Source organism: Sphingomonas sp. dw_22 (genome assembly GCF_018449795.1).
Classification (GTDB): Bacteria; Pseudomonadota; Alphaproteobacteria; order Sphingomonadales; family Sphingomonadaceae; genus Sphingomonas.
Genome location: NZ_JAAVVE010000007.1, coordinates 1 through 56130 on the forward strand (window position 1 = coordinate 1; position 56130 = coordinate 56130).

At 66.9% G+C, this 56130-nt stretch carries 53 protein-coding genes and 1 pseudogene (1 of these 54 only partly in view); 21 read left to right on the forward strand and 33 right to left on the reverse strand.

The window, feature by feature from the left end:
- Positions 1–590: Pvc16 family protein (locus HB724_RS04805; protein ID WP_213979775.1), on the reverse strand; the 590-nt coding region annotated here is incomplete at its 3' end.
- Positions 590–904, reverse strand: a complete 315-nt coding sequence (locus tag HB724_RS04810; RefSeq protein WP_213979776.1) for a hypothetical protein — start codon at positions 902–904, stop codon at positions 590–592. The genes HB724_RS04810 and HB724_RS04805, both read right to left, overlap by 1 nt.
- A 418-nt stretch (positions 905–1322) precedes the next feature.
- On the opposite strand from HB724_RS04810, the gene HB724_RS04815 reads away from it, so the two are divergent.
- On the forward strand, positions 1323–2012 hold the full coding sequence (locus tag HB724_RS04815) for a response regulator transcription factor (RefSeq protein WP_213979777.1): 690 nt from the start codon (positions 1323–1325) through the stop codon (positions 2010–2012).
- Here the strand turns inward: HB724_RS04815 and HB724_RS04820 are convergent.
- The 7 genes and pseudogenes from HB724_RS04820 to HB724_RS04850 all read right to left on the reverse strand — a co-directional run bounded on the left by HB724_RS04820 (position 2009) and on the right by HB724_RS04850 (position 11016).
- Positions 2009–3039, reverse strand: a pseudogene (locus HB724_RS04820) (2-hydroxyacid dehydrogenase). The gene HB724_RS04815 and the pseudogene HB724_RS04820 overlap by 4 nt on opposite strands.
- A 10-nt stretch (positions 3040–3049) precedes the next feature.
- A complete protein-coding gene (locus HB724_RS04825; RefSeq protein WP_213979778.1) occupies positions 3050–3406 on the reverse strand; it encodes a response regulator in 357 nt (118 codons plus the stop codon).
- Entirely contained in the window at positions 3403–5550 is a 2148-nt protein-coding gene (locus HB724_RS04830) for a PAS domain S-box protein (protein ID WP_213979779.1), read from the reverse strand. The genes HB724_RS04825 and HB724_RS04830 overlap by 4 nt, the downstream gene beginning before the upstream one ends.
- Positions 5551–5881: 331 nt before the next feature.
- On the reverse strand, positions 5882–6601 hold the full coding sequence (locus HB724_RS04835; RefSeq protein ID WP_213979780.1) for a 3'(2'),5'-bisphosphate nucleotidase CysQ: 720 nt from the start codon (positions 6599–6601) through the stop codon (positions 5882–5884).
- Positions 6598–8511: a sulfate adenylyltransferase subunit CysN gene (gene cysN / locus HB724_RS04840; RefSeq protein ID WP_213979781.1), complete on the reverse strand. Its 1914-nt coding sequence runs from the start codon at positions 8509–8511 to the stop codon at positions 6598–6600. The genes HB724_RS04835 and cysN overlap by 4 nt, the downstream gene beginning before the upstream one ends.
- Before the next feature lie 163 nt (positions 8512–8674).
- Positions 8675–9619, reverse strand: coding sequence for a sulfate adenylyltransferase subunit CysD (cysD, locus tag HB724_RS04845; protein WP_213979874.1), 945 nt, complete (start codon positions 9617–9619; stop codon positions 8675–8677).
- A gap of 80 nt (positions 9620–9699) precedes the next feature.
- Complete coding sequence (locus HB724_RS04850) at positions 9700–11016, reverse strand: nucleotide sugar dehydrogenase (RefSeq protein WP_213979782.1); 1317 nt, start codon at positions 11014–11016, stop codon at positions 9700–9702.
- Positions 11017–11441: 425 nt separating this feature from the next.
- Between HB724_RS04850 and HB724_RS04855 the strand changes: the two genes are divergently transcribed.
- The 3 genes from HB724_RS04855 (at position 11442) to HB724_RS04865 (ending at position 15790) form a co-directional block, all read left to right on the forward strand.
- Positions 11442–12881, forward strand: coding sequence for an EAL domain-containing protein (locus HB724_RS04855; RefSeq protein ID WP_256731331.1), 1440 nt, complete (start codon positions 11442–11444; stop codon positions 12879–12881).
- The gene (locus HB724_RS04860) at positions 12878–15334 is read left to right on the forward strand and encodes an ATP-binding protein (RefSeq protein ID WP_213979783.1); all 2457 of its coding nucleotides are present in this window, start codon (positions 12878–12880) and stop codon (positions 15332–15334) included. Before HB724_RS04855 ends, HB724_RS04860 begins: the two co-directional genes overlap by 4 nt.
- Before the next feature lie 66 nt (positions 15335–15400).
- Positions 15401–15790: a response regulator gene (locus HB724_RS04865; RefSeq protein WP_213979784.1), complete on the forward strand. Its 390-nt coding sequence runs from the start codon at positions 15401–15403 to the stop codon at positions 15788–15790.
- Positions 15791–15909: 119 nt separating this feature from the next.
- On the opposite strand, the gene HB724_RS04870 is transcribed toward HB724_RS04865, so the two are convergent.
- Positions 15910–17190: an MFS transporter gene (locus HB724_RS04870; protein WP_213979785.1), complete on the reverse strand. Its 1281-nt coding sequence runs from the start codon at positions 17188–17190 to the stop codon at positions 15910–15912.
- 128 nt (positions 17191–17318) lie between these two features.
- Between HB724_RS04870 and HB724_RS04875 the strand changes: the two genes are divergently transcribed.
- From HB724_RS04875 to rfbC, 6 genes are all read left to right on the forward strand, one after another.
- On the forward strand, positions 17319–17882 hold the full coding sequence (locus tag HB724_RS04875; RefSeq protein WP_213979786.1) for a DUF3617 family protein: 564 nt from the start codon (positions 17319–17321) through the stop codon (positions 17880–17882).
- Between the two features lie 192 nt (positions 17883–18074).
- Positions 18075–18281 carry a 30S ribosomal protein S21 gene (gene rpsU / locus HB724_RS04880; RefSeq protein WP_213979787.1) on the forward strand — a complete coding sequence of 69 codons (207 nt, stop codon included), beginning with the start codon at positions 18075–18077 and terminating at the stop codon, positions 18279–18281.
- 84 nt (positions 18282–18365) lie between these two features.
- Complete coding sequence (locus HB724_RS04885; RefSeq protein WP_213979788.1) at positions 18366–18992, forward strand: FKBP-type peptidyl-prolyl cis-trans isomerase; 627 nt, start codon at positions 18366–18368, stop codon at positions 18990–18992.
- A 44-nt stretch (positions 18993–19036) separates the two neighbouring features.
- Positions 19037–19405, forward strand: a complete 369-nt coding sequence (locus HB724_RS04890) for a hypothetical protein (RefSeq protein ID WP_213979789.1) — start codon at positions 19037–19039, stop codon at positions 19403–19405.
- A 62-nt stretch (positions 19406–19467) separates the two neighbouring features.
- Positions 19468–20349 (forward strand): glucose-1-phosphate thymidylyltransferase RfbA, encoded by an 882-nt coding sequence (gene rfbA, locus HB724_RS04895; RefSeq protein ID WP_213979876.1) that lies wholly within the window; start codon positions 19468–19470, stop codon positions 20347–20349.
- Positions 20346–20903 (forward strand): dTDP-4-dehydrorhamnose 3,5-epimerase, encoded by a 558-nt coding sequence (gene rfbC / locus HB724_RS04900; RefSeq protein WP_213979790.1) that lies wholly within the window; start codon positions 20346–20348, stop codon positions 20901–20903. The genes rfbA and rfbC overlap by 4 nt, the downstream gene beginning before the upstream one ends.
- A gap of 40 nt (positions 20904–20943) precedes the next feature.
- On the opposite strand, the gene HB724_RS04905 is transcribed toward rfbC, so the two are convergent.
- Positions 20944–21708 carry a metallophosphoesterase gene (locus HB724_RS04905; protein WP_213979791.1) on the reverse strand — a complete coding sequence of 255 codons (765 nt, stop codon included), beginning with the start codon at positions 21706–21708 and terminating at the stop codon, positions 20944–20946.
- Between the two features lie 174 nt (positions 21709–21882).
- Positions 21883–22119: a hypothetical protein gene (locus HB724_RS04910; RefSeq protein ID WP_213979792.1), complete on the reverse strand. Its 237-nt coding sequence runs from the start codon at positions 22117–22119 to the stop codon at positions 21883–21885.
- A 464-nt stretch (positions 22120–22583) separates the two neighbouring features.
- Between HB724_RS04910 and HB724_RS20695 the strand changes: the two genes are divergently transcribed.
- Positions 22584–23564 carry a M48 family metallopeptidase gene (locus HB724_RS20695; protein WP_213979793.1) on the forward strand — a complete coding sequence of 327 codons (981 nt, stop codon included), beginning with the start codon at positions 22584–22586 and terminating at the stop codon, positions 23562–23564.
- A gap of 6 nt (positions 23565–23570) precedes the next feature.
- On the opposite strand, the gene wecC is transcribed toward HB724_RS20695, so the two are convergent.
- Both wecC and wecB read right to left on the reverse strand, forming a co-directional pair.
- Positions 23571–24866, reverse strand: coding sequence for a UDP-N-acetyl-D-mannosamine dehydrogenase (gene wecC / locus HB724_RS04920; protein ID WP_213979794.1), 1296 nt, complete (start codon positions 24864–24866; stop codon positions 23571–23573).
- A complete protein-coding gene (wecB, locus tag HB724_RS04925; RefSeq protein WP_213979795.1) occupies positions 24850–25986 on the reverse strand; it encodes a UDP-N-acetylglucosamine 2-epimerase (non-hydrolyzing) in 1137 nt (378 codons plus the stop codon). Before wecB ends, wecC begins: the two co-directional genes overlap by 17 nt.
- 115 nt (positions 25987–26101) lie before the next feature.
- Here wecB and galU point away from each other — a divergent pair, with 115 nt between their 5' ends.
- The gene (gene galU / locus HB724_RS04930) at positions 26102–26971 is read left to right on the forward strand and encodes a UTP--glucose-1-phosphate uridylyltransferase GalU (RefSeq protein WP_213979796.1); all 870 of its coding nucleotides are present in this window, start codon (positions 26102–26104) and stop codon (positions 26969–26971) included.
- Positions 26972–26983: 12 nt separating this feature from the next.
- Here galU and HB724_RS04935 read toward each other — a convergent pair whose 3' ends face one another.
- From HB724_RS04935 to HB724_RS04980, 10 genes are read right to left on the reverse strand one after another with little or no spacing between them, the layout of a single operon-like run.
- Positions 26984–28330, reverse strand: coding sequence for a nucleotide sugar dehydrogenase (locus tag HB724_RS04935; RefSeq protein ID WP_213979797.1), 1347 nt, complete (start codon positions 28328–28330; stop codon positions 26984–26986).
- A 52-nt stretch (positions 28331–28382) separates the two neighbouring features.
- Entirely contained in the window at positions 28383–29393 is a 1011-nt protein-coding gene (locus HB724_RS04940; RefSeq protein WP_213979798.1) for an NAD-dependent epimerase/dehydratase family protein, read from the reverse strand.
- 37 nt (positions 29394–29430) lie between these two features.
- Entirely contained in the window at positions 29431–30186 is a 756-nt protein-coding gene (gene moeB, locus HB724_RS04945) for a molybdopterin-synthase adenylyltransferase MoeB (RefSeq protein ID WP_213979799.1), read from the reverse strand.
- On the reverse strand, positions 30183–30551 hold the full coding sequence (locus HB724_RS04950) for a hypothetical protein (protein ID WP_213979800.1): 369 nt from the start codon (positions 30549–30551) through the stop codon (positions 30183–30185). The genes moeB and HB724_RS04950 overlap by 4 nt, the downstream gene beginning before the upstream one ends.
- The gene (dut, locus tag HB724_RS04955) at positions 30548–30994 is read right to left on the reverse strand and encodes a dUTP diphosphatase (RefSeq protein WP_213979801.1); all 447 of its coding nucleotides are present in this window, start codon (positions 30992–30994) and stop codon (positions 30548–30550) included. The genes HB724_RS04950 and dut overlap by 4 nt, the downstream gene beginning before the upstream one ends.
- 1 nt (position 30995) lies before the next feature.
- A complete protein-coding gene (locus HB724_RS04960; RefSeq protein WP_256731332.1) occupies positions 30996–31784 on the reverse strand; it encodes a hypothetical protein in 789 nt (262 codons plus the stop codon).
- Complete coding sequence (gene coaBC, locus HB724_RS04965; RefSeq protein WP_213979802.1) at positions 31774–32955, reverse strand: bifunctional phosphopantothenoylcysteine decarboxylase/phosphopantothenate--cysteine ligase CoaBC; 1182 nt, start codon at positions 32953–32955, stop codon at positions 31774–31776. Before coaBC ends, HB724_RS04960 begins: the two co-directional genes overlap by 11 nt.
- Positions 32952–34064 (reverse strand): hypothetical protein, encoded by a 1113-nt coding sequence (locus HB724_RS04970; RefSeq protein ID WP_213979803.1) that lies wholly within the window; start codon positions 34062–34064, stop codon positions 32952–32954. Before HB724_RS04970 ends, coaBC begins: the two co-directional genes overlap by 4 nt.
- Positions 34061–35593, reverse strand: a complete 1533-nt coding sequence (ubiB, locus tag HB724_RS04975; protein WP_213979804.1) for a 2-polyprenylphenol 6-hydroxylase — start codon at positions 35591–35593, stop codon at positions 34061–34063. Before ubiB ends, HB724_RS04970 begins: the two co-directional genes overlap by 4 nt.
- Before the next feature lie 7 nt (positions 35594–35600).
- A complete protein-coding gene (locus HB724_RS04980) occupies positions 35601–36332 on the reverse strand; it encodes a class I SAM-dependent methyltransferase (RefSeq protein WP_213979805.1) in 732 nt (243 codons plus the stop codon).
- A 46-nt stretch (positions 36333–36378) separates the two neighbouring features.
- Between HB724_RS04980 and mutM the strand changes: the two genes are divergently transcribed.
- The 3 genes from mutM (at position 36379) to dnaA (ending at position 39358) form a co-directional block, all read left to right on the forward strand.
- A complete protein-coding gene (gene mutM, locus HB724_RS04985) occupies positions 36379–37188 on the forward strand; it encodes a bifunctional DNA-formamidopyrimidine glycosylase/DNA-(apurinic or apyrimidinic site) lyase (RefSeq protein ID WP_213979806.1) in 810 nt (269 codons plus the stop codon).
- Positions 37189–37298: 110 nt separating this feature from the next.
- Complete coding sequence (gene rpsT / locus HB724_RS04990) at positions 37299–37562, forward strand: 30S ribosomal protein S20 (RefSeq protein WP_213979807.1); 264 nt, start codon at positions 37299–37301, stop codon at positions 37560–37562.
- A gap of 458 nt (positions 37563–38020) precedes the next feature.
- Complete coding sequence (dnaA, locus tag HB724_RS04995) at positions 38021–39358, forward strand: chromosomal replication initiator protein DnaA (protein WP_213979808.1); 1338 nt, start codon at positions 38021–38023, stop codon at positions 39356–39358.
- Between the two features lie 197 nt (positions 39359–39555).
- Here the strand turns inward: dnaA and trpS are convergent, their stop codons facing one another.
- From trpS to secB, 3 genes are all read right to left on the reverse strand, one after another.
- Complete coding sequence (gene trpS, locus HB724_RS05000; protein ID WP_213979809.1) at positions 39556–40545, reverse strand: tryptophan--tRNA ligase; 990 nt, start codon at positions 40543–40545, stop codon at positions 39556–39558.
- Between the two features lie 103 nt (positions 40546–40648).
- Positions 40649–42217, reverse strand: a complete 1569-nt coding sequence (gene murJ, locus HB724_RS05005; protein WP_213979810.1) for a murein biosynthesis integral membrane protein MurJ — start codon at positions 42215–42217, stop codon at positions 40649–40651.
- 62 nt (positions 42218–42279) lie between these two features.
- Complete coding sequence (gene secB, locus HB724_RS05010) at positions 42280–42783, reverse strand: protein-export chaperone SecB (protein ID WP_213979811.1); 504 nt, start codon at positions 42781–42783, stop codon at positions 42280–42282.
- A gap of 179 nt (positions 42784–42962) precedes the next feature.
- Between secB and HB724_RS05015 the strand changes: the two genes are divergently transcribed.
- From HB724_RS05015 to HB724_RS05030, 4 genes are all read left to right on the forward strand, one after another.
- Complete coding sequence (locus HB724_RS05015; protein ID WP_213979812.1) at positions 42963–43607, forward strand: Tim44/TimA family putative adaptor protein; 645 nt, start codon at positions 42963–42965, stop codon at positions 43605–43607.
- A 5-nt stretch (positions 43608–43612) separates the two neighbouring features.
- Complete coding sequence (locus tag HB724_RS05020) at positions 43613–44926, forward strand: murein transglycosylase A (RefSeq protein WP_213979813.1); 1314 nt, start codon at positions 43613–43615, stop codon at positions 44924–44926.
- Positions 44923–45522: a Smr/MutS family protein gene (locus tag HB724_RS05025; protein WP_213979814.1), complete on the forward strand. Its 600-nt coding sequence runs from the start codon at positions 44923–44925 to the stop codon at positions 45520–45522. Before HB724_RS05020 ends, HB724_RS05025 begins: the two co-directional genes overlap by 4 nt.
- Positions 45523–45600: 78 nt before the next feature.
- Complete coding sequence (locus HB724_RS05030; RefSeq protein ID WP_213979815.1) at positions 45601–47277, forward strand: EAL domain-containing protein; 1677 nt, start codon at positions 45601–45603, stop codon at positions 47275–47277.
- Here the strand turns inward: HB724_RS05030 and dapE are convergent.
- The gene (dapE, locus tag HB724_RS05035; RefSeq protein WP_213979816.1) at positions 47258–48418 is read right to left on the reverse strand and encodes a succinyl-diaminopimelate desuccinylase; all 1161 of its coding nucleotides are present in this window, start codon (positions 48416–48418) and stop codon (positions 47258–47260) included. The two genes, HB724_RS05030 and dapE, sit on opposite strands and share 20 nt — an antisense overlap.
- Between dapE and HB724_RS05040 the strand changes: the two genes are divergently transcribed.
- Positions 48418–48864, forward strand: coding sequence for a cupin domain-containing protein (locus HB724_RS05040; RefSeq protein ID WP_213979817.1), 447 nt, complete (start codon positions 48418–48420; stop codon positions 48862–48864). The two genes, dapE and HB724_RS05040, sit on opposite strands and share 1 nt — an antisense overlap.
- A 534-nt stretch (positions 48865–49398) precedes the next feature.
- Here HB724_RS05040 and HB724_RS05045 read toward each other — a convergent pair.
- The gene (locus tag HB724_RS05045) at positions 49399–50061 is read right to left on the reverse strand and encodes a glutathione S-transferase family protein (protein WP_213979818.1); all 663 of its coding nucleotides are present in this window, start codon (positions 50059–50061) and stop codon (positions 49399–49401) included.
- A gap of 120 nt (positions 50062–50181) precedes the next feature.
- Between HB724_RS05045 and HB724_RS05050 the strand changes: the two genes are divergently transcribed.
- Positions 50182–52125, forward strand: coding sequence for a S9 family peptidase (locus tag HB724_RS05050; protein WP_213979819.1), 1944 nt, complete (start codon positions 50182–50184; stop codon positions 52123–52125).
- A 1-nt stretch (position 52126) separates the two neighbouring features.
- Here HB724_RS05050 and HB724_RS05055 read toward each other — a convergent pair whose 3' ends face one another.
- The 4 genes from HB724_RS05055 to yidC form a co-directional block, all read right to left on the reverse strand.
- Complete coding sequence (locus tag HB724_RS05055; protein WP_213979820.1) at positions 52127–52459, reverse strand: gamma-glutamylcyclotransferase family protein; 333 nt, start codon at positions 52457–52459, stop codon at positions 52127–52129.
- A complete protein-coding gene (locus HB724_RS05060) occupies positions 52456–53601 on the reverse strand; it encodes a heparan-alpha-glucosaminide N-acetyltransferase domain-containing protein (protein ID WP_213979821.1) in 1146 nt (381 codons plus the stop codon). Before HB724_RS05060 ends, HB724_RS05055 begins: the two co-directional genes overlap by 4 nt.
- A 219-nt stretch (positions 53602–53820) precedes the next feature.
- Complete coding sequence (yihA, locus tag HB724_RS05065; protein ID WP_346344667.1) at positions 53821–54459, reverse strand: ribosome biogenesis GTP-binding protein YihA/YsxC; 639 nt, start codon at positions 54457–54459, stop codon at positions 53821–53823.
- Positions 54456–56130, reverse strand: the 3' portion of a protein-coding gene (gene yidC, locus HB724_RS05070; protein WP_346344668.1) for a membrane protein insertase YidC. 47 nt of this gene lie beyond the right edge of the window; the window shows 1675 of its 1722 coding nt (coding positions 48–1722); its start codon lies off the right edge, out of view — the gene reads right to left on this strand; the stop codon is at positions 54456–54458. Before yidC ends, yihA begins: the two co-directional genes overlap by 4 nt.

The following is a 56130-nucleotide window of genomic DNA, read 5'->3' on the forward strand; positions in this document are numbered from 1 at the left end:
GGGGGGGGGGGGGGCCGGGGGGGCCGGGGGGGGGGGGGGGGGGGGGGGGGGGGGGCGGCGGGGGGGAGGGGGGAGGGGGGGGGGGGGGGGGGGGGGAGAGGGCGGGGGGGGGGGGGGGGCGTGGTGGGGCGGTCCCACAGCGTCAACTGATCGGGGATCGAGAGCGGCTCGTTCACCAGCTCCAGTCCCTCGGGCTGGGCGAACAGGTCGCTGTCGGCCAGCGCATTGTTGAGCCGGGTCGCGAGCAGCGGCCCGAAATCCTCGATCGCGCGGAGCATCCAGCCAAACAGCCGCTGCTGCCGGTCCGCCTTGTCCGCGAAGGGCACGATCAGATAGCTCAGGTCGACCGGGAAGGAGGGCTTGAAACGCCGACCCAGCGCGTCGATCCGCGGACCCGGATTGCGGCGGCCGGTATTGGGCGTGACCCGCCACAGGAACAGCGCGATCCCGTCCTTCATCGGATCGTGGAAGTCCTTGGGCTGATAGGCTTCCACGTTCAGCGATCCGCCCAGCCCCGATCCGGCATAGCGCTCGCGCAGCATGTCGGCGATCGTGGTGGTGACGGCGGAGATCGCGCGGAAATCGGCCATCAGCTTGTCCCCCGCGGCCGCCGGAGGAGCTGGCGCATCTGCTCGATCGTGTCGGCGTCAAGCGCGATGCGCCGCTGGAGGACGGTGAGCAAAGTGCCCTCCCGTCCGCTTTCGGCAAGCGCGAAGACGCTGATCGATCGCGCCGCGAGCAGCGGTCGGGCGGCGGGATCGTCCTCGCGCAGGATCAGCACGTTGGCGCCGCTCTCCTGCGCGGCCAGGATCGGATCGGCGCCGGGCTCGACACGGCCCACGAGTCGCGCATCGGAAAAGGTGCTCAGCATCTGCGAGACGACCTCGCCGAGCATGTTGGGCATCGCGCCGAGCTGAATCCTGACGGCAATGGCACCCTCCAATTGCGAGCAGGAGGGGCGTATCAGGGGGAATTCGTCTCACCCATGGGCCGATTGGTCGCAAGACGGCCCGGGCCGGATTGGGTTGACGGCGTTTCTGAAATGTGTCCGTTTTGGCGGCTAATTGCCTGCAAACGCTTCCTGGGACATGGTCAATGGGCCGGATGGCCCAGGCCGAATCCAGCCGGTTCCGGCGGAGCATGCCCCCCATAAGGCACGGTTGCATCGCCTTCCGACTTTCGTAAACATGCAGCCGTCAGGTCGCAGCCGGCGCGCCGAAGTCCAGACAGTTCAGGCCGTCATCAACAGCGTGAGCGTTCGCGCCGTGAGAATCCGCCTGGCGGGTCGGCGGCGCGGTGCGGCATTCGCGCACATCGGGAGAGTGGCCCTGGGCCGCGGGACGGTGCTGCAGATGTACGACATTCGAATCGCCGGCGCGTTGGAGCGGCCTCGGATACTCGTGGTGAGCGAGGTATTGCTCTATCGGGAGGGTGTGGCCGGCGGACTGGCGCAGGCCGGCCGGTTTCGCGTCGTCGGCGCGGTCGGCGCGAGCGAGGTGCTGGCGGTGCTCACCGCCGAGCCGGTCGACGTCATCCTGCTCGACGCGTCCGAGCTCGATGCCCTGGAGATCGCGCGCGCGCTCCAGGCGCATGACAAGGCCGTGCCCGTGGTCGGCTTCGGCATCAGTTGCGATGCCAACAGCCTCGCCTGTGCCGAGGCGGGGTTGAAGGGTTTTGTCGGCCGCAACGGATCGATCCTCGATCTCACCCAGGCCGTCGAGCGGGCGCTGGCGGGCGAGGTGCTGTGCTCCAGCCGCCTGGCGGCCTTGCTGTGCGAGCGGATCGCGTCGCTCGCGGGCACGCGCCCAAGCGATGATGCCTCGCCGCTCACCCGGCGCGAGCAAGAGATCGCCCGGCTAGTCGCCGAGGGCCTGTCGAACAAGGAGATCGCGATCGAGCTCAAGATCGGCCCGGCGACGGTGAAGAACCATATCCACAGCATCCTGGAAAAGCTGCGGGTGAGCCGCCGCAGCGCCATCTCCACCCGCCTGCGCCGGCAGGAGGCATATTAGGGGCGCATTGGATCCTGGCGCACGATCACCCGGCTCGCCGTCACGCGATTGGCCAGCGGCCGGCCCGCCTCGGCATCGCTCAGGCTTTGCAGCGTCGTCTCGGCGATCGCGGCCAGCGCCTCTTCGGTCAGGAACGCCTGGTGCCCCGTGACCAGCACGTTGGAGAAGGTCAGCAGCCGCTGGAACACGTCGTCCTCGATGATCTCGTTCGAGAGATCCTCGAAGAACAGGTCGGCCTCCTGCTCATAGACGTCGAGCGCCACGCCGCCCACCTTGCGCGACTTGAGGCCGTCGATCAGCGCCGAAGTATCGATCAGCGCCCCGCGGCTCGTATTGACGATCAGCACGCCGGGCCGGGCACGCTCGATCGCGGCGGCATCGATCACATGATGCGTATCGGGCGTTAGCGGGCAATGCAGCGTGACGATGTCGGCTTCGGCCAGCAGCCGGTCGCGCCGCACATAGCGGACGCCGGCTGCGACAAGCTCCGCATCCTCCACCACGTCTGGGCCAGCACGTCGCAGCCGAAGCCCAGCCGCAGTGTCTTCGCCACCAGCGCGCCGATCCGCCCGGTGCCGATCACGCCAGCCGTCCGGCCGCTTAGGTTGCGCCCGATCAGTCCCTCCAGCGCGAAGTTGTTCTCGCGCACCCGCGCCCAGGCGCGATGGATGTTGCGATCCACCGCCAGCAGCAGCCCGATCGTGAATTCGGCCACCGCCTCGGGCGAATAGGCAGGCACGCGAACCACATCCACGCCCAGCCGTTCCGCGGCGCGCAGATCGATATTGTTGTAGCCCGCGCAGCGCAGCGCGACGATCCGCACGCCATGCGCGGCAAGGGCTTCGAGCACCGCCGCATCGAGCCGGTCGTTGACGAACACGCAGACCGCGTCATGCCCTTCGGCAAGCGCCACCGTGCTCGCGTCCAGCCGGGGCTCGAAATAGGTCAGGCGATGATCGAGCCCGCGATTCGCGGCGTCGAGGAAGCGTCGGTCATAGGTCTTGGTCGCGAAGACGGCGACATGCATGCCCGTCCTTTCAGCCGATCAGCACTCTCAGTAGCGCCTCGATGTCCCGCTCGCCATAGGGCTTCTCGACCAGCGGCGCCTCGTCGATGAACCCCTCCGGCGCGGCGCCATAGCCGCTGGCGAAGGCGAAGGGCACGCCGCGGCCGCGCAGCATCTCGGCGATGGGCGTGCTGCGCTCGCCCGCCAGGTTGATGTCGATGATCGCGGCGTCCAGCGCCTCGTTCTCGGCGAGCGCCAGCCCCTCGGACAGCCTGCCCGCCGGGCCGATGGCGATGCAGCCGAGCGCGTCCAATATGTCTTCCAGGCACATCGCGATGATCGGCTCGTCCTCCACCACCAGCACGCGGATCGGGCCGAACGGGCTCATTCGGCACTCTCGGGCAACGGCGCATCGACCGTGCAGACCAGCCCCTCGGGCCGAAAATCGATCGTCACGGTGCCTGCCAGTTCGGCCGCGAGCCCGCGCTCGATCATCCGCGTGCCGAAGCCGCGCCGCGTCGGCTCTACCACTTCGGGGCCCCCCTGTTCCTCCCACACCAGCGAGAATCGCGCCGATCCGCCGCGCGGGACGCGGGCCCAGCGGATCGCGACGCGCCCTTCCGGCCGCGAGAGCGCGCCATGCTTGACCGCGTTGGTCGCCAGCTCGTGGATCGCCAGCGCCAGGCTGATCGCGGTCTTGGGAACGATGGTGAGATCGGGGCCGTCGAGCGTGAAGCGGCCTTCCTTGCCGCCATAGGGAGCGATCGCGTCGCCGATGATCCGGGTCATCGATACGGCACCCCAATGCTCGCGGGTGAGCAGATTGTGCGCCTCTGACAGCGCCGCCAGCCTTCCCTCGAACGCGCGCCGCGCGATGGCGGGATCGGAATCATCCTTGAAGCTCTGGTTCGCGATCCCCTGGACGATCGCCAGCGTGTTCTTCACGCGATGGTTGAGCTCGTTCACCAGCAGCCGCAGATGCGCCTCGTTGCGCTTGGCCTCGGTCATGTCGCGGGCGATCGCGTGCAGGCCCGTCGGATTGCCCTCGGCATCGGCGGTGAGCTGCGAATTGACTTCCCAGACGAGCTGGCGGCCGTCGCGCGCGCGGATGTTGAGCATGAACCGGGTCGTGCCGCCATCGGCCAGTTTCCGGTCGAACGCCTCCATGCTCAGCGCATATTGATCGGCGTCCATGAACTCGGCGATCGAGCGGCCGATCACCTCGTCCTCGCGATAGCCGAGCGCGGTCAGCACGGCGGGATTCACCGATGTGATCTTCTGGTCCAGCGTCGTGGTTATCAGGAAGTCGTTGGCCTGTTCGAAGATCGTGCGGAAACGCTCCTCGCTGTCGCGCAGTTCGCCTTCGGCGCGCTTGCGGTCGGTGACGTCGAACGAGACCCCGACGAATCGGCTCGGCCGCTCGTCGAGATAGTCGATGCGGCTGCCATGGCTCTGCAGCCAGCGCTCGGCCTTGGTGTCCGCGCGGCAGATGCGGTATTCGATCGTATAGGGAATGCCCAGGCGGATGCAGCGCAGCGCCGTATCGCGGACCGTCGCCAGATCGTCGGGATGGATGCGGTCGAGCCAATCGTCGAAGCTGCCCCGGTTGTCCGCGCGGCGCGGCATGCCGAGCAGGTCGAAGCGATTGGGCGACCATTCGCCCTCCATCGTCTCCAGGTCGAGCTCCCAGGCGGCCATGCCGGCGCTCTCGGTGGCGAGGCGCAGGCTCTCCTCGCTCTTGCGCAGCGCCGCCTCGGCCTCGCGCCGGTGCGTCACGTCGATCGTCACCGCCAGCACACCGAACGGCTTGCCGTCGGGGCGTCGGATCACCGATACCGAATTGCTGACCCAGACGACGCCGCCGTCCTTGCGGACATAGCGTTTCTCATGCGTGTAGGGCGTGCCGTCGCGCACCGCCCGCTCGAACAGACCCAGGTTGCGGCCGAGATCGTCGGGATGCGTGATCGACTGCATCGATCGACCGATCAGCTCCTCGCGGCGCCATCCCGCGATCTCGCAGAAACGGTCGTTGACCAGGGTGAACCTGCCCTCCAGATCGACCTGGCCGAAGCCCGCCGTCGCCTGGCTGATGAAGGCCGAGAGCTGCACCTCGCGCTCGCGCAGCGACAGTTCCGCCGTCTTCGCCTCGGTAATGTCGTGCGCGACGCCGATGAAGCCGATATGCCGCCCCTGCGCGTCCCATCGTGGCGACGAGGTCGAGTGCAGCCAGCGCCATTCGCCCTTGCTGCTGCGGTATCGGCCTTCGAGCTCGAAGGTCTTCAGGCTCGCCTCGCCCGCGATCGATTCGCCCAGCAGTCGCGGCGCATCGTCCGGATGGATGATCGTGCGCCAGTCGAATTCGAGCGCTTCGGCATAGGATACGCCCAGGAACTCGACATAGGCGCGGTTGACGAAGCTGCGCTTGCGATCGAGCCGCGTCACCCACACTGCCACCGGCGCGCTGTCCGCTATCAGGCGAAACTCGTCTTCCCCGACGGGAAGTGGTTCATGGCCCGCCTGCGTTTCGATCATGGGGTTTGGCGCACTCGAAGAGGCATCGACGTGCAACCTAAACGGTATGTGCCTTGAATCAACGGCGAAACGCCGGGCCTTCCCCGGCCGAATGCGCGGAGAGGAGTTTCAAGCCGAAGCCGCAAGAGGGATCGTCAGCGGCTTCGGCTTGCTCCCCGGGGCGGCAACCCGTTCCGGTTTGCAGAACGGACGCGTGGCGCCCGCGATACTGGCAAGGGCTTCCGGGAGGGAGGAAGCGCCCCGCAAGAGCGCGTCTAGACGCGCCGGGCGCCGCTCTTCATTCAGATATTCCCCATTCCGGGAAATCCCTATGCCGTGTTCGGGGCCGCGCTCAGGCGTGGCAGCCGCGCACCGTCTCCAGCACCCGCTCGGCCCATTCCCTGCGGCAGATCAGCAGGTCGGGGATCTCGGTGCCCCTGCGGTTGTAGACGATCGGCGATCCGTCGATCCGCGAGGCATGCAGCCCGGCCGCGAGCGCGACCGCGACCGGCGCGCAATTGTCCCATTGGTGCTGGCCGCCGGAGTGGAGATAGATCTCGGCCTCGCCGCGTACCACCGCCATCGCCTTGGCGCCCGCCGATCCCATGCCGAGATGGATCGCGCCGATCCTTTCCCCCACATCCGCGCACAGCTTGCTCGGCCGCGAGCGGCTGACCAGCATCCGCGGCGGGACGTGCGCCGGCGGCAGCGGGGGAGGGGCATCGCTGGAAATGGTGCAGCCGAGCCGAGGCAGCGCGACCGCGCCCACCGCCGCCCTGCCGTCGATCGCGAGCGCGACATGCACCGCCCAGTCCTCGCGCCGCTCGCCGAACTCGCGCGTGCCGTCGAGCGGATCGATGATCCACACGCGGCTGTGGTGGAGGCGGTCGAGATCGTCGATGGATTCCTCCGAAAGGATCGCATCGTCGGGCCGCGCAGCGCGCAGTCGATCGAGGATCAGCGTGTTGGCCTCGCGGTCGCCCCGCGCGCCGTCGGCGGAATTGCCCTGGATCTTGAGCAACAGCTTGCCAGCCTCGGTGGCCAGTTCGCGGGCGAGTTCCGCATCGGTCAAATCACCGGACTCCAGGTGCCCATGATCGCTTCCACGATCCGCTCGGCCGCCGCCTCGGGCGTTTCCCTGGTGGTGTCGACGCGTATCTCGGGGTTTTCCGGCGCCTCATAAGGGCTGGAGATGCCGGTGAAATTGGCGATCTCGCCGGCGCGTGCCTTGCGGTAGAGGCCCTTCACGTCGCGCGCCTCGGCCAGCTCCAGTGGCGTATCGACGAAGATCTCGAAGAATTCACCTTCCGGGAGCATGGACCGCACCATATCGCGCTCGGCGCGGAAGGGCGAGATGAATGCGGTCAGCACGATCAGGCCCGCATCGGTCATCAGCTTGGCGACTTCGCCCACGCGGCGGATATTCTCGATCCGGTCCTGATCGGTGAAGCCCAGGTCGCGATTGAGCCCGTGGCGGACATTGTCGCCGTCGAGCAGGAAGCTGTGCTTGCCGAGCGCATGGAGCCGCTTCTCGACCAGGTTGGCGATGGTCGACTTGCCCGATCCGGAGAGCCCGGTGAACCACAGCAGGCGCGGCTTCTGCCCCTTTTGCTGGGCATGCGCCTCGCGCGTGATCTCGATCGCCTGCCAATGGACGTTCTGCGCGCGGCGCAGTGCGAAGTGGAGCATGCCCGCCGCCACGGTGGCGTTGGTCAGCTTGTCGATCAGGATGAAGCCGCCCAGATCGCGATTCTCGGCATAGGGCTCGAACACGATCGCGCGGTCGGTGGCGATCTCGGCGGTGCCGATATCGTTCAGGTGCAGCGTCTTGGCGGAGCCATGTGCCAGCGTGTTGACGTCGATCGCATGGTCGGGCGCGCGCACTACTGCGCTCACCATCTGGGTGCCGAGCTTGAGCCAATAGGCGCGGCCGGGGAGCAGCTCGGCTTGGTCCATCCAGACGATCGTCGCCTTGAACTGGTCGGACGCCTCGGGCGGGGCGTCGGCGATGGCGATCACGTCGCCGCGCGAGCAATCGATTTCATCGGCGAGCGTCAGCGTGACCGACTGGCCGGCGACAGCCTCGTTCAGATCGCCGTCCATCGTGACGATGCGGGCGATGCTGCTGGTCTTGCCCGAAGGGAGGATGCGCACCGCGTCGCCCGGGCGGACAGTGCCGCTGGAGATGAGGCCCGCGAAGCCGCGGAAATCGAGATTGGGGCGGTTCACCCATTGCACGGGCATCCGGAACGGCCTGGCCCGATCCGCCTCGGCATCGACGTCCACGCTCTCCAGATGCTCGATCAGCGCCGGGCCGGTGTACCAGGGCGTGTTCGGCGAAAGCGCGGTGATGTTGTCGCCCTTGAACCCCGAGATCGGGATCGCGGTGAAGCCGTCGATGCCGATCTCGCCGGCGAAGGCGCGATAGTCGGCGACGATCGCGTCGAACATTGCCCGGTCATAGCCGATCAGGTCCATCTTGTTCACCGCCAGCACGATGTGGCGGATGCCGATCAGATGCGCGAGATAGGAGTGCCGCCGCGTCTGGGTGAGCACGCCCTTGCGCGCGTCGATCAGGATCACGGCGAGATCGGCGGTCGAGGCGCCGGTCACCATGTTGCGGGTATATTGCTCGTGCCCCGGGGTATCCGCGACGATGAACTTGCGCTTCTCCGTCGCGAAGAAGCGATAGGCGACGTCGATCGTAATGCCCTGCTCGCGCTCGGCGGCGAGGCCGTCCACCAGCAGCGCGAAGTCGATCTCCTGGCCCTGGGTGCCCAGGCGCTTCGAATCGCTCTCCAGCGCGGAAAGCTGGTCCTCGAAGATCTGCTTCGAATCATAGAGCAGCCGTCCGATCAGCGTCGACTTGCCGTCGTCCACCGATCCGCAGGTGATGAAGCGCAGCAGCGTCTTGTTCTGGTGCTGGGCGAGATAGGCCGAAATGTCGGACGCGATGAGCGCGTCTGGGCGGTAGGAGGTCATGCGAATGCCTCCAAGCCGTCGGCCCGCGCTGAAAGCCCTCTCCCCTCTGGGGAGAGGGTTGGGAGAGGGGCAGTGCCGGCAAGGATGAAAGTCGAGAGTGCATCCCGCTCCCCCTCTCCCCGACCCTCTCCCCGGAGGGGAGAGGGAGTGAAGGCGCTCCCCATCAGAAATACCCCTCCTGCTTCTTCTTCTCCATGCTCGCCGTCTGATCGTGGTCGATCGCGCGGCCCTGGCGTTCGGAGGTGGTGGTGAGCAGCATCTCCTGGATCACCGCTTCCAGCGTGTCGGCCCGGCTCTCGACCGCGCCCGTCAGCGGATAGCAGCCGAGCGTGCGGAAACGGATCGAGCGCTCGACCGGCACTTCGCCCGGCCTCAGCCGGAAACGGTCGTCGTCCACCATCAGCAGCAGCCCGTCGCGCTCCACCGTCGGGCGCGGCGCGGCGAAATAGAGCGGCACGATCTCGATCCCCTCGGCCAGGATATACTGCCAGATGTCGAGTTCGGTCCAGTTGGAGAGCGGGAACACGCGGATGCTCTCGCCCCGGTTCTTGCGGGCATTATAGAGGTGCCACAGCTCCGGCCGCTGCTGCTTGGGATCCCAGCGATGGCTGGTGGTGCGGAACGAAAAGATGCGTTCCTTGGCCCGGCTCTTCTCCTCGTCGCGCCGCGCGCCGCCGAACGCCGCGTCGAAGCCGTATTTGTCGAGCGCCTGCTTGAGTCCCTCGGTCTTCCACAGGTCGGTATGCAGCCCGCCATGGTCGAAGGGGTTGATGCCCTTTTCCGCCGCTTCCGGATTATGGTGGACCAGCAGGTCCATCCCCGCATCCGCCGCGGCCTTGTCACGCAGGTCGTACATCGCGCGGAATTTCCAGGTCGTATCGACATGGAGCAGCGGGAAGGGCGGGGGCGTCGGGTAGAACGCCTTCTTCGCCAGGTGCAGCATCACCGCGCTGTCCTTGCCCACAGAATAGAGCATCACCGGCCGCTCGGCCTCGGCAACGACTTCGCGCAGGATGTGGATGCTCTCGGCTTCCAGCCGCTGGAGATGCGTGAGCGACGGCCGGGAAACCCCGTCTGTCGCGCCAATGCTCACGCTTTCGCCGTCCATGGTACTTCGATGCAGCATGGGCGGCGATTTAGGAAGGTGGGCGAGGAACGGCGATCTAGTTTATGTTTAGCGCCCGATAATCAGGCGACCGCCGGCTTGCCCACGCCGACCAGCTTCAGCCCCGCCCGCGCCGCCTCGGCCGGGGGATAGATATTGCGCAGGTCGACCAGCAGCGGCGCCTTCATGATGCTTGCGATGCGGCCGAGATCGAGCGCGCGGAAGGCATCCCATTCGGTGACGATCACCAGCGCATCGGCGCCGTCCGCCGCCGCATAGGCGCTTTCGGAGAATTCGACGCCGTTCAGCAGCGGCCGCGCCTGCTCGAAGCCCTCGGGGTCGTATGCCTTCACCGTCGCGCCCGCATCCTGCAGCGCGGCGATGATCGACAGGCTCGGCGCGTCGCGCATGTCGTCGGTGTTGGGCTTGAAGGTCAGGCCCAATATGCCGACCGTCTTGCCGCGCACGTCACCGCCCATCGCCTTGATGACCTTGCGGCCCATCGCGCGCTTGCGGGCGTCGTTCACCTGCACCGTGGCCTCGACGATGCGCAGCGGCGTCTCGTTGTCCGCCGCGGTCTTCATTAGCGCCAGCGTGTCCTTGGGGAAGCAGGAGCCGCCATAGCCGGGGCCGGCATGGAGGAACTTGGAGCCGATGCGGTTGTCCATGCCGATGCCGCGCGACACTTCCTGCACGTCGGCGCCCACCTGTTCGCAGAGATCGGCGATCTCGTTGATGAAGGTGATCTTGACCGCCAGGAAGGCATTGGCGGCATATTTGATCAGCTCGGAGGTGCGCCGCCCGACGAACAGCAACGGCGCATTCTGGTTGAGCGACAGCGGGCGATAGATGGCGCGCATCACTTCGCGCGCGCCTTCGTCGTCGGTGCCCAGCACGACGCGGTCCGGGCGCTTGAAATCCTCGATCGCCGCGCCTTCGCGCAGGAATTCGGGATTGGAGACCACCTGCGCGCCGCTGTCCGGCGCCACCTCGGCGATGATCCGCTCGACTTCGTCGCCGGTACCCACCGGCACGGTCGACTTGGTGACGATCACGCTGGCCTTGGTCAGGTTCTCGGCGATCTCGCGCGCCGCGGCGAAGACATAGGAGAGATCGGCATGGCCGTCGCCGCGCCGGCTGGGCGTGCCGACCGCGATGAACACCGCATCGGCATCCTTCACGCCTTCGGCCAGGTCGGTGGTGAACGAAAGCCGCCCCGCCTTGACGTTGCTGGCGACCAGTTCGGCCAGGCCGGGCTCGTAGATCGGCATCACATTCTGATGCAGCAGTTCGATCTTGCGCGAATCCTTGTCGACGCAGACGACCTCATGCCCGAAATCCGAGAAGCAGGCGCCCGAAACCAGGCCGACATAGCCGGTGCCGATCATAGCAATACGCACGGAGAATCCCCTGTAGCTAGGTTGCTGCGCTCTTAGCCTAACTTCGCCGCGCGGCAACCCGGCGATGCGTCCCGCTGCCGGGACACCGGGCACGAAAAAGCCCGCAAGTTGCGGGCGGAAAAGGTGAAAATGAACCGTCCGGGCCGGTCAGCGTGCCTCCGACATCGAAGACGCTTCACCGCCGGCCCGGAAGTAGCGATCGGTTAGAACGGACGAATGGTTTCGCCGCTCACGCCATCGCGGAACAGAATGCTGAACGCGAACATTTTTATTCTCCCATCGTGCGCAGCGATGCGCAATCGTTTCGTTAATGTAAAATTAACCCTCAAGCAATCCGGAAAACTGCGGAGGGAGGCGGTTAACCCTCTGGCAAAGCGCGTTCCGTTTACCATTCGTTGAGCCTCTTTAAGGTACCGCTTGGATAGATGTCGGCACGGATCGAGCCTTCGACGCCCTCGGGCAGCACTTCGCGCGTGCCGGCGAATCCCGCCGGTGCCGTCGAACACGCGGATCACGAAGCCGCGGGCGCATCGCGCGACCGGCTGGTCGATACGGCAATGCCTCTACAGGCCCGCAGGCGCATTCCCTGGCAGCGCACCAGCGATGATCGCCGCGCCGACCATGGTCTGTGGAGCGTTCTCTGCCAGTGCGAGATCGCCAATTTCGCGATGCTGCGCCGGCATCTGGGCCGACCCCGCGCGGATGCGCTGGTGCTCGACGTCGGCCATGTCGTCACCAGCCTGTGCCCGGATGCGCGGATCGTCACTGCGGGGCGTTCGCTGATCGAATTCGCGTTCGAATGCGACACGCCCGAAGCCGCCGCGGCCGAAGTCGAAAAGATACGCAAGGCCCTGCTGGGCCCGCTCGACCTCGAAGGCGAGCGCTATCAGTTTCAGATGCATTTCGGTGCCGCCGCGGCACCGGCGGGCGACGGGGACGATGTCCGCTTGACCGAAGCAGCCGAATCGGCGCTGGATCAGGCCCGCACCGACGGGCGCGTGGTGATGCTCGATCTGTCGCGCACCGATCTGGCCTTCGATCGCCTCACGCTGATGCGCGAGCTGCCGCGCGCGATCGCCAATGGCGAGATGTTCCTGCAATATCAGCCCAAGGTGCATGTCCGCCGCCAGCAGATCGCCAGTGCCGAGGCGCTGGTGCGCTGGCAGCATCCCGTGCGCGGCCTGATCCTGCCGGGCGACTTCATCTCGGTCGCCGAACAGGCGGGCGAGATCGGCGCACTCACGCTCTGGGCGCTGCGCCAGGTCATTACCGACCAGAAGCTGCTCGCGGCCGACGGCCATGACATGCCGCTGTTCATCAACATCTCGGGCATGCTCCTCGCCGATGCCGGCTTCGTTGCCGAGACGTGCGAGATCATCGCCCAGAACCGCGACGCCAAGCTCGGCTTCGAGATTACCGAGACTGCGGTGATCCGCGATCCCGAAAGCGCGATCCGGCATCTCCAGATGTTCGCGGACGCCGGCGTCACGCTGGCGATCGACGATTATGGCGCGGGCCTCTCCTCGCTGGCCTATCTCAAGCAGCTCCCCGCCAAGGAGCTCAAGATCGACAAGATGTTCGTGATGCAGCTCACCTCGAGCAATCGCGATCCGCTGATCGTCCGCTCGACGATCGATCTCGCCCATGCGCTCGAGATGGAAGTGACTGCGGAAGGGGTGGAGACGCCCTCTGCGCTGGCGCTGCTCAGCGTGATGGGCTGCGACATGGTCCAGGGTTTCCTGATCTCGCGTCCCATCGCCATCGATGCCTTCCGCGCCTATCTGACGCAGGAGGGTCACCTCACCGCGACGGGAGGTCTCCAGCCGTCGTTCACCCGGCCCGAAAGCTTCTGGAAGCGCGCGTGATCCGCGCGACCCGGCATTTTACGCTCTTGCTGGCTCTGTGGTTTGGCGCGGCTGCGACGTCCGCGCATGCGGCGGATGCGCAGTTTCCGCAGCCGCTGGAGGCTGCCTTTGCACGCACCAAGGACGCCATGGTCGCCGAGCCCAGCGAAGCATTTCGCGAAGTCGCGAAGGCGGAGATTCTGGCACGCAACCTCACCGATCCGCACCAGCGCACCATCGCTCTTGCCACCGTGCGTTGGCTCGCAGGTGAGGCCAGGTTGCGCGACGATGCACCGGACAAGGCCGCGCCCCTGCTCGCCGACGGTCTGCGGCTGATCGCTCCGATCACGAAGCCGTTGAAGCTGCGCGGCGATCTGCTGATGTCGCAGGGTGCATTCTACATGCAGCGTGCTCAGGCCGTGGAAGCGCTGACGAACTTCCAGGATGCCTATCGTATCTTCGGAGCAGTCAAGGAGCCGCGCAGCCAGTCGATCGCGCTGCAGAATATCGCGTCGCTTTATCTGAGCGCGAACGATACCTCTCGCGCTGAAGCCTATTATCGTCAGGCCGCCGAAGCTTATGACGGCGACCCGCTCATGTCCTTGTCGCTGCATAATAATATCGGCAGCGCCCTGATGGTGCTGGAACGCTATTCGCAGGCCGAGGAAGAGTTCGGCAAGGCGTTGGAGATCGCCCAGAAGCTCGGTAAACCGCTGCTCGAAGCGCGGATACTCGCAAACATCGGTCGCAATCGTGTGGAGTTGAAGCAGTTCGACGCGGCTGATCGCACGCTTTCCCGCGCCTTCGCGCTTGCCACCGGGCCGGATGCAGATTCGCTGCGCCGGCAGTTGTTCTCAACGGCGGCGCGCCTCGCCGCCGATCGCGGTGATTACAAGCGCGCCGCGGCCCTAATCCGCGAATGCTTCAAGGGGGTCGACCTCGCCACGACGACTGGCGCGTTCCGCAACGCGCATTTTTATGGGTATGAGATATATTCGAAGCTTGGCGACGATCGCCTCGCCCTCCGGCATCTAGAATCGCTCAAGCGGCTCAACGACGAATCCGCCAAGGTCGCGGTGACCACCGGCGCCGCGCTGATGGCGGCCCGCTTCAACTATGCCGAGCAGAAGGAGCATATCGCCACCCTGAAGGCCGAGGAGGCGCGGCGCACCGTCGAGTATCAGCGCACTCTGTTCCTCAGCCTGGGCGGCGCGACGCTGGTCGTGATCGCATTGCTCACCTTCGGCCTCATCACGATCCGCCGCAGCCGCAACCAGGTCCGCGACGCCAACGTCGTCCTGAACGAAACCAACATTGCCCTCGAAAAGGCATTGCAGGCCAAGACCGAGTTCCTGGCGACGACCAGCCATGAGATCCGCACCCCGCTGAACGGCATATTGGGCATGACCCAGGTGATGCTCGCCGATCCCAAGCTCCAGCCCCAACTGCGCGACCGGATCGGCATCGTCCACGGCGCCGGCATGACGATGCGCAGCCTGGTCGACGACATCCTCGACGTCGCCAAGATGGAGACGGGCAACCTCACCGTCGACAATGCGCCGATGGACCTGCGCGCGACGCTCACCGAAGTCACCCGTATCTGGGAGGAGCAGGCCCACGCCAAGGGCCTCGGCTTCCGCCTCGAGCTCACCCATGCCCCGACCTGGATCGAAAGCGATGCCGGGCGCCTGCGCCAGATCGTCTTCAACCTGCTTTCCAACGCGATCAAGTTCACCGAGCGTGGCAGCGTCACCGTCCGCGCGGTCGGGGAAGGCGAAGGCGATGCCCGCAGGCTCAAGCTGACGATCGCCGATACCGGCATTGGCATCCCCGCGGACAAGTTCGAGGAGATCTTCGAATCCTTCCGCCAGGTCGATGCCAGCACCACGCGCCAGTTCGGTGGCACGGGCCTGGGCCTCACCATCTGCCGCAACCTCGCCCGTGCGCTGGGCGGCGACATCGCGGTGGAGAGCAGGCCGGGCGAAGGCTCCAGCTTCACCATAGACCTGCCGCTCGTCCCCGCCGAGGCACCGGCCGAGGCCGCCGGCGGAGCGAAGGGCGGTGGTACGCTGCTGATCCTCGATCGCAATCCGATCGCGCGCAGCATGTTGCGCACCCTGTTCGAGCCGCGCGTGGCGCGGCTCGGCTTCGCGGCGAATGCCGAGGAAGCGATCGCGGCGATCGAATCCGGCGGCGTCACACGGCTGCTGATCGACGAAGCCACGCTCAAGGCCGGCGAAGGCGACCCTCTGGAAACATTGCGGAAACTTTGTACGTTGGGCGAGGGCATGGCCGCTGCGATTCTGTGGCTCAGGCCCGATGCCGAGACCAAGTTGCAGCTTCTGGACGCAGGGGTGGATCAGGTGTTAGAAAAGCCCATTGCTAGCGCTGCGCTTGTCGAGGCAGTCATTCCGGGGGGAAGTGAAAAATCGGCGGGAGGAGGGGCGGACCCGCTTGTTTCGCAGGCGGCTTAGCGCGATAGCACACCTAATGAAAAAGAAGGTCGCCCAGGTTTCCACGGTCCGCGCAGGCGGCCGTCGATGAATATCCTCTTCATCGAGGACGACCCGATGAACCGTCGGGTCGTGAAGGACATGCTCGACGTCGCGGGAGCGACGATGGCCGAGGCGTCCTGGGCCGAGGAGGGGCTTGCCCGCATCGATGCCGAGACGTTCGATGTCATCCTGGTCGATCTGCGCATGCCCGGCACCGACGGCTTCGAGACGATCCGCCGGATTCGCGGGCGCGGCGACGAAAAGGCCGAGCTTCCGATCATCGTGGTGACGGCGGATACCGCGGTCGACCTGCGCGAGCGCTGCCTCGCGATCGGCGCCGACGATGTGCTGTTCAAGCCGGTGGCGATGGACGCGCTGTTCGATTCGATCGGCCGCGTCCTGGCCGTCCGCGGCGGCGGAGGGATGATCCTTTAGCCGGGCAGGACTGCCCGCTTTCCCCGTCATCCCGGCGAAGGCCGGGATCCAGGGTTTCTCTGACGTGTCGCCCGTGACTCCTGGATCCCGGCCTTCGCCGGGATGACGGAGTGGGTGGGTCAGTCCTCCAATATCCGCGAATGCCGCGCAGTATCCCGCATCCCCAGATACGTCGCCAGCGACACCCCGATCATCGTAGTCACATACCAATAGAAGCCGCGCTCCCACCCCGCATCCTTGAACCACAGCGCCACATAAGGCGCCGTGCCTCCGAAGATCGCATTGGCGAGCGCATAGGGCAGCGCCACCCCCAGCGTGCGGATATGCGCGGGGAACAGTTCGGCCTTCACCACCGCGTTGATCGAAGTATAGCCGGTGACGACCACCAGCGCCCCGGTCATCAGCAGGAAGGCGGTCACCCCGTCGCGCACGCCCTCCAGCGCGACGAAGATCGGATAGGTGAGCGCCACGCCCAGCACGCCGAACCCCACCATCAGCGGCTTGCGCCCGATCCGGTCGGACAGCGCCCCCGCCAGCGGCTGGATCGCCATGAACACCAGCAGCGCCGCCGCGTTCACCTGCGTCGCCGCCGCATCCGAAAAGCCCGCGGTCTTCTTCAGGAACGCGATCGGATAGATCGTATAGGCATAGAAGGCGAGGGTGCCGCCGGCGGTCAGCAGCATCACTACCGCCGCCTCGCGCGGATGCTGGAGGAACAGCGCGCCGAAGCTCGATTTGTGGGCGGTGTCGCGGTTCGCATAGCTCTCGGTCTCGGCCAGCCGCCGCCGCAGCCAGAATACGAGCAGCGCCAGCACGCCGCCCACCGCGAACGGAATCCGCCAGCCCCACTCCTTCAGCGCCGCCTCGGGCATCGCCGCCTGGAGGATCAGCAGCACGACCAGCGCCACGAGTTGTCCCGAGATCAGCGTCACATATTGGAAGCTGGAGAAGAAGCCGCGATGCCTGCGCCCCGCCATCTCGGACAGATAGGTCGCGCTGGCCCCATATTCACCGCCCAGTGACAAGCCCTGGACCAGCCGCGCGACGATCAGCGAGGCGGTCGCCAGCCCGCCGATCTCGGCATAGCTCGGCGTCAGCGCGATCATCAGCGAGCCCAGGCACATCAGCGTCACTGACAGCGTCAGCCCGGCCTTGCGCCCGCGCCGGTCGCCATAGACGCCCATCAGCCACCCGCCGATCGGCCGCATGAAGAAGCCGATCGCGAACACCGCCCAGGCGTTCAGATCCTTGGAGGCATCGTTGCTGGGGAAATAATGCGGCGCCAGATAGCTGGCGAGCACGGCATAGGCATACCAGTCATACCATTCGACCAGATTGCCCGCCGATCCCCCCAGGATCGAGCGGAGCCGATGGCGGGGGGCGGGTGCGGATGGCGTCATCGGCGGCACTATACCAAGGCGTCGCCAGCCGGGAAGGGCGGGGCGGCGCCGCCGCCCATCTTGCACTCCCCCGCATAATCGGGTTGGACGGCGGCATCAGGAAAGTCGGGACGAGGGTTCAGGGCCATATGCATCGTTATCTGCTCGCCGGAATCGCCGCGCTGGCGCTGGCCGGCTGCCAGTCCGCCGCCGAAAAGCACGCCGCGGAGACCGGCGAGGTCGATGTCGCCAATGTCTCGGTGGACGAGCTTTCCAAGGTGCTGAAGGCCGCCCGCGCCAAAACCGAGCTCCAGCCCGGCATCTGGGAGACGCGGATGCACGTCGTCTCGGCCGATCTCTCCGCCTTCAAGGGCGAGGACCGCGCCGCGCAGGAAGAATCGATCCGCCGCCAGGAGCGTCAGAGCACGAGTTGCCGCAAGGCCGAGGAGCTCAAGCCGCTCGACATCCGCAACCTGGAGCAGGTCGCGGGCCAATGCTCGGTCGCCCGCTATGTCGCCAAAGGCGGCAAGCTCGATGCGAGCATCAGTTGCAGCAAGGATGGCGGCACGCCCACCATCGTCCTCGCCTCGGGCACGATGACCCGCACCGCGTTCGACGTGAAGATCGCGCAGGAGACAGGCAAGCCGGGCGATCCGGACCATGTCGCGATCCAGCTCCAGGCGATCGGCAGGCGCACCGGCACCTGTAGCTGAGGCGCGCTTCCCCGGCGCAATCCGGGCAAGGTGTAGCGTGCGGGCCACAGTCTGTTGCCCATGTCACGCGCTTTTCCGGCGCCCCGCCCTTGAAAAATACGGATTCGCCTGATAGGTGGCCGCCACGACGCCGCAACTCCGGTTCCGGCGAACCCTTATCTATTGAATATGCGATCGGAGCATTACGGCTTTATGCAAATCATCGTCCGCGACAACAACGTCGACCAGGCGCTGCGCGCGCTCAAGAAGAAGCTGCAGCGTGAGGGCGTTTATCGCGAGATGAAGCTCCGCCGTCACTATGAGAAGCCCAGCGAGAAGCGCGCTCGCGAGCGCGCCGCCGCGGTTCGCCGCGCGCGCAAGCTCGAGCGCAAGCGCGTCGAGCGCGACGGCGCCCGCTAAGCCTGTGCTGCCTCCTGCGCTCGCGCACGAGGAACCTGCGACTTTTGTGACTTTAGGGTAGCTGGTACCCGTCGGAGCCCATCCATGTCCGTGACTGCCGTTCCGCTCCAGCCCGTCAAGCGGGCGTATAAGGTCTGGCTGTGGATCGGCGTGCTCGCCGGAATCCTGCTCGCCGCCGGCCTGGCTTGGGCTGGCACCCGCGCGGCGGTGGCGGCCAAGCTTCCGAACGAACAGTTCCTCGCCTGGCACAAGGGACAGCCCGGCATCGTCACGACCGCGTCGGGCCTGCAGTACCAGGTGATCGAGCCCGGCAGCGGGCCGAACGTCGCCGATCAGGACGGCGTGGTGCTGAAGATTCATGGCGTGCTGCGCGACGGCACCGAGTTCCAGCCCGAAGCGCCGATGCGTTTCCAGGTCGGCCAGCCGATGATCCCCGGCTTCACCGAAGGTGTGAAGCTGATGAAGAAGGGCGCCAAGTACCGCTTCTGGCTGCCGCAGAATCTCGGCTATGGCGCCGAGCCGGGCGCAGGCAACGAACTGTCGGATAAGGTTCTGGTCTTCGACGTCGAGATGCAGGATCTCGTCCCCGCCGCCGTCATCCAGCAGATGATGACGCAGCAGATGATGCAGCGTGGCGGCGCCCAGGGTGGCCAGGGCGGGGAGCCCCAGGTCCAGGACGGCGAAGCGGGCACCGTGCCGGCCGAACGCTGAGGCATTGGCTTCGCGATGCTTTGCGAGCTCGAGCGAGCTCGATCATGACTCGTAGCCGTCTGTTCCTGCTGGCCTTCTTTGCGGCGGCGATCTTCGCCTTCGTGATGGCGGTTCTGCCGGCACCGCCGGTGCTGGTCCAAAATTTTTCCGACAAGGTCCAGCATGCCGCTGCTTTCGCAGTCTTGACCCTCCTCGCGGCGGGGGCGTTTCCCCGCGTTCGGCCGATCTATATCCTTTTGGGCCTTTCCGGGTTCGGCGGGCTGATCGAGATCGTGCAGGGGCTGCCTGCGGTGCATCGCGATTCGGATTGGTTCGATTGGCTGGCGGATACCGCCGCGATCCTGGGCGCGCTTGCCGTGATATGGCCGCTGCGCCGATTGCTGCTAGGCGGCGAGGCGGCCCCCAAGGCGTAAAGCGGTTGCGAGTATCCCGGGCCTTGAGTACGGCCGGGTATCCGATGGAGGGGCAGGGCACGGTGAAGGGCATCATTCTGGCGGGGGGCAGCGGCACGCGGCTCTATCCGGCCACGCTGTCGATCTCGAAGCAGTTGCTGCCGGTCTTCGACAAGCCGATGATCTATTATCCGCTGTCGGTGCTGATGCTGGCGGGCATCCGCGACATATTGGTGATCTCCACCCCGCGCGACCTGCCCTTGTTCGAGGCATTGCTGGGCGACGGCTCTGCCTTCGGCATCAACCTCAGCTATGCCGAGCAGCCCCAGCCCAACGGCCTGGCCGAAGCCTTCATCATCGGTGCCGATTTCGTCGCCGGCCAGCCCAGCGCGCTGATCCTGGGCGACAACATCTATCACGGCGACAAGATGGGCGAGAAATGCCGCATCGCGGCCGAGGAGGCGTCGCGCGGTGGCGCCAATGTCTTCGCCTATCATGTCGACGATCCCGAGCGCTACGGCGTCGTCGCCTTCGATCCGGAGACGGGTGTCGCGACCAGCGTCGAGGAGAAGCCGCTCGAACCCAAGTCCAACTGGGCGATCACCGGCCTCTATTTCTACGACAAGGACGTGGTCGACATCGCCCGCTCGATCCGCCCCTCGGCGCGGGGCGAGCTCGAGATCACCGACGTCAACCGCACCTATATGGAGCGCGGCGACCTCCACATCACCCGCCTCGGCCGCGGCTATGCCTGGCTCGATACCGGCACGCACGAGAGCCTGCACGAGGCGAGCGCCTATGTCCGCACGATCGAGCACCGCACCGGCATCAAGATCGCCTGTCCGGAGGAGATCGCGCTCGATCTCGGTTGGCTCGACGGCGAGGCAGTGCTGCGCCGCGCGGGCCAGCTCGGCAAGACGGGCTATGCGGAATATCTCAAGCGCCTCGTGAAGAACGCCGCATGACCGGCTTCCGCCGCCTGGCGATCCCCGAAGTGATCGAGATCACGCCGCCCAAGTTGGGCGATCATCGCGGCTTCTTCTCCGAAGTGTTCAAGCGTTCGGCGTTCGAGGCCGAGGGCATCCATATCGATTGGGTCCAGGACAATCAGAGCCTGTCCGCCGAACCGGGGACGGTGCGCGGCCTGCACTTCCAGGCGCCGCCCTTCGCCCAGGCGAAACTGGTCCGAGTGCTGCGCGGCGCGATCCATGACGTTGCGGTCGATATCCGCAAGGGCTCGCCGACCTATGGCCGATGGGTCGCCTGCGAGCTGTCGGCGGAGAAGTGGAACCAGCTCCTGATCCCCGCTGGCTTCGCGCACGGTTTCATGACGCTGAGCCCGGACACCGAGGTGCTCTATAAGGTCGATGCGCCCTATTCGCGGGAGAGCGAAGGCGCGATCCTGTGGAACGATCCTGCGCTCGGTATCGAATGGCCATCCGCCGGTGGTGTGCCTGTGCTGTCCGACAAGGACGGGGTAGCGCCGCTGCTTGCGGAGTTCGATTCGCCGTTCACGTAAGCGGCTCCATAGTCACGCGAAGGCCATCGATCTCGGCGATTCAGGCGGCGGTGTTCAATATCCAGCGCTCGCCGCCCTCGAACCCCATCGCAGTCAGCTTGCCGCTATCATAGGCGCCGGTATCGAGCCCGATGCGATGTTCCCGGAACTCGACGTCTTCCCTGATCGTGTGGCCGTGCACGATGACTTTCTCCAGCGCGCCTCGGTGCTCCAGGAACTCTTCGCGGATCCAGCGCAGATCGCTGGTGCGCTGACGGGCCAAGGGCTCGCCGGGGCGCACGCCGGCGTGCACGAACGCATAGTCTCCGATGGTAATCAGATCCTCGAATGCCTCGAGGAATGAAATATGTTCCGAAGGAACGCGCTCGCGAAGCATATCAAGCAGTTCGGGATATTCGCACGCGCGATATGCATCGTCGGTGATGCCATAGCTGGATATGGTCTCGCGTCCGCCGATCCGTGTGAAGAAGGCCAGCGCCTTCAGGTCGCCGTTTAGCGCCTTGAGGAAAACCTCCTCATGATTGCCGAGAAGGAACCGGAAACTGCCGTCGGTCTTCGACAGGTGCAGCGCGCGCTCGACCACCTGCGCGGAGTTGGGGCCACGATCGATCAAGTCGCCAAGGAAGATGATCTGCGTATCGGCATCCGGCCGTGCGGCAGCGTCTGCTTCGATCGTTTCCAGCAGCGTATCCAGGAGATCCAGGCGACCGTGAATATCGCCGATCGCGTAAATGCGTTGCCCTGGCGGCACAGCGCCCGTCGGCTTGCGAGCGGCGGAAGAACGAGCGAAAAATCTCGAAAGCATCAGCGTAATCGGTGCTCAAATACAACCGGAGGCGAACTACGCCAATTCCTGGCGGGCACGTATTTTCCGTAGCGCTCCGGAGCGGGAAGGCAACCAGCTAGCCCGATCCCAGATAGCATAAACAAAAGTGGCGGCCACAAGGACCGCCACTCGAAACCGGACTTGCCGAAAGCCTTAGTTGCTGTCGGGCTCGTCGTCGTTGTCGGCCAGCGCAACCGCGCCACCGATGATCGCGGCGGTCGCGAGAACGCCAATGATCACGGCCGGGGCCAGATCGCTCTTCTTCTTCGAGACGGTCGCAGCGCGAACGCCCGAAAGCGACAGCTTCGAAGCCGAATTGGCAGGGGCCGCCAGAACAGGCGTGGTCGCCAGCGAGGCGACGGCAGCGGCCGTGAGAAGCTTAGTCAACATTCTTATACTCCCTCTTTGAGCTCCGGTGCTCTCGTCTCATTGCCCTATGGCATAGGATAAATGCGACGGCAACACCTCAAACGCAAGCAACAACCAGAACTCGCCTGTCGTTGCTTCAATGCAACACGGTCCGGTTCGTTCCGGACTCCTCTCCGCGGCAGCCGACCCATGCCGCAGAATTGAAGGTCATAACGCTGCGATGCGATATCGCCAAGGGGTTAACAAAGCTATCCCGTCGCGGCTGTTGCGCCCTGTTCCTTATAGGACACGGGGGCGCAGATGCTGCGTTGCCGCGACGAATATTGCGGTATCGTTTGACATTGCGCCGGGCTCCCGGCCTTGCTTGCCGGGAGTGGCGGGGTTCGCCGCTCGCGTGATGAGTTGGGGATTCTATGAAAAGGCGCCGTATTGCCATTTCCGTCCTGGGCAAGGGAGTGCTTCTCTGCCTTGCGGGCGCGCTGCTTGTGGGAGCGCGTGTCGGTGAAGCTGCGCCGGACGATTCGGCGCTGTTCGAGCAGCTCCGTGCGAGCGATCTCGAAATGGCGACGATCGGCTGGCGGCTTGCCTCGGCCAATGCGCCGCTGTGCGACCGGCTCGAGCCGGGCCTGGGCCTTCAGCTCCACACGCTCGATCAGTTCGCATCGCAGTTGCGCGACAGCGCCCGGAGCCATTTCAAGTTCGCGACGCCGGTGGCGATCGAGGGCGTGATCCCGGACGGCCCGGCGGCACAGGCCGGGCTGCGGCCGGACGATTCGGTGGTCCGCATCGGCCCGGTCGATATCGCCGCCGGTACGGGCAAGCCGGGCACGACCCAGCGCCTCGTCGCCGTCCAGCTCGCCGTCGCGCAATTGCCGCCGACGCAGCCGATCGAGATCGCGGCGATTCGCGACGGTGCGCCGCTGACCGTCACGGTGCAGCCGATTCCGGCCTGCCGCTCGCGCTTCGAGCTCGAGCTCGCCGACAATTTCAGCGCCTCGGCGGACGGGAGCATGGTCCAGGTCAGCTCGAAGCTGCTGGAGACCTATCGCGGCGATCGCGTCGTCGCTGCCATCGCGCACGAATTCTCGCACAATATCCTGCACCATCGCGACCGGCTGGAGGCGCGGGGGGTGACGTTCGGGATGCTCGCCGGTTTCGGCGGAAACGTGAAATATTTCCGCCAGACCGAGATCCAGGCGGACATATTGTCGGTCTATCTGCTCGCCAATGCGGGCTATGATCCCAAGGCGGCGCCGGATTTCTGGCGCGATTTCGGGCCCAAATATGCCGGCGGCATGTTCCGCAGCCGCTCGCATCCCTATTGGCGCGATCGCGTCGCCACGCTGGAGGCGGAGATCGCGCGGGTCCAGGCCGATCCGCAGCGGCCGCACGTCTCGAAGCTGATCGCCGAGCGGGACCAGCCGCTCGACGGCGATTGGCAGGCGCTGCTCGTTCGCAAGCGCTGAGCGCAGTCAGCTCGCCAGGCGAAGCGCCTCGCCGGGCGCCGCGCGGGGCTGATCGGGCCAGACGCCGCGCGTGTCATAGACCAGCTTGTCGGCGCGTTCGTCGAGCGGCACCGATTTGAACACGTCGTGATCGACCAGCACCACGAAGATCGGGCAGGTCTCGATCGCGGTGTCGATGTCGATAAGCTGCGCGCCCGTGCCGTCGAAATCGGCGGGCAGGCGATCGACATAGGGCTCTACGATGCGGATGCGCTCGCCATGCGCCGCAGCAAGATGCGCAGCAATCTTGAGCGCCGGGCTCTCGCGGAAATCGTCGATATTCGCCTTGAACGCCAGGCCCAGGCAGGCGACCGGCGCGTTCGGCAGCTGCGCCAGCAGGGCCTCGGCGCGCGCGATGCTGTAGTCGGTCTTGCCGTCGTTGACCTCGCGTGCGGTGCGGATCAGCGGCGTATGCTCGCGGTCTGCCGCGACCAGGAACCAGGGGTCGACCGCGATGCAATGCCCGCCCACGCCGGGGCCGGGCGACAGGATGTTGACGCGGGGGTGGCGATTGGCGAGCCGGATCACTTCCCACACGTCGATGTCCATCCCCTCGGCGATCATCGACAGCTCGTTGGCAAAGGCGATGTTGACGTCCCTGAACGCATTTTCGGTGAGCTTGGTCATCTCGGCCGCCTTGGCCGAGGTGGTAACGCAGGCGCCGCGCACGAAGCGGCGGTAGAATTGCAGCGCCTTGCGCGCGCAGCGCGGGGTGACGCCGCCGATCACCCGGTCATTGTCGATCAGCTCGACCAGGATGCGGCCAGGCAGCACCCGCTCCGGGCAATAGGCGATCGCGACATCGGGGCTGCCGGTGCAATGGCCGGGGATCTTGAGATCGGGGCGCAGCCTGGTGAGCAGTTCGGCGACCTTCTCGGTCGTGCCGACGGGCGAGGTCGATTCGAGCACGACGACGTCGCCGGCCTTGAGCACCACCGCGATGCTGGTCGCCGCCTTGAGCACATAGCCGATATCGGGCGCGTGGTTCTCGCCGAAGGGCGTGGGCACCGCGATCACGAACACATCGGCCGGCTCGATCTCCAGCGAGGCGCGCAGATTGCCGCGCGCCACCACGCCCGATACCAGGCCGTCGAGGTCGATCTCCTCGATATGCACCTTGCCCGAATTGACTGTGTCGACGACGTTCTCGTGCACGTCGATGCCGAGCACCTTGGCGCCGGTACGCGCGATCACCGCCGCGGTGGGAAGGCCGATATAGCCCAGGCCGAGAACGACGACCTTGAGCTCAGAGTCCGAAACCATGCGCGACGATCCCCGCAATCCGTGCCGAGGCCTGGCCGTCGCCGAAAGGATTATGGGCGCGGGCCATGGCCGAATAGGCGGCATCATCGTCGAGGAGCGTTGAGATTTCGGAAACGATGCGATCCGGGTCGGTGCCGACCAGCCTGGCGGTGCCCGCTGCGATGCCTTCGGGGCGCTCGGTGGTCTCGCGCATCACCAGCACCGGCTTGCCCAGCGCGGGGGCTTCCTCCTGCACGCCGCCCGAATCGGTCAGCACCAGTTCGGCCATGTCGAGCGCGCGGATGAAGTGCGGATAATCGAGCGGCTCGATCCGGGCGACATTGGGCCGGTCGCCCAGCACTTCGTCCATCACCGATACGACATTGGGATTGGGATGGACCGGGAAGAGCAGCGCCACATCGTCGCGCGCGGCGATCCGGGCGATGGCGACGGCGATCCCCTTCATCCCGTCGCCGAAATTCTCGCGGCGGTGGGTGGTGACGAGGATCAGGCGCTTGCCGGCGAAGCGCGCTGCGATCCCGTCCAGCCCAGCGGCGAGGCTCGGGTCTGCCTCGATCCGGGCGCGGGTCGCGTGCAGCGCGTCGATCACGGTGTTGCCCATCACATGGATCGTCGCCGGATCGATATTCTCGCGGCGCAGCGCCTCGGCGGCAGTTTCGGTCGGCGCGAAATGCTGGTCGGCGATCGGGGCGACGATCCGGCGGTTCACTTCCTCGGGCCAGGGCTGGTAGATGTCGCCCGAGCGCAACCCCGCCTCCACATGGCTGACGGGCACCTTGCGGTAATAGGCGGTGAGCGCGCCGACCATCGCGGTGGCGGTGTCGCCCTGGACGATGACGCGGTCCGGCCGCTCCGTATCCATCGCGCGGCCCAGCTCGGTCAGCAGCCGTGCGGTCAGCACGTCGAGCGACTGGCCCGGCGTCATCAGGTCGAGATCGATGTCCGGCATGATCCCCGCGATCGAAAGCACCTGATCGAGCAGCCCGCGATGCTGGGCCGTCACGCAGGTACGCACGTCGAGATCGCCGCGCGCCTGCAGCGCATGAACGACGGGGAAGAGCTTGATCGCTTCGGGGCGTGTGCCAAATACGATCAGGATGCGCTTGCGCGGGCTTGTCATGCGCACTCCTTAGCGCCAACGCCTAACCATCTAGTTACGCGAACGTCACGGGCGAAGCATTTGCGCGGGACTGCACGTATAGCTATGGGCGCCGTCGCAACTGAAACGAGGATCTATGTCGTTCAAGCCGCTCCGCAAGGCCGTGTTTCCCGTGGGCGGCCTGGGTACTCGCTTCCTGCCCGCCACCAAGGCGATGCCGAAGGAAATGCTGCCCGTCGTCGATCGGCCGCTGATCCAATATGCCGTCGACGAGGCGATCGAGGCGGGGATCGAGCAGATGATTTTCGTCACCGGCCGCGGCAAGTCCGCAATCGAGGACCATTTCGACATCGCCTATGAGCTCGAATCGACGATGACCGCGCGCGGCAAGTCGCTCGAGATCCTCGACGCCACGCGGCTCAAGCCCGGCGCGGTCGCCTATGTCCGCCAGCAGGAGCCGATGGGCCTGGGCCATGCCGTGTGGTGCGCGCGCGACATCGTGGGGGATGAGCCGTTCGCGGTGCTGCTCGCCGACGATTTCATGGTCGGCAAGCCCGGATGCCTCAAGCAGATGGTCGAGGCGTACAACCGGATCGGCGGCAATCTGATCTGCGCGCAGGAAGTGCCCGAGGACCAGACCGACAAATACGGCATCATCACGCCCGGCACGCGCGACGGGGCGCTGACGGAAGTGAAGGGCCTGGTCGAGAAGCCCAAGCCGGGCACGGCGCCGTCGAACCTCTCGGTGATCGGCCGCTACATCCTCCAGCCCGAAGTGATGCGCGTGCTCGACAGCCAGGAAAAGGGCGCCGGCGGCGAGATCCAGCTCACCGACGCGATGGCGCGGATGATCGGCGATCAGCCGTTCCACGGCGTCACGTTCAGCGGCACCCGCTATGATTGCGGCGACAAGGCGGGCTTCATCCAGGCCAACATCGCGGTGGCGCTGGCCCGTCCGGACATCGCGCCGTCGATCCGGGATTTCATGGCGCGCACCTGCGGCTGAGGCTGCGAAGGCTCAGGCCCGGACGATCTTCTCGCTAACAACGCCAGCCTTGCCGCAGGCATTGCGGGTGTCGATCACCAGCCTGGCGTGCTCGACCAGCGCGGCATAGTCGATCGCGTCGTGATCGGTGGCGATCAGCACCGCGTCATAATCGGCGATCGCCGCAGGATCCCAGGCCACGCCGTGGCGATAGTTGAGCGTCGGATGCTCGCGCGTGCCGTTGATCTGGGCGACGTGCGGGTCGTGGAAATCGGCGGTCGCGCCGCGGGCCTCGATCATCTCCATCAGGCGTAGCGAGGGGCTCTCGCGGATGTCGTCCACATTTTTCTTGTAGGCGACGCCCAGCACCAGGATCCGCGCATCGCGCAGGCCCCGGCCGGAGCGCGCGTCGAGCGTGTCCGCCATCACGCGGACGACATGCTGCGGCATGTCGGCATTGATCTGGCCGGCCAGTTCGATGAACCTGGTGTGCTGGTTGAACTCGCGCGCCTTCCAGGTGAGGTAGAAGGGGTCGATCGGGATGCAGTGCCCGCCCAGGCCCGGGCCGGGATAGAAGGGCATGAAGCCGAACGGCTTGGATTTGGCCGCGTCGATCACTTCCCACACGTCGATGTCCATCGCGGTGAAGATCAGCTTCAATTCGTTCACAAGCGCGATGTTGACGGCGCGGAAGACATTCTCGGTGATCTTCACCGCCTCGGCCGTGGCGGCGGAGGAAACCGCGATCGTCTGCGGCACCACATGCCGGTACAGCGCCAGCGCCAGGTCGGCGGAGACGGTATCGTCGGCGCCCACGACCTTGGGAATCTTGGTGGTCGAGAAGGTTGGGTTGCCCGGGTCTTCGCGCTCGGGAGAATAGGCGAGGAAGAAATCCCGGCCTGCCACCAGCCCGCCGGCCTCCAGGATCGGCTGCATCACTTCGCGGGTGGTGCCCGGATAGGTGGTCGATTCGAGGATCACGAGCTGGCCCCGGCGCAGCGTCTTCGCGATCGCCGCGGTCGTCTCCTCGACATATTTGAGGTCGGGCTCGAGATGGCGGGTGAGGGGCGTCGGCACGCAGATCAGCAGCACGTCCGGCTCGCCCAGCCGGTCGAGATCGGCGGTCGCGTCGAGCTTGCCGTTGGCGGCCAGCGGGGCGATGCGGTCGCCCGCTATGTGCTTGATATAGCTCTCACCGCGCTTGAGCGCATCGACCTTCTCGGGATCGAGATCGAAGCCCAGCACGCCGCACTGCGCCTCGCCGAAAGCCACTGCCAGCGGCAGGCCGACATAGCCCATGCCGATCACGCCGATCACCGCCTTGCCGGTCTCGATCGCCGCCTGAAGCTTCAGCCCATGGGCTGGCCATTCGATAGTCATCCGTCCCCGCTCGTCGAAAGCCTAAGGGCTCCGTCATGCGGCAGCGGGGGTTTCAGTTTCGATAATGGTCCAGATACCATTCGATGAACTTCGGCACGCCTTCGCCCGGCGGCGTGGCCGGCTTGTAGCCGGTGAGGCGCTCCAGCAGCTCGGCGGAGGCGGCGGTGGCGGGGACGTCGCCCTGCTGCATCGGCAGGAAGTTCTTGATCGCCTCGCGGCCCAGCGCCTTTTCCGCCGCGGCGATATAGTCCATCAGCGGCGTCGGCGTGCCCGCGCCGATATTGACGACGCGAAACGGCGCCACCGGCGAGAGGCTGTCGCCCTCGACCGGCACGTCGCCGGGCACCGCCTTGGTCAGCCGCACGATCGATTCCGCGAGATCGTCGATGTACGTGAAGTCGCGCACCATGTTGCCGTTATTGTAGACGTCGATCGGCTCGCCGGCGAGGATCGCCTTGGTGAACTTGAACAGCGCCATGTCCGGCCGGCCCCATGGCCCATAGACCGTGAAGAAGCGGAAGAACGTCATCGGCGTCTTGAACAAATGGCTGTAGCTGTGCCCCATCAGCTCGGTCGCGCCCTTGGTGGCGGCGTAGAGGCTGAGCGGCGTCGCGGTGCGCTGCATCTCGCCGAACGGCATGTCGGTGTTCGCCCCATAGACCGAGCTGGTCGAGGCGGCGAGCAGGTGGCGGACGGGATTGTGCCGCGCCAGCTCCAGCACGTTGAAGCTGCCGATCACGTTCGCGCCGATATAGCTGGCCGGCGCGTCGATGCTGTAGCGCACGCCCGCCTGGGCGGCGAGGTGGATCACCACGTCCGGCTTGAACGTGCGCCAGGCGTCGCCGAACGCGTCGGCATCCTCGATCGAGACCCGCGCGACCGAGAAATTCGCGTGATTCGAGAGGATGTCGTTCCGCGCCTCCTTCAGCGCGACGTCATAATAGGTGGAGAAATTGTCGACCCCCAGCACGGTTGCGCCCTGCTGAAGCAGCTTGCTCGCTGTATGGAAACCGATGAACCCGGCCGAGCCGGTGACGAGAACGCGGGGGCTGCTGTCAGTCATGCTGCGCCCCGTGCAAGAAGACTGCACGCAAGTCCAGTCAGTCGCAAGACGAGCAGCCCGGATCCTTGGGCAGGCTGAGCGTGCGGAAGCGCAGCGCCAGCGCATCGACCAGCAGCAGCTTGCCGGCGCTGTCCTCGCCGAACGGCGCGCAGGCGCGGATCGCCTCCAGCGCGGCGAGGCTGCCCATCACCCCGGTCAGCGCGCCGAGCACGCCCTGCTCGGAACAGCTTACCTCGGCGCGTTCGGGATCCTGGCCGACGAAGCAGCGGTAACAGGGCTTGTCCGCCTCCCAGCCGCGAAACACGCCGAGCTGCCCCTCGAACTCCGCCACCGCCGCCGAGACCAGCGGGATATGCAGCCGGTGCGTCGCATCCGCGACCGCCAGGCGGGTGGCAAAATTGTCGGACCCGTCGAGCACCACATCGGGCCGCGCGGCGCCGAGCAGGTCCGCCGCATTGTCCGCGCCGATCCGCTCGCGAATCCCTTCGAAGCGCACGCCGGGATTGAGCCGCGCCACGGCCCGGGCGGCGGCGGTCAGCTTGGCATCGCCCACATCCTCGCCGCCATAGAGCGTCTGGCGCTGGAGATTGGAGAGGGCCACCGTATCGTCGTCAACTACCGTGATCCGGCCGATCCCCGCCGCTGCCAGATACTGGATCGCCGGCGATCCGATCCCGCCCGCGCCGATCAGCAGGACATGGCTGGCCTTCAGCCGCGCCTGCCCGCCGCCGCCGATCTCGCGCAGCACGATGTGGCGGGCATAGCGATCGAGCTCCGCGTCGGAGAGCGTCATTTCCAGGTGAAGGTCAGGCTGGTCTTGTACCATTGCTCGCTCGGCGTCGTGCGCGGGAGCAGATTGTTGCGCGCGAAGCCCGCGACAAGGGCTGCCGCATATTGTTCGACCGTCGGGCACTGGATCGCGCGGGGAATGCTGGTGCGGATGCCGTCGCTCGCATCGACCAGCACGGCGACGTCGATCGTCACCGATTGGCCGCCCGCCGGGGCGACCGGGCATTTGCGCGCGGCCACTTCGCGCTGGACGAAGGCCTGCATCTCCCCGGTCACGACCGGCGGCGCGCGATAGGGGAGCGGCGCAAGGCTCTCCCAGTCTATCGGCGCGTTCTGCAGCGCCATCACCAATGCCAATGCCGCGATCATATGCCCGTCGATCCGAAGCCGCCGCTTCCCCGCATGGTTTCATCGAGCGACCCGACCTCGTCGAGCTCCGCGCGCTGCACGGGCGCGGGCACGAGCTGTGCGATCCTGTCTCCGCGCCCAATGGTGAAAGGCGCGTCACCAAGATTGGCTAGGATCACCTTTACCTCGCCGCGATAGTCGCTGTCGATCGTGCCGGGGGTGTTGAGGCAGGTGATGCCGTGCTTGAGCGCCAGGCCCGAGCGCGGGCGGACCTGGACCTCATAGCCCGCGGGGATCGCCATGGCGAAGCCGGTCGCCACCGCATGGCGGGCGCCCGGCGCGAGCACGAGATCCTCGGCCGCGACGACGTCCATCCCCGCGGCACCCTCGGTGGTATAGGCGGGAAGCGGCAAACCCTCGCCATGCGGCAGGCGCAGAAGCGCGATTCGAATCGGTGGGAACATCTCAGCTTTTCTTTGCGAGCGCGGCGGCAAGTCGCGTGGTGGCGGCGAGCACTTCGGGGTCGTTCAGCAGCTCATGCCCCTTGCCCGGTACGATCCGGTAATCGGTGGCGACGCCGCGCAGCGTCAGCGCCTCGGCATAGGCGCGCGAGAAGGGGATGGGGGTGACCGAATCGTCGGCGCCGACCAGCACGGCGGCGCGCAGGCTCGGCAGCACGCCGCCCGAGGTCTTGAGCGGATCGAGGCTGGTGACGGTGCTGCCCCAGGCGGGATCCTGCTTCTGCATCCGCGCGCGCCATTCCGGCAGGGTGCAGGGGCAGGAGACCAGCACCATGCCGTCCAGCAGCCCTGGCCGCGTGCCGGCGAGATTGGCGGCGATGGCCGCGCCGCCCGCATCGCCGACCAGGATGGTGTGGGCCTTGGGGTAGCGGGCACGCAGCGCCGTGATCGAATCGCCTACCGCCGTGATGCGATCGACCGTGTAATTGTCGCCGGTGCCGCTCCCGCGATCACCCGGCGAGCTGTGGCCGGTGCCGTCGGCATAGCCGGGGCGCAGCACCGCGACCGCCGCGCTCTGCGGCACCGCACGGGCGGCGGCGGCGGCGAAGGCATAATGGCTCGGCTGGCCGTCGGCATGGAGCACGACGATCAGCGTCCGCACCGCGGCGCCGGAGGCCGGGCCGAAGGTCTCGGTGTAGAGGCCGGTCGGCGCCGGCGCGAGCGCGGGGCTCTGCGGCACGGTCGCGGTGCATCCGGCAAGCAGCAGGGGGAGGACGAACAGGCTAGAGCGCATCGGCGATCCGTTCCGCCAGCCGGCGCGCGACTTCGCTTTTGGGCAGGCGCTCCCAATGCTCGACGCCGTCGGCAGTGACCAGATGGATGCTATTGGCTTCACCGCCCATCACATCGCCCGAAACGTCGTTCGCGACAATCCAGTCGGCGCCCTTGCGAGTCCTTTTCGCGGTGGCATGCTCGATGACTCGTTCGGTTTCGGCGGCGAAGCCCACGACCAGCTTCGGACGGCGCGGGCCATGGGCGAGCTGCGCGAGGATGTCCGGGTTCTCGGAGAGCTGGAGGCTGGGCGGCGCATCGCCCTTCTTGATCTTCTGGAGCGCGGTATCGGCGCGCCAGTCGGCCACGGCGGCGACCATCACCGCGGCATCGGCGGGAAGCGCGGCCTCTACCGCCTCCGCCATCTCCCGTGCGGTCTCGATATCGATGCGGGTGACGCCGGCGGGCGTGGCGAGCGTCACCGGGCCGCTGACCAAAGTCACGCGCGCGCCCAGCCGGGCCAGTGCCTCGGCGATGGCGAAGCCCTGGCGGCCTGAGGAGCGATTGGCGATGTAGCGCACCGGATCGATCGGCTCATGCGTGGGGCCGGCGGTGACGAGGATATGCTTGCCGGTGAGCCGCTTCGATGCACTGGAACCCGAATCCAGTGCGGCCTGGATCGCCGCGAGGATCGCCGGCGGCTCGGGCATGCGTCCGGGGCCATATTCGCCGCACGCCATCGGGCCTTCGTCGGGCTCCAGCACCGTCACGCCGTCGCCGCGCAGCGTCGCGACGTTGCGGCGGGTGGCGGCGTGCTGCCACATGCGCACGTTCATCGCGGGCGCGGCCAGCACCGGCTTGTCGGTGGCGAGCAGCAAAGTGGTGGCGAGATCGCTGGCGATGCCGGCGGCCATCTTCGCCAGCAGATCGGCGGTGGCCGGCGCGACCACGACCAGGTCCGCCTCGCGGCTGAGCTGGATATGGCCCATCTCGGTCTCGTCCTTCAGATCCCACAGCGTGGTATAGACCTGATTCTCGGAGAGCGCGGCGAGCGTCATCGGCGTGACGAAATGCTGGCCGCCCTCGGTCAGCACGCATTTCACGCCGATCCCGGCCTTGCGGCACAGCCGGATCAGCTCGGCGGCCTTGTAGGCGGCGATGCCGCCGCCGACGATGAGCAGGATGCGTTTCATCGCGTCACCTTTGTAACCGTGATCCGCCGCCTGTCGAGCGCGCGGACGAACAGGTCGCGCAGCGCGTCGGGTACGAAGACCAGCCCCACCAGCGATACCGGCGCGATCATCAGCGCCCAATAGAAGGTGTCGAGCCGCGCGAACAGGCCGATCGCCAGCGCATAGACCGCCAGCAGCACGAACATGCGCAGCCCCAGCGAATCGTTCCAGCTCGCCCAGCCGAACAGCGACAGGCCCACCAGCAGCGCGGCGATCCAGAGCGGCAGGATCTGGAGCGCGGTGGAGACGCTGAGCGACTCCACGAAGAAGCCGAAGCCGTTGAGCCCGAGCCAGCCCGGCGAGCGCGCGTCGAGCGGCCCGGTGACGCCGGAGACGGCATAGGCATGGACGCCCAGCACCGCCGCGAAGACCAGCAGCGCCGCGCCCCAGCCCAGCGCCTCGCGCTTCTGGCCCTCCAGCCAGGCCATCAGCGCCATCACTACCACATAGAGCGCGGCGGTCTCGCGGATCAGCATCGCCGCCAGGCCGATCGCCACCGCCTCGATCCAGCGTCCCGGCCGGCGCAGCGCCAGCGAGAGCGCGACGAGCAGCCCGGCCCAGATCTCATGGAAGGCGGCCAGCTCGGACTGGAGGAAGGCGATCAGCGATCCGAGCATCAGCAGCAGCGTGGCGACACGCGGCAGCCAGCGGGGCAGGGCCGCGCCCAGCCGCGCGCCCCATGCGATCATGGTCGCCAGCACCAGCGCGAACAGCATCGCGTTCGTCGCCCATTCGGGTATCGCCGCCTGGATGACGGCGAGCGCCGGCAGGCGGAAGGTGAGGAACGGCCGCAGCGGATAACGGCCGGCACGCAGCGCGGTGGCGGCCGAGACATAGTAATTGTCGCCGCCCTTCACCCCGGCCGAAACCCGCTCGTAAAGCGCGAGGTCGGTCATCTCCTGGTCCACGCCGCTGGCGGAGGCGCCGGTCGCGGATTGGGGCACGCTCAGCGCGGAAAGGCATGCGGCGAGGAGCAGGACGAGCGCAAGCAGCGCGAGCCGCGCCTTGTTGCGGCTGAGGGCGGCGAAGCGGCTCGGCGTGCCGGTCCAGAAGATGCGGCGCGGCTTCATGTCAGCAGCAGGGTCGCCCCCACGCCGGCCGCCAGGGCGATGATCGCCACCGCCGCATAGCGCCAGCCGCCGCCGACCCGGACGACCTGGATCTCCTTGAGCGGCGGCGCGGGCGGGGCGCCGCCGGGCGCGGGATAGCGCAGCTCGATATTGCGGATCAGATCGGGCAGGCGCAGCAAGGTGCGGAAATCCTTGACCAGACGATCGGCGACCGCCGCCTCCGGCCCCAGCTCGGTGCGGAGCCATTCGCGCACGAAGGGGGCGGAAGTCTCCCACAAATTGATATCGGGATCGAGCGTGCGCGCGACGCCTTCCACCATCACCATCGTCTTCTGGAGCAGCAGCAGGTGCGGCTGGGTCTGCATGTCGAAATCGCGGGTGATGTTGAACAGCCCGTCGAGCATCGCGCCGACCGACATGTCCTTGACCGGCAGCCCGCGCATCGGCTCGCCCACCGCGCGCAGCGCCGTCGCGAACTCGGCGACATTGTGGTGCGCGGGAACATAACCCGCCTCGAAATGGATCTCGGCGACGCGCTTGTAGTTGCCGGTGATGAGCCCGTAGAGGATCTCGGCGAGCCAGACGCGGGCGCGCCGGTCGATCCGGCCCATGATGCCGAAATCGATCGCGGCGATGCGGCCGTCGGGAAGCGCGAAGAGGTTCCCCTGGTGCATGTCCGCATGGAAGAAGCCCTCGGCGATCGCCTGGCGCAGGAAGGCACGAATCAGCTTGCCGGCGAGCGCGGTGGTGTCGTGCCCGGCGGCGACCAGCGCATCGACGTCCGATAGCTTGATGCCGTCGATCCATTCGAGCGTCAGCACCTTGCCGGTGGTGCGCTGCCAGTCGATCGTGGGGACGACGAAATCGGGCTCGGCCTGCATCCCTTCGGCAAGCTCGGATGCGGAAGCGGCCTCGCGGCGCAGGTCGAGCTCGCGTGCCGTCCAGCGCTTGAAGGTCTCGATGATGAGGCGCGGGCGCAGGCGCGACGCTTCGCCGCCCATGCCCTCGACCTGGGCAGCCGCCCATTCATAGGTGTCGATCGCCTTGGCGAACTCTGCCTCGATACCCGGCCGCAGCACCTTCACCGCGACGCGCTTGCCGTCGGTCGTCACCGCCCGGTGAACCTGGGCGATCGAGGCGGCGCCGATCGGCTTCTCCTCGATCTCGGCGAACATCGCTTCCAGCTTCTTGCCATGGCTCGATTCGATCCGCTCGCGGATCACCGCGAAGGGAACCGGGGGCAGCGCGTCCTGAAGGCGCAGCAGATCGCGTGCCGCGGCCTCGCCGACCAGATCGGGGCGCGTGGCGAGCGTCTGGCCGAGCTTGATCGCGGCGGGGCCGATCGCCTGGAACGCATCGGCGTAGCGCGGCACGGCGGGCACGCGCGCGCCGAACCGGGCGATGCGCGCGAGGCGGCGCACCGGGCGCGGCGTGTTGGGATCGCGCTCGATGCCGGTGAGCGCGCCGTGCCGCGCGAGGATGCGGCCCCATTTGAGCAGGCGGTAAAGATGGACGGGGGGAGCGGTCACGGGCGGATCAGATCTTCCAGCCGCTATGGATCGCCACCAGCCCGCCGAGCAGCGGCTCGACCCGGGTCTGGACGAAGCCGGCCTCGCCGATCATCCGCTCGAAGGTCGGCATGTCCGGGAAGCGGCGGATCGATTCGATCAGATAGCGATAGCTTTCCGCATCCTGGGCGAGGAGCTGGCCGAGCCTGGGCACCAGGCGATGCGAATAGGCGTCGTACACTTCAGCGAAGCCCGGCCACTGGGTGGTCGAGAATTCGAGCACGAAGAACCGCCCGCCGCGCTTCAGCACGCGGTGCGCCTCGCGCAGCGCCTTGGGGATGTCGGTGACGTTTCGGATGCCGAACGCGATCGTATAGGCGTCGAAGAACCGGTCGGGGAATTGCAGCGTCTCGGCGTTCGCCTCGCTCCACACCAGCCCGTCGATGCCGCGCTTGGCCGCGCGCTCGACGCCGACCGCGAGCATCTCCGGATTGATGTCGGCGACGGTGATCGCCGCGCCGGAGGGGGCCATGCGGAAGGCGATGTCGCCGGTGCCGCCGGCCATGTCGAGGATATGCTCGCCGGCGCGCGGTTTCACCTTGCGGACGAAATGGTCCTTCCACAGCCGATGCAGCCCGCCGGACATGGCATCGTTCATCAGGTCGTATTTGGAGGCGACGCTGGAGAAGACCTCGCCGACGCGGCGGGTCTTTTCCTCGGGGGCTACGTCCTCATAGCCGAAGGAGACGGTGTCGGGCATGGAGCGGCTCTAGCGGGGCCGGGAAGGCGGGGCTAGGGGGTAGCCGATGCCAGAGCTTCCCGAAGTCGAAACCACCGTGCGCGGCCTGGAGCCGGTGTTGCAGGGCGCGGCGATCGAGCGCGTGATCCTGCGGCGTGCCGACCTGCGCCGGCCGTTCCCGCCCGATCTCGGCCAGCGGCTCACCGGCGCGCGCGTCACCGGGCTCGGCCGGCGCGCCAAATACGGCCTGATCGGCACCGATCGCGGCGACACGCTCGTCTTCCATCTCGGCATGTCGGGCCGCTGGCGAATCGATCCCGAGGAACTGGGCAAGCACGACCATTTCGTGCTCGAGACCGCGCAGCACCGGCTCGCGCTCAACGATGCCCGGCGTTTCGGCTCGCTCGATCTGGTGCCGAGCGATTCGCTCGACGCATGGCCCGCCTTCACCGCGCTCGGCCCGGAGCCGCTCGGCCCGGATTTCACGCCCGCGCATCTGGAGGCCGCGTTCGAGGGCCGGATCGCTCCGGTGAAGGCGCTGCTGCTCGATCAGCGAGTCGTGGCGGGGCTGGGCAATATCTATGTGTGCGAGGCGCTGCACGTCGCCGGCATCGCGCCGACTCGCCCAGCCGGCACCATCACCGCGCCGCGCCTCGCCAGGCTGGTCGGCGCGATCCGCGAGGTGCTGGTGGCGGCGATCGAGGCGGGGGGATCGACGCTCAGGGACTATGCCCGCCCGTCCGGCGAGCTTGGCTATTTCTCCAACCAGTGGCGCGTCTATGGCCGCGAGGGCGAGCCCTGCGCGTGCGGCGGCACGGTGGAGCGGCGCGTGGACGGCGGGCGCTCCACCTTCTGGTGTCCGAAGTGCCAGCGGTAATGCCGGCGGTAATGGTTGACCCGAATCGCATCCGGCGGTAAAGGGCCCGTCTTTCCGGGCGTGGGCAATGGTCCCGCGCCCTTCTACATTAAGCTTAGGAACGAGATGTAATGGCGAATACGCCGCAAGCGAAGAAGCGCATCCGTCGCAACGATCGCCGTGCCGAGATTAACGGTGCGCGCGTCAGCCGCATCCGCACCTTCGTCAAGAAGGCCGAGTCGGCGCTCGAAGCCGGCGACAAGACCGCGGCGACCGCCGCGCTGGCTGCGATGCAGCCCGAGCTGGCGCGCGGCGTCGCCAAGGGCGTGCTCCATAAGAACACGGCTTCGCGCAAGTTCTCGCGGCTTACAAAGCGTCTCGCAACTCTCGCATAATCGTCACTTTTTCGTAACGATTGCCCCGTCGGTTCTCTCCGGCGGGGCTTTTCGCGTGCGCGAAATGTTCTTTTGGTAAACGCGGCTTCATGAATCGCGCAATGCGCGGAAACCCAACGAGTCGCGTGTCTTCACGCCCGCTTTTATATGCTAAGCTGTTGATTTCTAAGGGGTGAAATCTGCAAATGGCGGATTTCCTTGAGTCGTGGCGTGTCAACCAAACTATTTCAGAATCTTTACATGCCGGGGTCTTGCTCGACTCGAATTCCGGTACTTAAAACAACCCTCCCGGCCGAGTTCTACCGCCGGGTTTAGCGAAGCCTGATCGTCAGCCCGGGGGCAATGTCCGGCTGCGTGGGGCCTCAGGTCGGAACGAAACAGTGCGCGGGGGGAATACGCTTCCCGCGAGGGAGGATTGCGTCGTTGTGACTCAAGTAAAAGCCTTGGAGCAGGATGGGATGGAGGCAGTCACAAAGGCGTGGTCGCATGTGCGGGGCAATCTGCGCCGCTCTGCGGGCCAGCGCCTGTTCGATCAGTGGCTGAAGCCGGTCGTCCTCATCGAGGAGAAGGATTCGAGCACCGTCCGTCTGGGCCTGCCTTCCGCGTTCATGACGCAGTGGGTGAAGAATCACTATGCCGAGCGCCTGCTGCTCGAATTCCGCGCCGTACTGCCGGCGATCCGCACCGTCTCGATCGAGACGGTGACGGAGGCGCCGGCCGTGCTCAAGGCGGAGCCGCGCCCGGCCGCCGCAAACATCGCGACTCCGGCCGAGCGCCCCAGCTTCGATCCGCGCTTCACCTTCGATCGATTCGTCGTCGATGCGAGCAACCGCGTGGCGTTCAACGCTGCGATGACCGTGGCCGAGCCGGGCAGCCCGCGCTTCAGCCCGCTCTATCTCCATGCGAGCACCGGCCAGGGCAAGACGCACCTGATGCACGCGATCGGCCATGCGTTCCTCGCAGCCAATCCGCACGCCACCGCGATCTATTCGACCGGCGAGCGCTTCATGTTCGAGTTCGTCCAGGCGCTGCGCAACAAGGATACCCACGCCTTCAAGACGCGGCTGCGCTCGGTCGACCTGCTGATGATCGACGATCTCCAGTTCATCGGCGGCAAGGACGCGACGCAGGAGGAATTCTTCCACACCGTCAACGAGTTCATGGGCTCGGGCAAGCGGCTGGTGGTCGCCGCCGATCGCGCGCCCCAGGCGCTCGAGGGCTTCGAGACGCGGCTCGCGGGCCGGCTGGGCTCGGGGCTGGTGGCGGACATCAAGCCGGCCGAGCTGGAGCTGCGCCGCGCGATCATCGCCCGCAAGCTGGAGGACATGCCCGCGGTCGACATGCCCGCCGAAGTGGCGGACCTGCTGGCGGCGCGGATCACCTCGAACGTCCGCGAGCTCGAAGGCGCGCTCAACCGGCTGCTCGCCTATGCGAACCTGTCGAACGAGACGATCACGATCGATTTCGCGACGACGGTGCTGGGCGAGGTGCTGCGCAGCAGCCAGCGCCGCATCACGATCGACGAGATCCAGCGCGCGGTCTCGGCGCATTTCGAAGTGAAGCAGATCGACCTGATCTCCGAGCGCCGCGCGGTGGCGATCGCCCGGCCGCGCCAGATCGCGATGTATCTGGCGAAGCGCCTGACCACGCGATCGCTGCCCGAGATCGGCCGCAAGTTCGGCAATCGCGACCATTCGACCGTGATCCACGCGGTCAAGCGGATCGAGGATCTGCGCGGCAAGGATGTCGAGATCGACGGGGCCGTCCGGGCGCTGATGCGCACGTTGGAGGGCTGATACGGCAGATTTCCGCCCCTCCCCGGGGCGGACGGGGTGGAGGTGTTCCGAGAGCGGGGCGCTTTAAGGGTCAGCCCTCCACCCCAAGATTTTATCGGCGCCGATTCGTACCGCAGGCATTTCCCGAAAATCGTCGCGTCGTCACGGCGTTGCGCGAACCATTTTCCTCGCGCAACGCCGTGACGACGCGACGGCTTTCAGACCTGCAACCCCACCGCCTGCTGCGCCGCCCGCAGCGTCGGCTCGGCCAGTGCGTTGGCGCGCGCGGCGCCCTTGGCGAGCTGGGCGCCCACTTCGGCGCGATCGTCGAGCAGCCGGGTCAGCCGCTCGCGGATCGGAGCCAGCACCGAGATGGCGAGGTCCGCCAGCGCCGGCTTGAACGCGCCGAAGCCTTGCCCCGCGAACTGCGAAACCACCGCCTGCGGCTCCACGTCCGCGAGCGCGGCATAGATCGTCACCAGGTTGCGCGCCTCGGCCCGCTCGGCCAGCGCATCGAACGAATCGGGCAGCGGCTCGGGATCGGTCTTGGCCTTGCGGAACTTGGCGGCGATCGTGTCGTCATCGTCGATCAGGTTGACCCGCGACAGGTCCGAAGGATCGGACTTGGACATCTTCGCGCTGCCGTCGCGCAAGGACATGATCCGCGGCGCGGCCTTCGAGATGAACGGCTCGGGCAGGGGAAAGAGGTCCACGCCGAAATCGGTGTTGAACTTGGCCGCGACGTCGCGCGCCAGCTCCAGATGCTGCTTCTGGTCCTCGCCCACCGGGACATGCGTCGCCTGATAAACCAGGATATCGGCCGCCTGGAGCACCGGATAGGTGAAGAGCCCGACGCTCGCGCCCTCGCGGTTCTTGCCGGCCTTGTCCTTCCACTGGGTCATGCGGTTGAGCCAGCCCATCCGCGCGGTGCCCTGAAGGATCCAGCACAATTCGGCATGGGCGGGGACGCGCGCCTGGTTGAACAGCACCGAGCGATCGTCGATGCCCGAGGCGAGCAGCGTCGCTGCCATCTCGATCGTCGAATTGGCGAGCTCCGCAGGCGAGATATTGCCGGTCAGCGCATGGAGATCGGCGAGGAAGAACAGGCATTCGCTCTGATCCTGCATCGCCACCCACTGCTTGATCGCCCCCAGATAATTGCCGAGGTGGAGATTGCCGGTGGTCTGGATGCCGGAAACGACGCGCATGATAGCTTACTCCGCGCCCGGATTGACCGTTCGGCCTTTGGACGGGCCGCGGGTCCGAGACGGCGGGGGCGCAGCCGCGTAGCGATGTCAGGGACGCGGCTCCCTAGCGTGCCGCCCGCCGCCGCACCAGCGCCTTGAGGTCCGAAATCAGGAAGGCGCGCGTCACGAAGCAGGCGATCGCATAGATCGCGCAACCCGCGCCCACCAGCACGATCAGCGCGCCATAACGCGCGACGATATGGCCGTTCAGCCACGGATCGAGCAGCCAGTCGAACCCATAGAGCGCCACGCCCATCAGCAGCGCGGCGAGCGCGAGGCGGGGCAGGCGGCGCTTCAACTGGGCGTCGGCAACGAAATGGCCGCGCGCGCGCAGCGTGCGATAGAGCATGAAGGTGTTGACGCTCGATGAGATCGCCGTCGCCAGCGGCGGGCCGACATGGCCGATCAGCGGGATCAGCGCGAGGTTGCACGCGATGTTCACCCCTACCGAGATGATCGCGTAGCGCACCGGCGTCTTGGTATCCTGCCGCGCATAATAGCCCGGCGTCAGCACCTTCACGAGCACATAGGCGGGCAGCCCGATCGAGAAGCCGGCGAGCGCCCAGGCGCATTTCACCGTGTCGGTGGGCGTGAAATGGCCGTACTGGAACAGGCCGCGCACGATCGGCTCGGCCGCGACGACCAGCGCGACCATCGCCGGCAGCGTGAGGAACAGCGCCAGCTCCATGCCCCGGTTCTGCGTCTCCATCGCCTCGGCCTCGGCGCCCTTGCCGAGCAGGCGGGAGATGGTGGGGAGCAGGATCGTGCCGAGCCCGATGCCGATCATGCCCAGCGGCAACTGGTTCAGCCGGTCGGCATAATAGATGTACGAGATCGAGCCCGCGTCGAGCAGATAGCCCGAAAGCGCGGTCGAGATGACGAGGTTGAGCTGCACCGCCCCGGCGCCCACGGCGGCGGGCAGGATGAGCTTCATGAGCTGCCGCACTTCCGGATCGAGCCGGGGCAGGCGGGGCCGGAGCGACACGCCCGATGCGCGGCAGGCCGCCGCCAGCCAGCCGAGCTGGAGCAGCCCGCCCAGCGGCACCGCGATCGCCTGCGCCCGCGCGGTCTCATAGGGGGTGCCGTTGAAGAAGAAGAGCGCCGCCACCATCGCGATGTTGAGCAGGATCGGCGCCGCGGCATTCACCCAGAATTTGTCGAGCGAATTGAGGATGCCGCCCAGCAGCGAGGCGAGGCAGATCAGCATCAGATAGGGAATGGTGATCCGGCTGAGCTCCACCGCGAAGGCGAATTGCTCATGGCTCGGATGCTGCCGGGCGAAGCCGCCCGAGAGAAAGGCGGTGAGCGGCCATGCGGCGACGAGCATGACGACGGTCATCGCGGCCAGGAAGGCGAACAGCACCGCCAGCGTCCGTTCGGCGAAATCGAAAGCGGGGCCGCGCTCGCCCGTCTCGCCCAGCTTGCGGTTGAACATCGGGATGAACGCCGATGCGAAGGCCCCTTCCGCGAAGAAGGAGCGGAACATGTTCGGCAGGCGGAAGGCGACCAGAAAGGCGTCGGACGCGAAATTGGCGCCGACATAGCGCGCCTGGAGCGAATCGCGGACCAGCGCCAGCACGCGGCTGGCGAGCGTCAGGCCGCCGACCGAACCCAGAGCGCGGGCGAGCTTCATCGCGGCACTAGTGCGTCAAAAGGGGCGGGGAACGGCGGCATCGTGCATCCGTTCCCCGATCCTCAAGCGTGACCGGCTTCCTGCCCCTCGGCGAGGGCCTGCTGCGCGCGCTGCTGGAGGTAGATGCCGCCGAAATCGATCGGCTCGAGCATCAGCGGCGGGAAGCCGCCGTCGCGCACGGCATCGGCCAGCACGCGGCGGGCGAAGGGGAACAGGATGCGCGGCGCTTCGCCGAGCAGGAAGGCGTCGAGCTGGTCCTGCGGAATGTTGCGCAGGCCGAACAGGCCAGCATAGGAAAGGTCGACCAGGAACGCGACCTGATCGCCGGCCTGGGCGCGGACTTCGATCTTCAGCACGACTTCGAACACGTCGTCGGCGATCTTGCCCGAGCCGATGTTGAACTGCACGTCGATCGCCGGCGGGGTCTGCGCCTGGTAGATGGCGGGCGAATTCGGGTTCTCGAACGAGAAATCCTTCACATATTGCGACAGCACGCCGGCCTGCGGGGCGGTGTCTTCGCCGTTCGCCAGGGGCTCGCCGAATTCGGCGGTGTCGTTCTCTGCCATCAGAAGTTTCCTCTTATTCTGGAAAGTTTCGCGCATCAGGCGCGTTAAGTACGCCGCGCGCCTAGCAGGCAGGCGCCAGCCGTGCAATCGGTGGGTAAGTCTCCCGATTTGAATCCCGGGGCGGGAGGGCTTATGTAGGTCTGCAAGAGTGTAGCCCGTACCGGGCTTTTGGAGGCGCGGTGTTCTACGTCATTCTTTTCGCGATGGTGGCAGGCTTTCTGGCGCTCAGGCTCTATACGGTGCTCGGCAAGCGCACCGGCCATGAGCAGGCGCTGCCGAAGCCGGCGGAGGAGCGCCTCGCCGCCGCGCCGATGCCGCGCACCATCGATGTCGTCCCCGAAGTCCGCGAGACCGGCAACCGCACGATCGAGGCGGGCGCCGAGACGGGCCTGCGCGCCGTGGTCAACGCCGATTCGAGCTTCGACGTGGCGCAGTTCGTCGAAGGCGCCAAGTCCGCCTACAAGATGATCCTCGAAGCCTATTGGAAGGGCGATGAGGAGACGCTGGGCTGGCTGGTCGAGGACGATGTCCGCGCCGGCTTCCTCCAGGCGATCGCCGATCGCAAGGCGGCGGGCCATGTGCTGGAGAACCGGCTGGTCGCGATCGAGCGCGCGGTCATCTCCGAAGCCTCGGTCGAGGGGCGCGTCGCGCGGATCGTGGTGCGCTTCGATGCCGATATCGCGGCGGTGACGCGCGATCAGGACGGCAATGTCGTCGCCGGCTCGCTCACCGACGCGGTCGAGACGCACGACATCTGGACCTTCGCGCGCAACCTGCGCAGCGACGATCCCAACTGGAAGCTCGTCGAAACCGACGAAGCCTGAGAGGCATGATGCGGATCTGGGGAGGGGTGGCGCTCGCGGCGCTTCTGGGCGCATGTTCGAGCGGCATCGTTCCGCCTTCCCCGGGGCAGAGACCCGCGCCGGCACCGCGCGAAACGGAGGCGCCCAGGGCCACCCGGCCCGCCGCGCTTCCCGAAACCCCGGCCAACCTGCCCGCGCGCCAGCCGACCCCGGCAATCCCGCTCCCGCCCGCTCCGGCGCCCGCCATGCCCACCGGCGTGACGACCGCCGCCGGCGCGGGGCTGCTCCCCGGACCTGCCGTCGATACGCTGCCTATCACCCAGCAGGGCGCCGAGCGCGCGCTGGCGGCCTTCCGCATCTCCTGCCCCACGCTCCAGCGCCGCACCGATGCGACCGGCCTGACGCGCGGCGCCGACTGGGCCGATGCCTGCGCCGCCGCCGCGAGTTGGCCGTCGCGCGATGCGCCCGCCTTCTTCGCGCGCTGGTTCGAGACGGTGCAGGTCGCCGACGGCCAAGCCTTCGCCACCGGCTATTACGAGCCCGAGATCGCCGGGTCGCGCGATCGCCGGCATGGCTATGAAGTGCCGATCTACGGCGTTCCCGACGATCTGATCGAAGTCGATCTCGGCCTGTTTTCCGACGACCTGAAGGGCAAGCGCATCCGCGGCCGGGTGAAGGCCAAGAGCTTCGTGCCCTATTTCGATCGCGGCGAGATCGAGGCCGGCGCGCTTGCGAGCCATGCCCCGGTGATCGCCTGGGCGGCCGATCCGGTCGAGATCTTCTTCCTCCAGGTCCAGGGCTCGGGCCGGCTGCACCTGCCCGACGGCGGCGTGATGCGGATCGGCTATGCTGGGCAGAACGGCCGCGACTATACCGGCATCGGCAAGCTGATGCGCGACCGCGGGCTGCTTGGCCCCGGCCAGGCATCGATGCAGGGCATCATGGGCTATCTGCGCGACCACCCCGAGGAAGGGGCGGCGATCATGCGCGAGAACAAGAGCTTCGTGTTCTTCAAGGAGCTGACCGGCGCGGGCCCGCTGGGCGCGATGGGCCATCCGGTGACCGGCTGGGTGAGCGCCGCCGCCGATCCGAAGTTCGTGCCGCTCGGCGCGCCCGTGTTCCTCTCGATGGACCGCACCGACGCGACCGGCCTGTGGATCGCCCAGGATACCGGCGGCGCGATCAAGGGGCCGAACCGCATCGACACCTTCTGGGGCGCGGGCGAGGATGCGCGCGCGATCGCCGGCGGCATGTCCGCGCGCGGCACGGCCTGGCTGCTGCTGCCCAAGGGCACGCTGGCCCGGCTCGCTGTGCCAGTTCTCGCTCCCGCAAATCCGTGAGCGGCCACGGGCGCCGCACGCTGGCGCCCGAGGAAGCGGCGCTGTGGAAGCGGGTGATCGCCACGGTGACGCCGCTGAGGCCCGCCAAGGCGCCTCCGCCCGAAAAGCCGGTCGCGGCGGCCAAGGCGGAGGAGCAGGCGCAGTCCGTTCCCGCACCGCCGAAGCCGGCGATGCGCCTTACCAAGCCTCCCGCCGCTCGCATCCAGCCTCTCCCCGCCCGCAGGGAGGAGAGCAACACCCTCGACGGCTCCTGGGACCGCCGCCTGTCGCGCGGCCTGGTCTCGCCCGAGAGCGCGATCGACCTGCACGGCCACAATCTCGCCTCTGCCTATGACCGCCTGGATTTCGGCCTCGCCCAGGCGATCGCGCGGGGAGACCGGGTGCTGCTGCTCATCACCGGCAAGCCGCCCCGGCCCGAATCGGAGCGCCCCCACGCCCGCGGCGCGATTCGCGCGGCGGTGGGCGATTGGCTCGCCTCCTCGCGCCATGCCGATCGGATCGCGGCGGTGCGCGCCGCGCATCCCAGGCATGGCGGAACGGGCGCGCTCTATATCGTGCTGCGCCGTCCGAAACCTGCACCACAGCGAATTTCTTAACCTCTCTCTGCCAGCATCCTGACCTTCTGAACCCGGGCGGGGGCGCCCGGTAACGGTGGTTTGGGGACAGAGTCGCAGGTGGAAGGCATTTCGCTCAAAAGTCGCGCAATCGCCTTCGCGATATGCGCCGGAGCGGTGGCGTTCATCCTCGCGCTGACGGCTGTCGCCGAGCCGATGCAGATCACGGTCGAGAGTGCCGGCCGCGCGCTGATCGTCTCGATCGTCTGCGGCGTGATGTGCTGGGCGTCGGCCGAACGCACCATCGCCTCGACCGCCGGCGCGATCGACGCGGCGATCGATCGCCTCACCACCGCGGCCAATGGCGACCTGCAAAGCGAAGTTCCCGACGAAGTGCGCCAGTCGGTCCCCGCGCTCGCCCATGCGATGGACGGGCTGTTCCACCAGCTCCACGCCAATCTGGAAAGCGTCCAGCGGCTGGCGATGTTCGATCCGGTGACCGGCCTCGCCAACCGCACCAATTTCCGCCGCACCGTCGAGCGGGTGCTGGTCGATCTGCCCCAGGGCGTGACCGCGGTGCTCTATTTCATCGATCTCGATCGCTTCAAGTCGGTCAACGACACGCTCGGCCATGCCACCGGCGACGTGCTGCTGGGCATGGTCGCCAATCGGCTGCGCGCGGTGGCCGACCGGTTCGCCGCCGAGGGGGACGTCCGCCCGCCGTTGATCGGGCGGCTGGCCGGCGACGAGTTCACGATGTTCTTCCCCGATCTGCGCGACCTGCGCGAGGCCGACCGGATCGGCCGCGGCATCCTGTTCGCGCTCTCCGAACCCTTCGACCTGGCCGATCAGGAAGTCTCGATCGGCGCCTCGGTGGGCATTGCCCGGCGCCCCGAGCACGGCACGACGCTGCACGACATGATGCGCGCCGCCGATGCCGCCATGTATCACGCCAAGGGGCAGGGCCGCGGCCGCGTGGAGCATTTCACCGAGCTGCTCGCCACCGAGATGGCCGATCGCGCCCGGCTCGAAAGCGATCTGCGCGTGGCGGTGGAGAAGGGCCAGTTCACCCTGGTCTTCCAGCCCCAGGTAGCGGCGAGCGACGGCCGCATCGTCGCCGCCGAGGCGCTGCTGCGCTGGCGCCACCCGGACGGCCTCAAGCTGCCCGCCACCTTCATCCGCCGCGCCGAGGAGACCGGCCTGATCGTCGAGATCGGCGAATGGGTGGTCACCAGCGTCGCGGAGACGATCTCGCGCTGGGCGCGGCTCGGCATCCGGCAGCGGCTGACGGTCAACATCAGTCCGCGCGAGATCGATCACGTCACCTTCTTCCGCCGCCTCCGCGAGGCGATGATGGCGGCCAAAGCGCCGGCCAACCTGCTCGAGCTGGAGCTCAGCGAGACGCTGGCGATGCATTGCTCCGAGGAAGTGCTGGAGGCGGTGGCGACGCTCCGGGCCGATGGCGCGAGCGTGGCGATCGACGATTTCGGCACCGGCTATTCGAACCTGGCGCGGCTGCGCGACTTGCCGATCGATCGGGTCAAGCTCGATCGCAGCGTGATCGAGCATGTCGCGGTGAACCCCGAGGCGCGCACGATCGCGCAGGCGGTGATCGGGCTGATCCATGGCCTGGGCTGCGAAGTGGTGGCCGAGGGGATCGAGAGCGACGCGCAGGCCGCGGTGCTCCGCGTGATCGGCTGCGACGTGCTCCAGGGCTATGCTATCGCCCAGCCGATGGCCGAGGACGATTTCCTCGCCTGGGCGCGTGCCGTCGAGCCTAGGCGCGCGGTATCCTGAGCGCCCGCCGCAACACCTCGGCATAGACCTCCGCCAGCGCCCGCAGGTCCGCCACCGCCACCGCTTCGTCCAGCTTGTGCATCGTCGCATTGACCAGCCCGAACTCGACCACCGGGCAGACCCGCGAGAGGAAGCGCGCGTCGGAAGTGCCGCCCGTGGTGGAAAGCTCGGGCGTGATGCCCAGCACCGCCTCGACGGCGCCGGAGACCAGCGTGGAAAGCGCGCCCGGCTCGGTCAGGAACGCCTCGCCATAGACGCGGCCCTTCACCTCGGCGTTCGGGGCATGGCGGCGCACGATCGCCTCGATGCGTGCGATCAGGTCGGGGCCGCGCTGCATGTCGTTGAAGCGGATGCTGATCCGCGCCGCCGCGCGCCCCGGAATGACGTTGGTCGCGGGATTGCCCACCGCGAGATCGATGACCTCGATGTTCGAAGGCTGGAACCAGGCATTGCCGGTATCGAGTTCGATCGCATCGATCTCGGCCAATGCGCGGATCAGGCGCGGCACCGGATTGTCGGCGAGGTGCGGATAGGCGACATGGCCCTGCTGCCCGATCACCGCCACGTCGATCACCGTCGAGCCGCGCCGCCCGATCTTGATCGTGTCGCCCAGCCGGTGGGCGGAGCTCGGCTCGCCGACCACGCACATGTCGGGCTGCACGCCGCGCTCGGCCATGCGCTCGATCAGGCGCGGCGTGCCATAGGTGGCGGGGCCTTCCTCATCGCCGGTGATGATCAGGCTGACAATGCCCTTGGCGGGCGCGGATGCGAGCGCGGCGACGAAGGCGGCGATCGATCCCTTCATGTCCACCGCGCCGCGCCCATAGAGCAGGTCGCCGCGGATCTCGGGCGCGAAGGCGCCGCTGGTCCAGCCGGCACCCGGCGGCACGACGTCGAGATGCCCGGCAAAGGCGAGATGCGGGCCGCTGTCCCCGCGCACCGCGAGCAGATTCTCGACCGGCCCGTCCGGCGCCTCGCCCTCGACGAAGCGCTCGACGCGAAAGCCCAGCGGCAGCAGCGCGGCCTCCAGCACGTCGAACACTTCCCCGCGTGCGGGCGTTATGCTCTCGGCGGCGATCAGCGCCTTGGTGAGTTCGACGACGTCGGGCACATTATCTCCATCAATCCGTGGAGGCGGCATTGCCCAAGCTCGATCTCGATACAATCCCGCAGACCAATGCGACCGGCTATCCGCCGCATTATGCCGGGCCGGTGCAGGGGCGCTGGTATCGCCGGCTGGGGCCGGCGAACGGCCTGAGCGACTTCGGGGTGACCCATGTGACGCTCAAGCCCGGCGCCTGGTCGTCGCAGCGCCATTGGCATGAGGGCGAGGACGAATGCGTGGTGATGCTGGCCGGCGAGGCGGTGCTGGTCGATGACAATGGCGAGACGGTGATGCGCCCCGGCGACATCGCGGCGTTCCCCAAGAACGACGGCAACGGCCATGTCCTCCAGAACCGCAGCGATGTGGATTGCGTGTTCGTCGCGATCGGCCGGCCGGGCGACACGGACTGCCACTATCCCGACATCGACATGCACCTGCCTGCGGGGGAGGACTTCCGCCGCAAGGACGGTTCGGAGTTCTGATTTCGGGACGGCAGCCCTACCTTCCCTCTCCCCTTGAGGGGAGTGCGAGGTCGAACATGCCCCGCATGCTCGAGGATCGCGCGGGGCGCGATCCGACCTCGCACTGGTTGCGCAGACTTGGGTCGCGCACTTGCGCGGCCTTAGTCGGAGCTGGGTGAGGGGTGGGCGGCTGCGCAGCAGCCGCGCGGAGCTGCGCTCCGCTCTACCCCTCTCCAAGCTGCGCTAGGCAGCAAGCTGCCAAGCTTCGCTATCCTCTCCCCTATCAAGGGGAGAGGAATGAAAGGCCAGATACCGATCCATCCCATGCCTTCGGAGGCGAGGCGCGCCTTGCAATGTAGGATTTCGCCTGCAAGCATCGACGGCCGCTCTTTGACAGCCTGAATATGCACGCATTCGCCCTCGCGCATGCCCGCGCGGAATGTGCGACTTTAGGGCATCCCGCTACCGCCCCATCCGAGTCAACCAACCCTCCCGGGGAGTCAAATGAGTCAACCGGCACAGGCCGGCCCCACGGATTTCCGCGGGTTTCCCCGATCAGGCCGGCGCCATCTCGAACTGCTCGATCACCCAATCCTCCTCCTGCGCGCCGGCGATCCAGTCCTGGAGGAAGGGGTGCTGGAGCACCGCCAGCATATAGGCCTGGGCGAAGCGGGGCACGGGCAGCGAATAGGTGACGATCCGCGTCACCACCGGCGCGAACATGATGTCGACCGCGCCGAACGCGCCGAACAGGAACTCGCCTTCGCCGCCGAAGCGCGCGCGGGCCTGTGCCCATAGCTCCATGATCCGCGACAGATCCTGGAGCACGTCGGCATCGGGGGTCTTGGGCGGATAGACCTGGCGGATGTTCATGCTGTGCTTGCGGCGCAGCGCCGCGAAGCTCGAATGCATCTCCGCCGCCATCGATCGCGCCATGGCGCGGGCGGCATCGTCCTTGGGCCAGAAGCGGGTGTTGCCGGTCTTGTCGTTCAGATATTCGACGATCGCCAGGCTGTCCCACACCACTGCCTCGCCGTCCCACAGGATCGGCACCTTGCCCGAGGACGGGGCGAACTCGTCGCCTTCGCGGCGCCTGTCCCAATCCTGGTCGTAGAGCGGGACGACCGCTTCCTCGAAGGGAAGGCCGGATTGCTTGCAGGCCAGCCAGCCGCGCAGCGACCAGGACGAATAGGCCTTGTTGCCGATGATGAGCTTCATGGGGGTGGGGATAGCCATGCAGGCCCGAAGGGGCAACCGAACAGGCGCTTGCGGCGCAGATCGAAACGCGACAGAATCGAGCATCGGGGCTCAAGTCATTGCGAATCCCTGGGGGGAAGAATGAAGTATTGGGGAATCGGCCTGCGCGTCGCGGGCGTGATCGCTGCCGTGCTTTCCATGGGTGCGCAGGCACAGCAGGAAGTGCCGGCGAAGAAGACGGTGCCTGCGCCGCTCGATACGGCGGTGTTCGCCGAAGTGCCCGCGGTCGAATCCCCCCAATTGTCGCCCGACGGCAAGCTGCTCGCTGCCAAGATCGCCGTTGGCGGCACGCAATATTTCGCCGTGATCCCGCTCGACGGATCGAAGCCGATCGTGATCGGCCTCAACGAGATGGACCTGAACTGGTGGGAATGGGTGAATGACGAATGGCTGGTGGTCGGGGTCGGCCAGCTTACCCCGGTCGAGGGCGACAAATGGTATGTGTCCCGTGCGGTGAGCGTGAGCGCCAGGGACGGCCATTTCGTGAACATCACCAATCGCGATGCCGGGCAGGATGCCGACGACCTGATCTGGACCGCGAACGACGGTTCGCCGCGCGTGCTGATGGCATCGCAGACGTCGATCTATTCGAACGAACCGGGCTTCTGGCCGCAGGTCGAGGAAGTCAACATCGCGACCGGCAAGCGGAAATTGGTGATGACCGGCCGGGAGGGCGTGTTCAGCTGGTATGCCGATGCGCAGGGCATCGTGCGGATGGGCGTGGGCGGAACGCTCGACGGGCGCACGCGGCGCGTCGTCTATCGCGAGGATGCGCGATCGAGCTTCCATGTCATCGATCGCGCCAAGGGCTTTCGGGAGGGGCTGACCGTGCCTGCCCTGTTCCTGAACGAGCCGAACAAGGCGCTGGTGGTCTCCGACGACGAGCAGGGCTATTCGGCGCTGTACGAGCTCGATCTCGCCACCATGACGCGCGGCAAGCAGCTTTTCGCCAGCAAGGGCCATGACATCGGCGGCCTGGTCTCCGACGGCACCGGCGCCGGCTATCTGGGCGTGCGCGTCGACGAGGACAGGCCGGCGATCCGCTGGACCGATCCGGCGATGGAGGCGATGCAGAAGGCCGTCGCCGCCACGATCAAGGGCGGCGACGCGCGTATCGTCTCGCTGAACAAGGACCGTTCGGTCGCCGTGGTCCATGCCGGCGGGCCGAGCGCACCCGGCGCCTATTTCCTCTATCGCCAGGCCGATGGCTCGATGACGCGGCTGAGCACCGGCAACAGCACGATCGGCCTCAAGCTGATGCACCCGGTGCGCACGATCCGCTACAAGGCACGCGACGGGCTGGAGATTTCCGCGGTGGTGACGATGCCGAAGGGCAAGTCGGGCAGGCTGCCGCTGATCGTGATGCCGCATGGCGGCCCCTTCGCCCGCGATACCGAGGAATGGGACTGGTGGACCCAGTTCCTCGCCGATCGCGGCTATGCGGTGGTGCAGCCCAATTATCGCGGCTCCTCGGGCTATGGCACGGCGTTCACCGCCCGGGGCGAGGGGCAATGGGGCCTGGCGATGCAGGACGACCTGAACGACGCCGTGACCGCGCTTTCCGACCTGGGCCTGATCGACCCCAGGCGGGTATGTATGGTCGGCGCCTCCTATGGCGGCTATGCCGCGCTCCGGGCGGCGCAGCGCGACGGCAAGCTCTATCGCTGCGCGGTCTCCTTTGCCGGCGTGTCCGATCTCAACCGCATGATCCGCTATGACAGCAGCTTCCTGGGATCGCAGGGCCGCAAGGATTGGCTGCGGGCGCAGGCGCCGGACTTCCGCCAGATCTCGCCGCTCTATCATGCCGAGGATTTCTCGATCCCCGTGCTGCTCGTTCACGGCAAGAAGGACCGGGTCGTGCCGCTCAACCAGTCGCGGGTGATGGTCGACCGGCTGAAGGACGCGGGCAAGGATGTGACCTATATCGAGCAGCCCGAGGCCGACCATCATTTCTCGCGCGGCGCCGACCGGCTGGAGTTCCTGAAGGCGCTGGAGGCGTTCCTGGCGAAGCACAATCCGGCCTGAGCTACGCCTTCACATAGACCCAGGCGCGCTTGCCCGAGGCGAGGGGGGCTTCGATGCGGCGGTAATTCTCGCTCTCGTAGATGTCGGCGGCGGCCAGCTCCTGCGGAGTCAGGTGGAAGACCTTGCCGGGGATCGGCGCGCCCGCGCCGGGCACCAGCGCGAGATGTGTCTCGATCCCGCTGGCATCGAGCACGGCTGGATCGCGGATCTGGATCTCGATCGCCTCGAAGCCGTGGAGCGCATCGTCCTCGCCTTCGAGCAGCCGCCCGAACGAGGAGAGCTGGACGCTCTCAAGCTGGAGCGTGCCGTAGGAGAAGAGCAGTTCGGTCGTCATAGGCGCAGATGGATGCCGCGCCGGTGGAGGGGAAGCAAGGCGGTGATAATGATTAGCAATACGATCGCCGCATAGACGAAGGAGGCGAGCCAGGGGTTGAGGATCACCTGCAGGAGATGCGCGAAGCACCAGCCCTGGAGCGTGTCCCGCCCGACGAACAGCTTGAACCCGGCGATGCCGATCAGCAGTGACAGGACATAGCCCAGGATCGCATTCATCCCCAGCACATGGAGCGGGTAGAGCGGCTTGCGGAGCGCCGGCCTCCGTGCGGCGATCGTCGCCAGCGCGAGCAGCATCGCCGAGAGGCCGGAGGTGAACAGCGCGAAGCTGCTGGTCCATAGCTTCTTGTTGAGCGGGAAGACCGGATGGAGCGCGAGGCCGAGCAGCGCCAGCGCGGCTCCAGCCAGCGCGATCCGCGCCGTCGCGCGCTCGGGCGCCGCTTTCCAGATTGCTGCGGCCAGCATCCCGAACAGCACATTGGCGAGGGCAGGGATCGTCGAAAGCAGTCCCTCGGGATCATAGACGACATTGCCCGCCGCATCGGTGCCGCCGCGCCACATATGCGCGGTGGTCAGCAGGGCGCGATCGACATAGCCGGCCAGATTGCCCTCAGGGCTGAGCTGTCCCGCGCCGAAGCCGGGGACAGGAACCAAGGTCATCAGCCCCCAATAGAGCAGCAGCGCACCGACCGCGGTGCTCAGGATCGCCGGTACGTTCAGATGCGAACGATTAGCAGTATCCCGCTTTGCGGTCAGGATGGCGAGGCTTGCGGCGAGCGCATAGCAGAGCCCGATCCGCTCCAGCACGCCGAGCACCCGGAAGTTGGCGATGTCGGGACGGACAAGGAACTGGAACGCCCAGCCGATCGCGATCAGCGCCAGTGTCCGCCGCGCGATCCGGAGCCAGATCGCGGCATCGATCCGCTTGGGGAAGGAAAGCCCGAGCGCCACGCCGACTGTGAACAGGAAAGCAGGAAAGACGAGGTCGGTCGGGGTGAAGCCGTGCCACTCGGCATGATCGAGCGGCCACCAAACATAGTCCCAGCTCCCCGGCGTGTTGACGACGATCATCCCCGCGACCGCGAGCCCACGGAAGATGTCGAGCCCGGCGAAGCGCGGGGTGGTGCTGTTTCCGTCGGCCATTGGTCCTCCCTTGCGCGAGCATGGAGCGGTCCGGGCGGGAGGGCAATCGCTTGGATATCGAGAGGCAGCGCACGCACCAGCTTCGTCACCCCGGCCGCAGTTGCCCCCGGGGTCCACCGGGATGCTGGGAGAGCCGCTGGAGGCGTGAGGGGGGGCTCTGGAGGATAAGTGGACCCCGGCACTGCGGCCGGGGTGACGGACAGAGGAGAACCGGCGATCCTAGCCGATCGATTCCAGCACGGCGGCGCGGAGTTCGGGGATGCCCATGCCCTTCTCGCTCGACGTGACGAGGATGTCGGGATGCGCGGCGGGCCGCTTGCGCGCCTCTTCGGCGGTCTGCAGCGTGATTTCGGCAAGCACGCTCGCCTTGATCTTGTCGGCCTTGGTCAGGACGATGCGATAGCTCACTGCCGCCGCGTCGAGCATGTCGAGGATCTCGCGATCGACATCCTTGATGCCATGGCGCGAATCGATCAGCACCAGCGCGCGCTTCAGCGCCTGCCGTCCGCGCAGGAAGTCGTTCACCAGATAGCGCCACTTGCGGACCATGTCCTTGGGCGCCTTGGCGAAGCCGTAGCCGGGCATGTCGACCAGCCGGAATTTGAGCGGTTCGCCCACGTCGAAGAAGTTGAGCTCCTGCGTCCGCCCCGGCGTCACCGAGGTACGCGCCAGGCTGTTGCGCCCGGTGAGCGCGTTGAGCAGCGACGACTTGCCGACGTTCGAACGGCCGGCGAACGCCACCTCGGGCACATCGGGATCGGGCAGATGCTCGAGTGCGGGCGCCGATTTCAGGAAGGCGACGGGGCCGGCGAAGATCTTCCGCGCGGCCTCGATCGCTTCGGGTTCGAAAGCGGTCACTTTGCCGCCACTTCCTTCTTCTTCACCGGCTCCTTGAGCTGCGGGTGCCGCGAATAGAGCCATTGCTGCTGGAGCACGGTGATGACGTTGGAAGTGATCCAGTAGACCTGCAGGCCTACCGCGAACGGCGCCATCAGGAACATCATCATCCATGGCATGATCGCGAAGATCTGCTTCTGCATCTCGTCCATCGGCGCCGGATTGAACTTCATCTGGAAGTACATCGAGATGCCGAGCAGCACCGGCACCACGCCGATCGCCAGGAACGAGGGCGGGGTGAAGTGGAGATAGCCGAACAGATTGACGATCGTCGCGGGATCGGGCGCCGACAGATCCTTGATCCAGCCGATGAACGGCTGGTGCCGCATCTCGATCGTCAGCAGCAGCACCTTGTAGAGCGCGAACATGATCGGGATCTGGAGCAGGATCGGCAGGCAGCCCGCGAGCGGGTTCACCTTCTCTTCCTTGTAGAGCTTCATGATCTCCTGCTGCTGGCGCTGCTTGTCCTCCTTGTAGCGCTCCTGCAGCGCCTTCATCTTCGGCTGGAGCGTACGCATCCGGGCCATCGATTCGAATTGCTTGTGCGCGATCGGGAAGAGCAGGCCGCGGATCGTGATCGTCAGCAGGATGATCGCGACGCCGAAATTGCCGACCATGCGGAACAGCCAGTCGAGATAGTAGAAGATCGGCTGCTCGATCATGCCGAACCAGCCCCAGTCGATCGCGCGGTCGAACTGCACGATGCCGAGCTTGTCCTGATATTCGTCGAGCTGCTTCACTTCCTTCGCGCCGGCGAAGAAGCGGCTGGAATAGGTGACCTTCTTGCCCGGCGCGAGATCGAGCGGCTGGGCGAGGCGATAATCGGCCTGATAGGCCTGGGCGGTGGTGCCGCGCTGCTGGAGCTGGACGGGCACGCGCTGATCGGGGACGAGCGCGGTCAGCCAGTAATGGTCGGTATAGCCGACCCAGCCGCCGGTCGTGGCGAACTGCTTGGGCTCCGCCTCGGTGTCCTTCCAGTTGATATAGTCGGCGGCGCCATTGTAGACCGCGATCGGGCCGACATGGGCGGCCCATTGATCGACGTCGAGCGAGCGCGCGGAACGCGATACCAGCGCATAGGGCGTCACCGAAACCGGCGCGCTGCCGACATTCGCCACGGTCTGCTTGATGCTGAACATATAGTCCGGATCGACCGACAGCTCGATGCGGAAGACCTGGCCGGTGGCATTGGTCGCGGTGAGCGTCACCGGCGTCGTCGGGGTGAGCTTCTGCGCGCTCGCCTGCCACACCGTGTCCGGCCCCGGCGCCTGGATGCCCGAAGCCTGCCAGCCGAACTGCGCATAATAGGAGCCCGCCGCGCCGCTGGGCGAGAGCAGGCGGATCGGCGGCGAATTCTTGCCGACCGTCTCGTCATATTTGACGAGCACCAGGTCGTCGATCCGCGCACCCTTCAGGTTGATCGTGCCCTTGAGCTTGGGCGTGTCGATCTGGACGCGCGGCGTTTCGGCCAGCACGGCCTTGCGATCGCGCAGCGCGCCTGCCGAATCGGCACCAGGATCGGCCGTCGGATTGGGCAGGGGGACGGACTTGCCGTTCACCACCTTGGTCGGCGCCGGCTGCTGCTGGGGGAAGACCCAGTGCATGATCGTCGGCCAGCCGAACAGGATGAGC

Coding starts and splice junctions, on each gene's coding strand:
- HB724_RS04810 (WP_213979776.1), bottom strand. CDS start 904: ATGCCCAACATGCTCGGCGAGGTCGTCTCGCAGATGCTGAGCACCTTT.
- HB724_RS04825 (WP_213979778.1), bottom strand. CDS start 3,406: ATGAGCCCGTTCGGCCCGATCCGCGTGCTGGTGGTGGAGGACGAGCCG.
- HB724_RS04830 (WP_213979779.1), bottom strand. CDS start 5,550: ATGATCGAAACGCAGGCGGGCCATGAACCACTTCCCGTCGGGGAAGAC.
- cysN (WP_213979781.1), bottom strand. CDS start 8,511: ATGACCTCCTACCGCCCAGACGCGCTCATCGCGTCCGACATTTCGGCC.
- cysD (WP_213979874.1), bottom strand. CDS start 9,619: ATGGACGGCGAAAGCGTGAGCATTGGCGCGACAGACGGGGTTTCCCGG.
- HB724_RS04855 (WP_256731331.1), top strand. CDS start 11,442: ATGTCGGCACGGATCGAGCCTTCGACGCCCTCGGGCAGCACTTCGCGC.
- HB724_RS04865 (WP_213979784.1), top strand. CDS start 15,401: ATGAATATCCTCTTCATCGAGGACGACCCGATGAACCGTCGGGTCGTG.
- HB724_RS04870 (WP_213979785.1), bottom strand. CDS start 17,190: ATGACGCCATCCGCACCCGCCCCCCGCCATCGGCTCCGCTCGATCCTG.
- HB724_RS04875 (WP_213979786.1), top strand. CDS start 17,319: ATGCATCGTTATCTGCTCGCCGGAATCGCCGCGCTGGCGCTGGCCGGC.
- rpsU (WP_213979787.1), top strand. CDS start 18,075: ATGCAAATCATCGTCCGCGACAACAACGTCGACCAGGCGCTGCGCGCG.
- HB724_RS04885 (WP_213979788.1), top strand. CDS start 18,366: ATGTCCGTGACTGCCGTTCCGCTCCAGCCCGTCAAGCGGGCGTATAAG.
- HB724_RS04890 (WP_213979789.1), top strand. CDS start 19,037: ATGACTCGTAGCCGTCTGTTCCTGCTGGCCTTCTTTGCGGCGGCGATC.
- rfbC (WP_213979790.1), top strand. CDS start 20,346: ATGACCGGCTTCCGCCGCCTGGCGATCCCCGAAGTGATCGAGATCACG.
- HB724_RS04905 (WP_213979791.1), bottom strand. CDS start 21,708: ATGCTTTCGAGATTTTTCGCTCGTTCTTCCGCCGCTCGCAAGCCGACG.
- HB724_RS04910 (WP_213979792.1), bottom strand. CDS start 22,119: ATGTTGACTAAGCTTCTCACGGCCGCTGCCGTCGCCTCGCTGGCGACC.
- wecC (WP_213979794.1), bottom strand. CDS start 24,866: ATGGTTTCGGACTCTGAGCTCAAGGTCGTCGTTCTCGGCCTGGGCTAT.
- wecB (WP_213979795.1), bottom strand. CDS start 25,986: ATGACAAGCCCGCGCAAGCGCATCCTGATCGTATTTGGCACACGCCCC.
- galU (WP_213979796.1), top strand. CDS start 26,102: ATGTCGTTCAAGCCGCTCCGCAAGGCCGTGTTTCCCGTGGGCGGCCTG.
- HB724_RS04935 (WP_213979797.1), bottom strand. CDS start 28,330: ATGACTATCGAATGGCCAGCCCATGGGCTGAAGCTTCAGGCGGCGATC.
- HB724_RS04940 (WP_213979798.1), bottom strand. CDS start 29,393: ATGACTGACAGCAGCCCCCGCGTTCTCGTCACCGGCTCGGCCGGGTTC.
- moeB (WP_213979799.1), bottom strand. CDS start 30,186: ATGACGCTCTCCGACGCGGAGCTCGATCGCTATGCCCGCCACATCGTG.
- HB724_RS04950 (WP_213979800.1), bottom strand. CDS start 30,551: ATGATCGCGGCATTGGCATTGGTGATGGCGCTGCAGAACGCGCCGATA.
- dut (WP_213979801.1), bottom strand. CDS start 30,994: ATGTTCCCACCGATTCGAATCGCGCTTCTGCGCCTGCCGCATGGCGAG.
- HB724_RS04960 (WP_256731332.1), bottom strand. CDS start 31,784: ATGCGCTCTAGCCTGTTCGTCCTCCCCCTGCTGCTTGCCGGATGCACC.
- coaBC (WP_213979802.1), bottom strand. CDS start 32,955: ATGAAACGCATCCTGCTCATCGTCGGCGGCGGCATCGCCGCCTACAAG.
- HB724_RS04970 (WP_213979803.1), bottom strand. CDS start 34,064: ATGAAGCCGCGCCGCATCTTCTGGACCGGCACGCCGAGCCGCTTCGCC.
- HB724_RS04980 (WP_213979805.1), bottom strand. CDS start 36,332: ATGCCCGACACCGTCTCCTTCGGCTATGAGGACGTAGCCCCCGAGGAA.
- mutM (WP_213979806.1), top strand. CDS start 36,379: ATGCCAGAGCTTCCCGAAGTCGAAACCACCGTGCGCGGCCTGGAGCCG.
- rpsT (WP_213979807.1), top strand. CDS start 37,299: ATGGCGAATACGCCGCAAGCGAAGAAGCGCATCCGTCGCAACGATCGC.
- dnaA (WP_213979808.1), top strand. CDS start 38,021: ATGGAGGCAGTCACAAAGGCGTGGTCGCATGTGCGGGGCAATCTGCGC.
- trpS (WP_213979809.1), bottom strand. CDS start 40,545: ATGCGCGTCGTTTCCGGCATCCAGACCACCGGCAATCTCCACCTCGGC.
- murJ (WP_213979810.1), bottom strand. CDS start 42,217: ATGAAGCTCGCCCGCGCTCTGGGTTCGGTCGGCGGCCTGACGCTCGCC.
- secB (WP_213979811.1), bottom strand. CDS start 42,783: ATGGCAGAGAACGACACCGCCGAATTCGGCGAGCCCCTGGCGAACGGC.
- HB724_RS05020 (WP_213979813.1), top strand. CDS start 43,613: ATGATGCGGATCTGGGGAGGGGTGGCGCTCGCGGCGCTTCTGGGCGCA.
- dapE (WP_213979816.1), bottom strand. CDS start 48,418: ATGCCGCCTCCACGGATTGATGGAGATAATGTGCCCGACGTCGTCGAA.
- HB724_RS05045 (WP_213979818.1), bottom strand. CDS start 50,061: ATGAAGCTCATCATCGGCAACAAGGCCTATTCGTCCTGGTCGCTGCGC.
- HB724_RS05050 (WP_213979819.1), top strand. CDS start 50,182: ATGAAGTATTGGGGAATCGGCCTGCGCGTCGCGGGCGTGATCGCTGCC.
- HB724_RS05055 (WP_213979820.1), bottom strand. CDS start 52,459: ATGACGACCGAACTGCTCTTCTCCTACGGCACGCTCCAGCTTGAGAGC.
- HB724_RS05060 (WP_213979821.1), bottom strand. CDS start 53,601: ATGGCCGACGGAAACAGCACCACCCCGCGCTTCGCCGGGCTCGACATC.